The organism is Paenibacillus algorifonticola (assembly GCF_000971975.1).
Classification (GTDB): domain Bacteria; phylum Bacillota; class Bacilli; order Paenibacillales; family Paenibacillaceae; genus Pristimantibacillus; species Pristimantibacillus algorifonticola.
This window is the reverse complement of sequence record NZ_LAQO01000007.1, coordinates 1-57671: the sequence shown is the minus strand read 5'-3', so window position 1 is coordinate 57671 and position 57671 is coordinate 1. Positions and strand designations below refer to the sequence as shown.

The following is a 57671-nucleotide window of genomic DNA, read 5'->3' as shown; positions in this document are numbered from 1 at the left end:
CGGTTGCTCAGCCAAATGTGCTGCATAATAAGCTCCCATTACGCCAGATGCTGTACCTGTAACGGGATCTTCAATAGTGCCGGAGTACGGCGATGAAAAATGACGAGCGTGCATATGAGCGTGTGGATCATACGTTTCTAGGCAAAAAGGATGCAGAGAAGCACGCGGCATCTCCTGCAAAATCTCGGGGAATCGCTTATTATTCGGCTTCATATGCTTGAAAGCCTCCAGGCTTTTGATCGGGATTAAAAGCGTCCATGTTCCCGTGCTGCCATAGACAATGGGAAGCTCCGTCTCGATGTCAGCTTCTTGAATGCCCATAGCAGAAGCCAGCTGTGCATAGGAGCCGTTAAAAGCTCGGAACTGCGGAGCCGCCTGTGTCATCGTGATCAGAAGCTGCTCCTGTGCATTCGTATGCAGCCGAACGGGCAATACGCCGGCTTTTGTCTCAATCGTGAGCTCCGTTTTATCGCCCAATAATCCTTTGGTTTTAAGCGCATAGATGGTTGCCATCGTGGCATGGCCGCAAAGATTGATTTCGTGACCGGGTGTGAAAAAGCGGATTCGGACGTCCGCTACAGCCGATGGCAGCGGAAAAGCTGTTTCATTAAAGCCAACTTGATGGGCGATGGCTTGCATTTTTTTTCAGTCAGGTCATTGCCTGTTAAAACGACACCCGCCGGGTTTCCTTTTCCCGGAATATGGCTAAAGGCATCGTAATGATAGACGTTAATGCTTTGCATATTTTCACTCCTCCCAGAAGTCCCCCTTTTGTCTATTTATTGTGATGTTAGAGGTTGATCTTGTATTCGACAAAGTTTCATAATTTCCTCTCATGGAGGGAGTAAACGCCTGTGTCTATGAAAATAGGATGCTATTATTTTATTTTCTTGCTTATCCTGAGTATATCCATTAAATTATCCATATTAATCAAGAATATTATAGAAGAATACAGGTGAGTTATGATAGAGTTCATTCCCAAAATTGCAACTAAATGCTTGAAGCTATCCTTAGCTTTGACGCTTGCGTTTCTAGCTGGCTGTAGTACTGAGAAAACGGAGCAGCCGCAAGTGACGCTGAACACCGCTGCCGTTCATTCGCCAGCATTTACTCCAACTGCCACAGGGACAAATGCCGCAGCATCAACAGCCCCAGATTTGCCAGAAGAGAGCTCGCCAGTCGATATGGCAAGCGGCTCTAACGCCGCTGCGTCGCATACGCCAGCTGATACCTCATCGGAGGAAGAGACGAAGAAGGAGTCTACAGTACAGGATGGCATTATTGTCCCAGCGCGTTATATGCCTTATTTGAAGGAGCAGGCTCCGAAAGCGACCGAGCTGTTTTATGCCAAGGAGGATCTCGATCTGGATGGAGTCGACGAGGTCGTCATCGTGGCGGGCACCTTGGGAGAGGACAAGGATGATACAACCGTTGAAGTTATTTTGCTGCTGCGCGACTATGGGGACCGTATCGTTCAGCTTGGCGGAAATCAGGCGAACAGCCTCTATCGAATCCAAAAGATTAAGCTCGTTCATTTGCAAAATATGAAGCAATCCGTCCTTTACACAGCGATTACCAACGATGGCGAAATGGAAGGCTTTAATCTTTATGAGCTCAAGGACAACGAGCTTAATATGCTTTTTGGCGGTGATTCTGCCAGCGGTTCGGGAGTGGCTGTACTGGAAGACCAGAACAAGGATGGCGAGTACGACACGGCTATACAGATGCGTGGAAGTTATGATGTATTTTACTATCCACTATCCCGCATTTACTCATGGCGCAATCATGAATTCGAATTAGTGCGCGTTAAGATGGATTTGCCAGATTACCCGGAAACGGTACAGCAAGTGATTGTTGAGTTCCTGAAGCTGCATTACCTCGATGAAGGGCTATCTCCCGAGCTGGACAAGAGGCTTGCAGAGCTAAACCGTTATGATCTTTCAAAAGAGCCTGATTTGCTGGGAGATACGTGGTATGAAGCGACCAGCAGCCAATGGCTGTATGACGATGACGCCATCACCTTCCATATACAAGAAGATGGCGACAGCGCAGTAGCCGAAGCGTTGTACACGGTGGACACCGTAACAAGCTACGGTCATACCTTTCTTTTGAAGCGGGTTAACGATCGTTGGAGCATTACCAGCATCAGCCAGCAGAAAAAATTGAAATAACCTTGGCTTCCGATCAACATTTGTCAAAATGAGGGCGGAATCCTGCCACCGTGCGACTTTTCCTCAAATTTTACTAAACAAATCACCGTCTATAGCCGATATTTCTATTCATGAATAGTAATTAAATAAATAGGCGGGTGGGTCTCATGTTTTTCAAATTGTTAAGTCCTTTTACAGCTCTCATGTCCAAATTGAAGTATGCACAGAAGTTTGTGGTCGTCAGTGCTCTGTTTATGATCCCGCTGGTCTTGCTGCTTGTTCTATGGGTTAACGAGCAGCAAGGAAACATTGAGTATATTAAAAAAGAACATGACGGCGTGATCTATATTAAAGATATAATGCCGCTAATGCTCCAAGTGCAGCAGCATCGTGGGCTTTCCTCGGGCTTGCTGAATGGCAATACGGATGCCAAGGCAGAGGTAGATGCCAAATCCCAGGAAATAGATGGCTTGATTCAAACGTTAGATCCGGGGATGAAAGCGTCTGGCATGGCGGGGGCGCAAGAGATGTGGGAAGCCTGGAAGCAGCAGTGGACAAAATTAGACTCAGGAAACGCCGCGATGTCGTCTAGCGACAGTTTCGAAAGCCACTCCACGCTTGTTTTAGAATTATCTAATATTATGATCAAGCTTTCGGATGAATCGGGGCTTTCGCTTGACACGCAGATGGATTCTTATTATTTGGGTTCTATGTTTGTGCAGCAGATTCCTGCGCTCATGGAGCATGCGGCGATTGTTCGTGGCAAAGGCAATGGTGTGCTTACCAGTAAAAAAATGACGGATAACGAAGAAATTAAGCTTCGTTTGGAAGCGGAAATGATCAATTATTCTGTGACGGATATGAATAAGTCGCTGAGCAGCGCTTTAGGCTGGAACGAGGCACTGATACCATCACTGGAGAAAAGTGGCGCGATGACGGTGACATCGCTCAAAAGCTTTGTGGCGCTGCTTAATACAGGTGTCCTTGGCGGCTCCAACTTGACCATGAATGGGGCGGAATTTTTCAAGTCTGGAACGGCGACGCTTGGCGTATTAAGCGACTTTTATGTACAGGTGAATACAGAGCTTGAGCAGGTGCTCCAGCAGCGTATCGATGAGCTGACGGCTACTAGAAATATGCTGCTCGGCTTGACGATTCTGTCCATGATACTCGTTGCTATTTTCTACATGGCTTTCTACCGGAATGTGATGGTAACGGTCGCAGCGCTCCGAAACCGTGCGGATGAGATGGCGAATGGTGACTTTTCCAAAGAACTGCATTTGGAAACGCGAGATGAGCTGCGTCAAGTCGGCCTTTCATTTAATGAAATGATTCTCTCCTTGAATGTGCTGCTGCGGAGAAACCAGATCGTATCTGAGCAAGCGGCGGCTTCGTCGGAGGAGCTCACAGCCATTTCATATGAATCGACGCTTGCGATGAAGCAAATTGCCGAGTCGATTCAAGGCGTATCCGAAGGAACGGACGTACAGCGCGTATCGGCGGATGAAACGTCGAAAGCGATGAATGAAATGGCTGTTGGCATTACCCGCATTGCCGAAGCGGCTTCGGAAGTGGCGGACGCTGCGGTCAAGGTGACAGGCAACGCTCAAGTAGGCGAAGAGCAGCTTGGACAGACGGTACGCCAAATGAACAGTATTCAAGCGTCGGCTGTCCGTTCAGGAGAGGTCGTTTCGAAGCTGGATGAGCATTCGGCACAAATTGGCCAAATCGTGCAAGCGGTTATGGCCATTGCCAAGCAAACGCAGCTCTTGTCGCTGAATGCGAACATTGAAGCAGCGAGAGCGGGCGAGCATGGACGGGGCTTTAGCGTCGTAGCTTCCGAAGTAGGCAAGCTGGCTGAGCAGACAAGCGAGTCGGTGCAGACGATATCGGAGCTGGTCAGAGATATTCGGGCGCTGGTGAGCGAGAATGTGAAGGCGATGAGCGAGATGAAATCGGAGACCGCTTCCGGTCTGGCCTCCATCGAGCAGGCAAATACGACGATTGGCGATATTTTGCTTGAAGTCCGCTCAATGAGCGATCAAATTCAGGAAGTGTCGGCAGCCGCCGAGGAGATTTCCGCAGGCATGGAAGAGGTAACGGCATCGGTTGGCGAGGTAGCGAACATCTCGAATAAAACCTCGGATGAGGCGGAAACGATGGCCGCGGCTACGGAGGAGCAGCTTGCTTCGATGGAGGAAATTCAGGCATCAGCGGAAGCGCTGCGCGATATGGCACAGCAGCTTCAGGATGATCTTAGTCATTTCGTGCTGAGCAGCGATGACACGCAAGCAGTTCGGGCACAAGCAGCTCAAGCAGCTCAGGCATCACAAGCAACGCAACCAGAGACTGAGCAAGTGAAGGCTGGATAGCACATAAACATGGATAATGCTCTGGCTGTGAAAACAGCCTGTAGATTATCCTTTTTTTGTATTTAGATAGAGTGGGATGGTAGAATGAGAGCAGGATTGAAAAGGAAATAAAGGAGAGCAAGCAATGAGATTTGTGAAAAAAACATTGATTTATATTTTGGTCGCGATTCCGCTCATTTTGCTATTGAATTATTTAAAGGTGGAGGGACCGGCAGCGATCGTTATTATATTTTTAACGTTTTTGGCCGCGACACTGGGCCCGTTATTTTATACGATTTTAGGGACGAGAAACTTGGCAAAAATCGAGAGGTTTCTGCTCGCGAACCGCAATATACCCAGCTATTACATCAATTACACGGTGGCCCATCGTTTGGATGACGAGTTTGAAGAGATGATGGGGAAGCTGCTCAAGCAGTACAAGCAAAAAAATAAACAGGCGTTGTTCAAGACGCTTCGGGCTCACTATAACAAGGATATTCAGAGCGCTGCACAAGAAATTGAGCTGATTCAGCCAATGGAATATAGGTACTATTATCAGGCTTATTATTACATTGAGAGAAGAGAGTTTACTGAGGCGCACGACCATATAAACCGCATTTCCAAAGCATGGATGAAGCTGGCGCTGCTATCTTACATCGAGCTTAAACAGGGCAATCGCCCAAGGGCAATCGAGCTGGCGGAGGAAGCGATGCAGGCAGCGCGGGGAGTCCAGCTGTATGTGATGGTGAAAACATTTGAACGCGAGTACCTGGAGCTTAGGCAGCAGGCAGTGAAATAAACCTCCTGTAGCCGGGACACTGTGAACAGGGTCGGGTAAGCTTTTTTATAGCAGTTTGATAGAACAAGTATCAGAGCCCAATTGAATTACAAATTCGAAACAAGCGTTCCTCCTATAGCGCCTGATAAAACAACTACCCAGGGCGGTACTTTCCAGAATACCAGCATAATAAACAAAATTGCAGCCAGCGCAAAATCAACAGGAGCTAAAATCGCAGTGATCCACAACGGATTATAAAGTGCGGCGAGCAAGATGCCTACGACCGCCGCATTAATACCGATCAAAGCGCCTTGCACCTTGGGATTTTTACGTAAGGAGTTCCAAAATGGAAGAACTCCTATGATTAACAAGAATGCCGGCAGGAAAATAGCTGCGGTTGCAATCAAAGCCCCAGATATACCGTTCGCCATTGCACCCAAGTACCCAGCAAAGGTGAATAACGGCCCAGGCACCGCTTGTGTTGCGCCGTATCCGGCAAGGAAGTCCTCACGATTGACCAATCCGGTGGGAACGACTTCTCTTTCGAGCAAGGGGAGTACGACGTGGCCCCCTCCGAAAACAAGAGAACCTGCACGGTAAAAGCTGTCGAATAATGGTAGCCAACCACTGGGAAAAAATTGTCGAAGCAGAGGCAGCGTGATTAATAACCCAAAAAAGAGAACCAGACAAATGACAGCAATCCCACGGCTTATAGGGACTGGCAAGTTAGGAACTTCTGGAATTGCTGTTTTCCGGTACATCCAAAGTCCGATTATACCCGCCGTAACAATCAATAGCACCTGACTGAACGCTGTCTGCCATATAAGGGTGACGGATGCCGTAATAATCGCGATGGTCACTCGGTGCCGATCAGGTGTCAGTTTTTGTCCCATACCAAGAATTGCATGAGCGACAATCGCTACAGCGACGATTTTAAGCCCGTGAATCCATCCTGCCCCGCCAATATCAAAGCCCTTCAGAAGAAAGGCGAATAGCACCAGTGCAATGACTGAAGGTAGTGTAAAGCCAAGCCAAGCAATCAAACCGCCTAGCAAACCTGCACGAATGACGCCGATGCCAATCCCAACCTGGCTACTTGCTGGTCCAGGAAGAAACTGGCACAGCGCTACCAAATCAGCATAGCTGCGCTCATCCATCCATTTGCGGCGGCGTATGTATTCGTCATGAAAATAGCCGAGATGGGCGATTGGTCCCCCGAACGAAGTAAGTCCGAGCTTGGTCGATACCTCCAATACTTCCAAAAGCACACGTAGTTTGCTTTTCGGTTGAACAGCGGCTTTATTCGATTCCATTGGAAATGATCTCTCCTTTTTCAGTCCCTAATTTCCTTAAACAACTCATATGCCTTGTTGCGTGCTTCAACAAGTACTTGATTGCCCTTTTCGGTGGTCCGATAATATTTGCGGATTTTGCCTCCGACATTTCGATCTTCACGTTCCAATAGATCGCTTAGTTCCATGGTTCGCAAGAGCGGGTAAAGTGTTCCTGCGCTCAATTTATATCCATGTTCTTTTAATTCTTCGAGCATCCATGAACCGTATATTGCTTCCTGTGCAGCATGATGCAGGATATGAATCTGAATGAATCCTAGAAATAATTTCCTGTAAATTTGTTCCTCCATCATCGAATGACACCACCATTGATTGTTGACTTCGATATCGGATACCGATTTTTATTTTACCTTAATTTTGGTGCTTGTACCACCTAGCTAGGCTACAGATGAGATGTATATGAAAATGGTTCACATTATTTCATTGACCGACTCCACTACACAAACCTCTGGCAGGGGGCCGAATCAAAAAGAGCAAAGCCGCCAACTTGGGCGAACGATTTCAGCTTCATAAAGAAGCGATCCTTCGCTTTATTCGTGATGCACGCGTTCCCTTCGACTGCAAAAGAAGGTCAGCTACACGATATAAACAACGGTACAACGGACTGCTGCAACCGAGGACTAAGCCTTTGTTTTTTATTATGCCGTTTTAGCAGCTGGTACTAAGAGAAGATGGTACTATTTTTTCCAGCGAAAACAGGTAAGATAAGGCTATCAAACAAATAACCGAAAGGTTATATGGGAGGACGCCTATCATGGAAAATCAGATGCCTGTTCGCAAATCTATGAACTTTTACCGTCGCCGGAATACACCAACTTATACGTTTATGGCTTGGGGAGCTTTTGTCCTCGCTTTCGCCTTTGAATTTATCGGCATTTATACGCTGAATCAGCCGCTTTCGGTACAGGGCTACTACGCCGTAACGGGAATTTTGCTCATCATTACCTCGTTTACGCTCCAGAAGCTTGCCCGCGACAATGATGAAGATAAATTTCTGAAGGAGCAAAATCCAACTTATCGCAACCGCAATACGCCAGCCTTCACGTTCATGGCCTGGATCGGCTTCATCATTGCTGTGCTGGCGCAATATATCGGCTTGTACACCTTAGAGGAACCATTCTATGTAAAAGGCTACTACGCTATCGCAGGTGCTTTCCTGATCGTAGCCTGCCTCGTGCTTCAGAAAACGGTTCGCGATAATGAAGAGGATAAAGTGCATTTGGGCCCGGAAGAGGAATAAGCAAAGGCGGAGCAAGCGGGAAACAACTCCTTTCGCCTATCACATAGTTTAGCGTCTCTCGCAGCGTCTCCCGCTCTGAGAGTCGCTTTTTTTTGTGCGCCCAACTTTGAAATTCTGCCAGCCTTGCAGACAGACAGAGAGAGAATGATTATCCTTCATGTTATCCATAAAATGTCCATTTGTATGTATTCTGAAATGGACATATAATTATACTTATTATAAAAAGATAATAATTATAATTCAAGGAATAGGAGATGGTTAATATGAAAATGGGTGAGTTCCATCATCTTGAGCATGTAAAGGAGCAATCAGCTTCCAAGAAGACGCTGTGGATTACGCTGATGCTGACTTTGTTTTTCACGATCGTTGAAGTTATCGGCGGGCTTGTATCCGGCTCTCTTGCACTGCTGTCGGACTCGGCTCATATGGTATCTGACGTACTTGCATTGGGGCTTAGCATGCTCGCCATCTATATGGCGACGAGACGTCCAACGAAGCAGTATACGTACGGCTTTTTGCGTTTCGAGATCATTGCTTCATTTTTGAACGGATTGGCGTTGGTTGTAATCGCGCTCTTCATTCTCGTAGAAGGGATAAAACGGATCATTCATCCGGAGCCGGTCGATCTTGGGCTCATGCTCGGCATCGCTATCATCGGATTAATCGTAAACATCGTGCTCACGCTGGTGCTGAGCCGAAGTATGAAGGAAGAGAACAATCTGAATGTGAAAAGCGCGCTGTGGCATTTCATTGGCGATTTGCTTAGCTCGGTTGGGATTATCGTGTCAGCTATATTGATTCGATTTACGGGTTTGTCCATTTTAGATCCGATCATCAGTATCGTCATTGGCGGCATTATTGCATTTGGCGGATTCAAGATTATTCGGGAGGCGTATTTTATTCTGATGGAAGCTGTACCGGAGCAATTTAATCTGGAGGAAATTCGCCGTGATCTGAGAGGCGTGGAGGGCGTTGAGGATGTGCATGAAATGCACCTTTGGGCGGTGTCGACGGACCATTACTCCCTTACGGCGCATGTGTTGGCACGAAGCGACATTCAACCCTATTGTATGACGCTCGCGATGAATGAGCTGTTAAAGAACCGCTATGGCATCGTCCATTCAACGATACAGATCGAGCATGCCGCTATTCATGATCATGGTGAATACGGCAAATTAGTTAGCGGCGGCGCATTCTAGTTCATAAAAAATAGCCAATAGGTCACATATAAAGTGCACTTCTCAGAATAGGTAGTGGAAAAGTCCCTTTAAGCTGGCGCTAATCCAATAAAATTCTGGGAGGTGCACTTTTATTTTTTTCTTAACCGTTAATAATTTCCCCGCCGTTGACGTGCATCACTTGCCCGGTGACATAGCTGGAGTCATCCGATGCGAGATAGACGTAGGCTGCGGCAAGCTCGGCAGGCTGGCCGGGACGTTTCATCGGCGTATCTCCGCCGAAGGTAGCCACCTTCTGCGCGTCGAAGCTGGAGGGAATGAGCGGCGTCCAGATGGGACCTGGCGCGATGCCATTGACCCGAATGCCTTGGCCCGCCAAATTGGCGGATAGGGCGCGGGTGAAAGAGACGACGGCGCCTTTGGTGGCGGAGTAATCGATCAGCATCTCATTGCCGCGATAGGCGGTAACCGATGACGTGTTAATAATAGATGCGCCTTGCTTCAAATGGGCGAGCGCTGCTTTCGTCAAATAAAACATAGCGAATACGTTTGTACGGAACGTAGCGGTAAGCTGCTCCGCCGTAATATCCTCAAGGCGCTGCTGCACATGCTGCTCGGCGGCGTTGTTGACGATAATGTCGAGCTTGCCGAACGCCTGAACCGTCTGCTCGACCGCTTTTTGACAAAAGGCTTCGTCCCCGATATCCCCGGAAATGAGCAGGCAGCGCTTGCCGAGCTGTTCGATTTCCTGTTTCACGACGTTTGCGTCCTTGTCCTCCTTCAAATAAACGATGCTGACATCGCAGCCCTCCATTGCAAAAGCAATCGCTGCGGCGCGTCCGATACCGCTGTCGCCTCCGGTAATAATCGCCGCTTTGCCCATCAGCTTGCCAGCAGCCTTATATGTTTCAGACTTATAGATGGGCTGTGGATGCATAACAGATTCCAGTCCAGGCTGCTGATCCTGATGCTGGGGTGGCAGCGTCTGCGTTGGCGCTTGTGTTGTAGATGGACTCATCATAAAACCTCCTTAGTAATGGCGCGGTGGGGTCTGTAACAAAACGTTCTTATTGTGGAATAAAAACGCAGAGGTTATGCATGATTTCCTTCATTTCACAGCATGCTGAAGATACCAGTCATTTGCTTCCCGAAGCACCTCAGTTCCGCCAACCTTCATAAACTCATGGACGAAACGGTCAAAGTCCTCCAAGGGCTTCTCGCCAGTAATAAAGGCGACATAGGCTTTGTTTTTTAACTTAATTAATTCAGCTCCGTTGTCGATTAAGGAGGGAGTCGCAACTTCCAAAGCATTGTAGATGCCATCCTGATCGAGGCTCAAGGTTGAGGCCCATCGTTCCCTTCGTTCTTTAGGGATCAATGGTACCGTCATGCCTAAATTGGCGCCGATTATATTTTGATAGTTGAACATGGTGTCATAGGGAGGCAGCACAATAACATCCTCCTTCGAGGCTCCTGCCCATGTCCAGTGCGTGCCCTTGATCCCGTATTTCATCGAGGTATATTCATCGAGATCGGGATTGGCGCTCACATAGTCAAGAATTTGAAGGATCGTCTTCATTTTGCCTGGATCTTTGGCAGCGTCAGCGCCAATAGCCGTGAAGCTCATCAGCATATCATAGGCTTTGGAGCCCCTTTTTCCATCCGGTCCACGAAAGGGCCGGCCGAACACAATTTGGGCTTGCGGGCTGTTAGCCGTTAATTCCTTCATGTTAAAGGTGGCTTCTACTGGGGTTTCCTCGCCATTCGTATGAACATCATCCTTCAATGCCAAATAATCGCCATTTTGAATCCAGTGATAGTAATTCCCCATGGAGGTCATGCCGATTTTCCCATTGATAAAGGCATGGGAAAGATGCTTGTAGCCCCCTTTATTTTCGCCGGTAATAAACTCGGGATCGATGATGCCGTCAGCGTACCATTTACGAAGATAGTGCAGCGCCTCCTGCATTTCCGGCTCTAATGCGCCGATGACGAGCTTTTCATTTTTCACCCCGAAATAAAGCTGGTCTGCGAAAACGATTTGCCCGAAAGCGCCGAAAACAACATTCATTCCTTCCCTGGACAAACCGTACGTATCTTGAATGCCGTTGCCATCCGGATCTTCATTCGCGAATGCATAGATGACCTTTTCAAAATCGGATAGCGTCTCAGGTACCGGCAAGCCCAGCTTATCGAGCCAGTCCTCTCTATATACAACAGGTATGCGATAAATGTTTGTGGGATTGACGACAGGAATGCCATAATAGTTGCCGTCGATTTTGCCATAATCCTGATAGGCTGGCGCATTTTCTCTAATGGCCTTCATAATGTTGGGAGCGTATTGCTTAAGCATTTCCTCCGGTATTTCGGCCAGCAAGCCTTGCTGTTGATATTTCAGAAGGTCCTGCGGCTGTCTGATCCTGAACAAATCGGGGATTTCGCCCTGGGCCAGTCTCATGTCCAGAAGCGCTTCGTATTTATTGTTTTCTAAATTCCAGATGTCCAAATTGACGTTGAATTTATTTTCCGCTAAGCGTACCATCTCCGCATTGTCTGGAACAGGAAAATTCAGATGCATCGTCCAGGAAATGTTGTGCTGCGGGCTGTCAGAAGCTATTGGGGTTTGCAAATCTTTTGCAGCAGACAGATGCACAGAGCTTGTTTCGCACCCGCTGACAATGCTTAGGCATACGACTGCGATAAGGGCGGTGATACGCCGTAATTCCTTCATTTTCATGATGAAACCTTCCTTGAATCGTATTTCTGCATGTACGGGATGGCCGAAGCGGCTACGCTTGTTTAACGGTATGGCGCAAATAATTACCCGGTGTACACCCATGCCGTTCTTTAAATTTCTTAATAAAATAAGCCGCAGTCCTATAGCCGACTGTACTCGCAATTTGCTCGACAGACATATTATTGTTCTCGATTAATACGGCTGCTCTATCCATTCGCTGGCTAGTGACATAGTCGGTATAGGTGATGCCGTTCTCTTCCTTAAAGAGCTTGCTCAAATACTTGGGACTAATAAACACCTGGGCAGCCACCGTCTCAAGCGACAGATCATCCGACAAATGGTCGCGAATATATTGCTTGGCAGCGTCAATGCTGGAGACAGCTCGATCATTATTCCGTTTCTCCATTTGCGCAAGGCATGCCGATATGGAGCTAACCAGCCATTCCTGAAAATGATAGATATTAGATATCTCGTTATACTGATTGTATAAATCCAAATTTCCTTGATCATGTTGCTGGTATCGAACGCTTTTCAAATAATCGGAGTAGACGTATACGGTGTTTGCCAAAATAAAGCGGCAATAATCGGCAGAGTACATGCCTTCCCGCATCGTCAAAACCAACTGCTCGACCGTTGCCGCGATTTCGTGGGATTGACGGGCATGCAATTTTTCTCTGAACCTCATAAGCATCGCTTGCGGTATTTCTTCAAGGCTATTCTCGCGATCGAGAAGAGCGCGATCATTCAGTATGGATCTATCCGGCAGGAAATAGCTATATTTTATTAAGCTTTGGGCTTCCATGTAGCTTTGGTGAACATCGATGATGTCCTGTACCCAGCACCCCTGCGAAATTTGAAAATCCAACTGAAACTGCTGCTTGGCTTCCGCTAATACAAAGCGGGATAGCTGCTCCAAAAATACGTCGCAGGTTTGGCCCGCGCAAACAAGGATAACTATCGTCTTGTCCGGCAGCTCCTCGGCAATAATATGCGCTTCCGGCAGAGAGGCACCCTCCAGCTGGTTGATCATTCGGTACACCACGTACTGCATATCTTTGGAGCTTAAATGGGCATAGGCTTGGCCCGAATTTACAATCATGCTGCAATAATGAGTGTATTCCTGAGAGATGCCCAAAAAGGGGAGCTCCTCTGCCAGTTTTTCTCGTGTATTGCTGTTGTGGAGCAGGTTCAGCAAAGCATTATGCCTGATAACCGAGCTATTGGCGTGAAGCGTCTCTTCCAGGCTGCTGACCTTATCGTTCAGCCTAATGAAGGCCGTATCAATAAGCTTGAATTCATTCGTTACATTTTCAGGCGTATGCCCGGATATGTCCTTTATTCTTCCCGCCAATCGTTTGATCGGGCTGTAACTCGCTCTGGCAAAAATCCCGGATAATACGATTCCTATCAATAGGGCCACTACACAGATGACAAGTACCAGCTTTTGCACGAAAATCAACTTTTGATAAAAGAAGCTGGCAGGCATGGCGCTATATATTTTCCAACCGGTCGATGGCAGCGTTAGGTAGGAAACCGCATAGGAGCCATCATTAATTGTATCGTTAAAGCTCCCTGTTTCCGCCTTGGACAGCAAGGACTCGGTGACGCTGGAGCTGTTAGCGTTGTGCAAACCCAGGCTTTCATGGTCTGAGCTCGTTATCGTGCTCCCGGTACGATCTAAAATAAACGTGCTTTCATATTGGGTCGGCATCATATTCCGAATAACCCTGCTAATCGCGCTTTCCTTCACGTCAATCGCAATCATTAGATCACTGTTTTCGCCAGATGCCTGAAAGGGATAGCTGTGCGTGTATGTTATTAAGGCTTCGCTTTTGTTGCCTTGCAGGCTGGAATAAATATCTTGCGGAATCAAGCGGGTCGGTGTCCAAAGATGGCTTTGTGTATTGCCTCGCATCCCATTCATCCAGTCGGCAAAAAATACGGCGCTGCTGCCTTGTTCGGCATTGAATCTCAGCCCATAGTTCGACGAAAGCATGACATTTTGCTTCGGATAATACAAATGCGCCGCATATACAATGTCCGAATTGGCAGCGACTTCTGACTGGAGCAATTCCTGCAGATCAATTGCTTTGCTAAGGTTGTTTTTATAGGAAGAATCGGCAAATAAACGGAAATCTGTGGTTTTATCGAGAGATAGATTCAGATAGATTTGCTGCACTCTCTGAAGCACCGTGGTTTCGATGGTTTGGGCTGTATTTTCTAAAATCAGCTGATTTTTGGAGTGCAGCTCCTCTTCGTAGCTTCTTGAGAAATAAATATAGAAGACGGAGCAGAGCAAGAGAACAATGACCAGCACGATGGAAAGATATGAAATAGCCAGGTTAGCAAATACAGAGTTCCACTTTTTCACGGCCTACGCCTCCTCACCGCCTCGATTATACACCACGCGATGGACGGACTTATACCTATTAATCAAATCTTAACATTAGACGCAAATGCGGATGAAAATGGAATGAAAATAAAAGAAATGAGGCATGGAAGAAGCAGATCGAGAGGATAGGATACGATTTTTATACATTTCAGAAATTGTTATATTGAGCAGCGGCAGGGCCCAATGTTACGTTGAAATCGGTTCGAAAAACAAAAAAAACGAAACGATGGGAGTAGACTCAACTTGAAAAAGAAATCAACAAAAAAGGTTGTATCTGTTGCATTGGGCCTATTGCTGCTTTCAAATTCCGTAGCTTTGAATGCTGCGACCGCAGCATCAAACGGAGCTTCAATTGAACTGCCGCCAGCTCCGGCATGGGGACATTTTGTAGACAATTACAAAAACAGCATTTCTGCCAACCAGTCGGTATATTCCAACCCGGTCATCGGCGTGCTGTCCGGGTTTCAGGATCTCTGGGAGCCAGGGACTTCGTGGAACAATGGCACGAAGCTGAACAGCAGCGTGCTCGACTACAACATTCAATATGTAGCAAACATTGCTGCCACTCGTACGGCGGAAGATGAAGAAATGGCTTATTTCGTTGACCGGACAAATCAATCGTATGGAGCGACTGAAGGTCTTGGCGCTCTGGCTGATGTGTATCGTGACAAAACAGGAACATTCACGACGATTACGAGCATCCCGGATGATGCCACTTCGGTCAAATACAACGACGGCAACGGCTCCAATAAAGCGGGCGATTCGGGTTCCGAGCTTGGCAAAATGGTAGACTTGATCGGGACGCTGCGAGGCAATTACGCATCCAGCAATCCTTCTAAAAACTTCTACAGCTATATGCGTCCATACCGCTGGGCTAATGATACTTCTATGATTGTGCCTACGCTGGTTCCTGCAATCAGCGCAACGCCGGCTACGGATGGCGGCTTCCCGAGCGGTCATACGAATGCTTCGTATCTTGCTTCTTATGCACTGGCCTATGCTGTGCCTGAACGGTTCCAAGAGCTGCTGACCCGTGCTTCGGAAATGGGGAACAGCCGGATTATAGCGGGCATGCATTCTCCGCTTGATGTCATAGGCGGACGCGTTATGGCAACGGCGCTAGCGGCAGCTACCTTGTCTGACCCGGACAATGCCGCACTCAAGCAGGATGCTTATAATCAGGCGCACGCCCTTCTGTTAACTGAAACGGGTACAGCGGAAGACCGTTTCACTGACTATGAGAAAAATAAAGCGTTATTCACCGAGCGATTGACCTACGGATTCGATCAGATCCATTCCACAACGGAGCCGATGGTTGTGCCTAAAGGTGCAGAAGTGCTGCTAGAAACGCGCCTGCCATATTTGACGGGCGAGCAGCGTCGTGCGGTCTTGGCTACTACCGGCATTTCTTCCGGCTATCCTGTATTGGATGATCCGGAGGGCTGGGGACGTCTCAATCTCTTTGCCGCAGCAGACGGCTATGGCGCTTTTGACAGTGATGTAACGGTAACGATGGATGCCAGCAAGGGTGGCTTCTACGCAGCAGACAGCTGGAAAAACAACATTGCCGGAGCAGGGAAGCTGACGAAGGAAGGCACTGGCGCCTTGAAGCTGCTCGGTGCAAATACGTTTTCCGGGGGCACACAGATTAACGCTGGCACACTGGAAAGCGGATCTGGAACGGCTCTCGGAAACGGCGATGTCGTGAATAACGGCGGTACGCTTACTGAGAAGGTCGCCGGAAAAATGACGATTGACGGAAGCTTCACGCAAGCTGCGAACGGTACGCTTGAGCTTAACGTCGCGAGCGCTAGTGATGTGCTGGAAATCAAGGGCGCGGTTCATGCGAACGGGAAGTTGCATGTGAATTTTCCAAGCAGCTATGTGCCAAGCAGTGGCTCAGTCACACTTATAAGCTATGGTGCTAATCAACAAAATGGACAATTTACCTCCGTTGAGATCAGCGGGGTACCGAGCCAGTATAATGCTCAGGTCGTTTATCAAGCCGATAAAATAACGCTTGAAATTACGAATAAATCGAGTTCGGGAGGCTCTTCGGGCTCGGGCAATTCATCGACGCCTACACCAACACCTGCTCCAACATCTACACCGACTAATCCTGTAAATCAGAATTCTGGTGTAACGGTGACAGCAAAGGCGGATGCTAATGGAAATGCAGAGGCTGTCATTGATGACGCACAGATTAAAACAGTAGTGGAGCAGGCTCAGGCAAAAGAAGCGGGCTCAAAAATCGTCACGCTGACAGTTGAATCGGCAGATAACGTCAAATCATACGGCATTACGCTATCCAAAGCCGCCGTTACCAGTCTGTCTGCTGGCAAAGTGGATAAAGTAGTCGTGGCGACTCCATTTGGTACCATTACAATTAATCCAGCTACGCTGGCTGCAATTGAGAAGGCAGCAGGCAATAACATTCATGTCAAGGTAGCGCAAAGCGGAGCAGATACGCTTACACCGGAAGCCAAAAAGTTAGTAGGCGCAAGACCTGTACTGGATATTTCAGTTGAATCTGGAGCCTCCAACCTTTCTACCTTTGGCGGTGGCAGCATTCAAATCGATATTCCATATGTGCCTGCGCAGGGCGAGGATACAAGTGCTATTGTTGCTTATTATATCGACAATGACGGGAAACCTAGCATCATGAGCAATTCTAGCTATAGCAATGGCAAGGTTACTTTCGTAACGAACCACCTCAGCCATTACGCTGTTGGCTACAACAAGATCAGCTTTAGCGATAGCAACAGTCATTGGGGTGCTCCATTTATATCCTACCTGGCTGCGCGTGATATGATTTCCGGCAGCGGAAGCAACCAGTTTGCACCGAATAAAAACATCACGAGAGCAGAATTTGCCAAAATACTGGCTGGTATAGCGAACGCCGATGTATCAGGGTACAACACTTCCACATTTGGGGATGTCAAAGCGGGAGATTGGTACTTGCCTTATGTGTCCTGGGCAGCAGAGCATGCTATTGTTCAAGGATCAAGCAGCAACGCATTCAAGCCAAATGAGCCAATTAGCCGTGAGGAAATGTCGGTTATGTTGAAGCGATTTACGGATCAGGCTGGCTTCACGCTGCCTAAGTCGGTTAGCGCCGTCACTTTTGCCGATCAAAGCAGCATTAGCTCGTGGGCAACGGATGCGATCGTTTCCTTGCAGCAAGCCGAAATTATCTCCGGCAAGGGCGCCAATGCCTTTGTTCCAAAAGGCGGCGCAACGAGAGCGGAAGCGGCGAAGATGCTAGCCGTGCTGCATCAAACAATGAATTAACAATAATAGCTGCAAAAAACTAAGCGTTATAGTCAGAGAATCCAGAGAACCCGGAAATAGGGGTTCTCTGTTTTTTTTATACGGCACAAAGATAGACGATATAATTTGAACTTTAGATAGCATATCTGCAAGGAAAAGTCTTCTAACGATAGGAAAAGACGGTTATTTAATGGAAAAACTCTGTTTTTTGCCTAGTGGCAGAAAATAGGAATCTATATACTAAAAAGGGATTTACTGCACTAAGCAGGTGCTGAGAAAAGGAGGCTGGCTAGTTCAACTTGTGTTTTGTGAGCGTAACCAATTGTTCTTTAAATCGAAAGGATGCGATTGATTCATGTTCAGCAACCACTCCAACTGGCTTAAAAAGACGGCTGCTACGCTAATGGGGCTTACGCTGCTTTGCGGCAGCGCCGCAGGCGCAACTGCTGCGGAAACGACAGCTTCAGGGCAAGAAGGAACAGGCTTAGGCAAAGTACAGCTGGAATATTTGGATAGAGGACTTGTAGCTGTAGCTTCTTCAGGAAACGTATTTCTCAGCTGGCGGCTGCTAGGCAATGAGGTGACGGGCTATTCCGAGGGCGGGATGATCGGCGCGAATTTCAACGTTTACCGGGATGGCACGCTCATTGCAACGGTGACGGACAGCACGAACTACTCGGACCCGCAGGGCAGCGCTTCATCGCGTTATCAAGTGGCGGCTGTGGTGGATGGGGAAGAGCTGGCACGAAGCAGCGAAGCTACGCCGTGGGGCAATGGCTATTATGATTTGCCGCTTAATAAACCGGCTGACGGGGTTACGCCTGTGGGCGAGGCTTTCACGTATTCGGCTGCCGACATGAGCGTCGGCGATGTGGATGGTGATGGGCAATACGAATATATTGTGAAATGGGACCCTTCCAACTCCAAGGATGTGTCGCAGAAGGGCTATACAGGCGAGGTTATTATTGATGCCTATGAGCTCGATGGCACGCAGCTGTATCGCATAGAGCTAGGGCCAAACATTCGTGCCGGTGCGCATTATACCGAATTTATGGTATATGACTTTGATGGTGATGGCAAGGCGGAAATGATGTTCAAAACGGCGCCTGGCACCAAAATAACGAAATACGACGGCAGCGGCGGTATCGCCTCCGAGAATTATATTACGATGCCTCAGGAGGATATTGCAGCAGGGTACAGCAATGACGATGATTACCGCGTGAGCAAGCAGGGTTATTACGATCATGTCGTAAATATGTTCATGAACTGGGACGAGCATGAAGAAGTCATAAACGGCAATTGGCCGGCAACGCTGGAAGAAAGCTTCGGTATTGCGCCGAAATATGCGTATCCTCTGTCCCGCGAGGATGCGGAAGAGCTGACGGATTATTTTATGGACGTGTATGCGCCAGCGCGCAGCGGCAACAATAAGCTGCGTGATTTTGAAGGCTTTATTTTGAGCGGGCCGGAATATTTGACCGTGTTTGAGGGAGCGACGGGCAAGGAGCTGGAGACGATCCACTATAAGCCGGGCCGTCATGACGATGGCCTCATGTGGGGCGACTATGCGATGGGCCGGATTGAGCCGGGCAACCGCGTAGACCGTTTCCTTGCAGGCGTTGCTTATCTGGATGGCACAAAGCCTTATGCCGTATTTGCCCGCGGCTACTATACGCGCTCGACGCTCGTTTCCTATGCATGGGATGGCAAGCATTTGCGCGAGCACTGGTTTGTCGACAGCGGCTGGGTGCCGATGACGAATCCTTTCAACGACGGGCCGCATGGCAGACCGGGACTGAATCCGGCCTTTGCTTCGCTGACGACGCAGGGCGCGCATTCACTGAGCACGGCAGATGTGGATGGCGACGGCAAGCAGGAAATTATTTATGGCTCCTCGACGATTGACCATGATGGTACACTGCTCTATAGCTCGGGCGATATTTTGCCGCCGGGCAGCGCCAATCCGGGGACGTATGCAGGTCTTGGGCATGGCGATGCGCTTCATGTCGCGGATATTGACCCTGACCGTCCGGGCTTGGAAATCTTTATGGTGCATGAGGGTGGACCGTATGCCCCTTATGGCTACTCGCTGCGTGACGCCGGGACAGGCGAAGTTATTTATGGCGGCTACACGGGCAAGGATACTGGACGCGGCATGATTGGTGATATCGATCCGGATCACAGTGGGCTGGAGACATGGGCGGTTGGCACATGGACAGCAAGCGGAACGCAGATCAGCACAACCTCGCCGGGAACGAACATAAACATTAAATGGGCGGGCAATATGACGACGCAAATTGTTAATGGCTCATTGGAAAACACGCCGACGATTGATGATTGGAAACGCGGCAGATTGCTGAGCGCAACCGGAACCCGCACGAATAACCACACGAAGGGAACGCCTTCTCTAGTGGCTGATATTTTCGGAGACTGGCGTGAAGAAATGCTGGTGCGCACCGTGGACAGCTCGGCTATCCGCATCTATATGAGCACGGAGCTGACAGATCGCAAGCTGTATACGCTGATGCATGATCCGCAATACCGTACAGGCGTAGCTTGGCAAAATACGACGTATAACCAGCCGACGTACACAAGCTTCTATTTTGCATCGGACACGAATTTCGCCAATGTGCCGATTCCAAATTATTGGACGCCAGTTGTGGATGACCGCAACTCGGTAGGCGCAACGCTCATTGGACCGAATGCAATGGCGAAGGGACAAACGTTCGATGTGGTTTATGCCCTGCAAAATGTGCCAAGAGGCATTGCGGAGCAAAACATCCGTATTGAGTTTGATCCGAAAGTATTGGAGCTTGCGAGAATGCCAGAATCGCTTGATACTGGCAGATTCATCATTAATGAGCATGTAGAGGCTGCGGGCGTTATCAGCTTGAAGGGCAGTCATGCCGGCGACGGTCTGGGCAATCCGCTGGGCAATTTGTTCAAGCTGACTTTCCGTATTAAAGCGGATGCACCAGCTGATGTGACCGCGCTTGCGGTAACCAAGCTGATCGGTACGGACGGAGCAGGCGTGAATACGCAGCTTGCAGGCGATGTGCTGAATATTAAAGTCAACTAACAGAAGCGATGGACCATTTACGTCTCCTTAAATCCGAGCAACCTTCAAGGCCGCGAGTTCACGGCTTTGGAGGTTGTTTTCGTAGGGTATCCCATTTTTTAAAAAGGGTATTTAAGGGGTATTTTTGACCAGTTGGTTAGAAAATCGTTTATAGTAGAGAGATAGAGTTGATATCCTGTTCATTCGTTCATGTTTGCGGGTAATGATCAATAGAGTGTGGGGGCGAGTCATATGCGTAAATTAGTATTTTTTCTAGGCGGGGCGGGAGCGGGCAAGACGACGCTGGCTAAGGCGCTGGCACGGCGAAAGGGCGCTGCGATTTTTGATATGGATACGCTGCTGCGTCCGGCTGCCGAGGCGATTATGACGGCGTCGGGGCTTGATCCGAAGGATCGCGATTCGGAGCTGTATAAGGTGCGCTGCCGCGATCTCGGCTACCGGATTACGATGGATGCGGCTTTGGAAAATGTAGCGATTGGCACGGACGCGCTCGTCATCGGTCCCTTCACGAAAGAAACCGCTGATCCGCTGTGGATTGAGCAGGAGCTGTCAGCCATCGGTGCAAGCCTGCGTGATGTAGCTGTGCGGGTTGTGCTCGTCTCCCTGCGGGATCAGGAACTGCATCGCAGCCGGATACAGGAACGGGGCTTGGAGCTTGATGAATGGAAGCTTGGCAATTGGGAAGCCTTCAGCCGTTCACTGGGACCGCGCAAGCTGAACTGGCCGATTCCAGCCTCTTCTGTGCTTGATTTTGATAATTCAGGCGAGCTGAATGAGGAGAAAATGCTGCTGCTGGAGCGCTTCGTATATGGTGATGACATCGTAGAAGGGGAGTGAGGCTGCATGTCATTATATTTCAGAGACAAATTCTTCAGTTCCGGCAGTACAGGCATTATGAATGAGACGGGGCAGTCTGCGGGCTGGGTTAATCTGAAAAGTGCGTTTAGCACTTCGCTGGAAGTTTATGACGCCAATAATACGAAAATGTGCGAGGCGAAATTTCGCTTTTTCTCGTTGAAATGGGAAGTCAGCGACAGCTATGGCGCTCCGCTCGGCGTGCTGCGCCCACGGATGAGCTTCATGAGCAAGCGGTTCGATTATGATGCGGGTACGCGCGGCTTTTATTTGATTGAGTCGCCGGCGTTTTCCAAAGAGTATATGATTATGAACCGCCGCGAGGAGTCGATCGCGAGCTTCGCGCAGACGAGCGGCTGGATGCAAACCAGCGCTTATTGCCTGTGGAACGAAACCAAGCAGCTCGGAGATTATGAGCTGATTGCCGTTATTATGGGCATGAATGAAATCAGGAAGCGCCAGAGCAGTTAGCGTGAATATGAAAATGAAAAGGCCATCATGCCTTAATAATAGCCCTAAGTAAGCATGTGTAATTTCGACACATGCTTATTTAGTGTTGTCCACGTTTAGAACGAACGGGCACCACTCCCGCTATAAAAGTACTCGAAAAAATCATGTTTCGTAATACTTCTGCCATGTTCATAAAGGCTTGCTTCGAGGAAAATGAAGGAAGTAGTCAGGGGGGATAACATGTTTTTAACGATAAAAGCGCTGGGCGAGCATGCAGATAAGCTTTCTTTTTTATTATCCAAGCATCCAGATCATTTATATGAGCGCAAGGAAAAAGAGGCGCGCGTATGCCTCGTTTATACGATAAGCTCGCCGGAAGAAACAGAGGTGCTGCTGTTTGTAGAGCCTGATCCAATAGATTTGTACAAAGGAAGCTCGGAGCATTATGATATTACGCATTATATTAATGACCGCGAATTTGCGGTGAGCAGCTTGTTCTGTGCCTATATGCGATCCGCATTAGGGACGGCTTTGAACGGCAAGCCGAAGGAGGCTTATGCCGAGTGGGTGCAGCATCCTTTCCAGCTTGAGCTGTCCTTCGGCCCGCTCGCCTCGAATTTGCCTGATCGGACGATTGAAGAGCTGTTCGGCGCGCTTGGCTATGAGGTCGAGATTGAAAGGGCGGATATCGCCTATCCGTTTCAATTGAAAAGCCGCAGCTCGGCGCGAATCATTCGGCTTGCTGGCAAGCAGACGCTTCAGCTCGCCCTGCGCCAGCTGTTCATTATGCTGCCAATGTTGGACGACTATAAGCATTATTTTATTGGCGAGGAAGAAGCCGATAAGCTGCATCGGTATGGCGAAGGCTGGCTTGCGGCTCATCCGCTGCGCGAGCTTATTATTCGGCGCACGCTGCGTTTCAGCCCGCTGATTACGAAGTTTAATCGCGAGCTTGCGCAAAAAGCTGAACGTCAGCCAGAGGATCAGCAGGTAGCGCTTGGCATAGCGAGCCCGGTGGACATAGAAGAGGAGCCGCCGCGCAAAGCAAGGCTGAACGAGCTTCGTTATGAAGCGATAGCCGAAGTGGTGGAGGCGCTGCCTCAAAATGCGTCTATCGTCGATATGGGCTCAGGGGAAGGCAAGCTGGCAGCGAGGCTCGGGGCAATTACGGGCGTAAAGTCGATTATGGCGGTAGAACCTTCGGGCAAATCGCAAATTCGCGCCCTGGAACGTTTTGCAAAGCTTGAGGGCAGGCAGGGTACGGTCGTTCCGCAGGCGGTTATTGGCTCGCTTTTTTATTATGATGAATGGTTGTGTGGCAAAGATGTGCTGGTATTGTGTGAGGTTATTGAGCATATTGATGCCTTCCGGCTGGATCAGGCGATCGAAATGATTGCATCGCGCTACAAGCCGCAGAGCTGGATCGTTACGACGCCGAATAAGGAATATAACAAGCTGTATGAGCTGGACGATTATGAAATGAGGCATAACGATCATCGCTTTGAATGGACGCGGGAGCAATTCCGTGAATGGTGTGAAAAATGGGGCGAGCCATTCGGCTATGCGGTCCGTATATGCGGAGTTGGCGATGCGGATAGACAGTACGGACAGCCAACACAGATGGCTGTATTTACGAGATTAGAGGGGGAAGGGCGATCATGAGCGAACAGGATAAAAGGGTCATTCGGCTCCCCCATGCCGGTATTGTGTTATTGGTTGGCCCATCGAACAGCGGCAAAACGACGCTGCTGGACACGCTGATTGCAGCGGGGACGATCAAGCAGACGGAAGTTGTGTCTTCAGACCAGTTCCGCATGCTCGTTGGCGATGTGGAATTTATGGATTGGACCAGCCGCAGCAAGCTGGAATCCGATATTATTAACAAGCAGTATCAGCATATTTCGGCAAAAGCGTTCGAAGCGATGGAGGGCATTATCACCATGCGCTGCCGCTTGGATAAATTAACGCTGATTGATGCTACGCATTTATATGAGGAAGACCGCAAGCGTTATGTGGAGCTTGCACGGAAGCAGCATGTTCCGATTGTTGCGCTTGTGCTGGATACGCCTGAAGAGGAGCTGCTTCGCCGGGATGGCAAGCGCGAGTTTCCTAGAGGCAAGCAGCGCGTGAAGAAGCAAGCGCATTTGTTCAAGCGGTCGTTGCGCAGCTTGAGGCTGGAAGGCTTTGACGCCAGTTATGTCGTGAAAGCGGCACAGCTTATGGATATTGCATTCGAGCGCAAGGCTAACCCGCTCGTTCATGAGGTGGGACAAGGAATCGATATTATTGGCGACGTTCATGGCTGTTTTCAGGAGCAGCTGGAGCTGCTGGATAAGCTGGGCTATACACCGGATGAGGCAGGGTTTTACCGCCATCCGGAAGGCAGATTGCCCGTATCGGTCGGGGATGTGATGAGCCGTGGGCCGGAATCGTTAGCGGCGATGGAATGGTGGCGCAAGCATGTGGAAGCAGGGCTTGCCTATATGACGGACAGCAATCATGGCTGGAAAATAGCAAGATTTTTGGACGGCAGGCAGGTTGAGCTTAGTCATGGCGATGAGAAAACCGCAGCGGAGCTTGAGCATTATGAGCGGCAGTATGGTGAAGAAGCGGCGCGTATGCTAATAGAGCGGCTTCGGGTGTTTTTGCTGCAAGCGCCCCCGCAGCTCGTCTTTTGCCGCAATGGCGTGAGACAGCTCGTTGTTGTGCATGCGGGCATTCGTGACAGCTATATTGGCAAACAGTCTGCTAAAATTCAGGACTACTGCCGATATGGGGAGTCCGATGGTACCGATGCCCAAGGCAGGCCGCTGCGCAAGGAATGGTACAACGATCATGAATCCGGGGAGCTCATCGTCTGGGGACATGATCCGCGAGTCGAACCGACGATAATGAACCAAACGATTAATATTGATCAAGGCGCCGTATTTGGCGGGCATCTGACCGCATACCGTTATCCAGAGAAGCAGTTTGTCCAAGTAAAGGCGCATGCGAACTATGCGGGAGAAGGACGCAATCCATTGCTGGAAGAACAATTGAACAGGTTCAAGCAGCCGAATTTGAGAAAATATATCGAGGGTTACTCGGTACTGACCTCCTCTTATGGCGATGTAGCGGTACGGGGCGAATTCGTTAAAGCGGCGATTGATACCGTATCCCATTATACGGTGCCGCTGGAGGAACTGGTGTATATTCCGCCGACGATGAGCCCGCCGCCAAAGACGGCTGAGGATGAGCGATTTTTGGAGCATCCGGCCGAAGCCTTCGCCTACTATCGTTCACAAGGCGTAGAGAAGATGCTGATGGAGAAAAAGCATATGGGCAGCAGGGCTATCGTACTGCTGTTTCGAAATGAAGCGGCGGCTGTACCGTATGTCGGGCGAGAGACGTTAGGCGTCATATATACTCGAACAGGCCGGGCGTTCTTCCAGCCCATGCTTGAAGAGCAAGTGCTGCGGAAGCTGAATGGCGATTTGGCGAAGGCGAATTATTTTGACCGTTACGGTACGGATTTAGTGCTGCTGGATACGGAAATTGTCCCGTGGAATTTAAAGGCACGGGAGCTGATTGCCTCGCAATATGCCCATGTGGCAGAAGTCGCGCTGATGGACAGACGGGCCAAACTCGCGAAGCTGCTGGAGGCGAAATCAATCGGTAAAGCTGTGCAGCACTGGATCGATGAGCTGGAAATAAAGCTGGGCAACGCCGAGACGTTCGAGCAGGCGTTCCAGCAGTATTGCTGGGATACGAATGGGCTAGAGGGCATCCGCATTGCGCCATTCCATACGCTAGCGCACAGTACAGCAAGCTTTCAAAGCGAAAAGCACAGCTGGCATATGGAGCATGCGCGGGAGCTGGCTGCTTGCTCGGAGCTGTTCATGGAAACGGAATGTAAGGTTGTGACCGACGAGGCCAGCGAGCTGGAGGCGATTCGTTGGTGGGAGGAAATGACGGAGCAGGGGCATGAAGGTGCTGTCATTAAGCCGGAGTATTTTGTCGCGAGACATAAAGGAAGGCTAATCCAGCCGGCCATTAAAGTAAGAGGCAGAAAGTATTTGCATATTATTTATGGCATGGATTATTTGCTGCCCGAAAACTTGCAAAGGCTGAAGCAGCGCAAAACAAGCAAAAAGGAGCGTTATGCGCTCAAGGAATTTGCGTTGGGACTGGAATCGGTAGAACGGTTTATTCGCAAGGAATCGGTGGAACGGATTCATGAATGTGTGCTTGCCGCTTTGTCCATGGAGTCGGATTCGGTTGATCCACGGCTTTAGAGGAAGAAGCGAGGAAGGTTATAAAAGCGGGAGCTGCTCTTAAAAATGAGCGGCTCCCGCTTTTTGCGCTGTTTTCTATCAGCAGACCGTAACAGTCTTCCAATAATTCTCGTCCAAAAATGGCTTCAAGCTTGTAGGAGCTTGACCAGTCAGCTCTTGAACCGTTGTTGATGGCTGGGCATATTCCCCTCTGGCCGAGGCGGTATCGAAGGAAGCCAGTGCTTGCGCTACAGCATTCGGAACGCCAAACGATTCATACATGCCAACGAGCTGTGCGGTTTCGAGTGGCATATAGACAATGTTTTTCTTAGCAATATCACTCAATATTTGAGCGATATCATAACCGGATAGTGCTTCTGGGCCAGTTACATTCCGTATGCGCTTGTCCGTGTTTGAGGAGGCGAGTGCAGCTGCGGCTGTAAGAGCACAATCCTTACGAGTCACATAAGCGATTTTGCCTTCGCCGATAGCAGCAGCGTATTGGCCTGTGGCGACTGTATGCGTCAAGGATTGGAGCAGATTCTCCGCGTACAGATTGCTGCGAAGAATGGTATAAGACAGGCCGCTGTTCTTAATAGCCTCTTCCGTGCTGTAGTGGTCTCCCGCCGTTAAATTCGCTGTACCGGGCTCAGGGTTAAAAAACGATGTGTAGACAATATGTTTTACTCCTGCTGTAACGGCAGCTTGTATCGCATTCGAATGCTGCTTGATTCGATGACCCGGTACTTCAAGCGCATCCGTACTTACCAAAAGCAGACGCTGTACCCCTGCAAAGGCATCGGCCAGCTTCTCAGGCTGGTCGAAGTCAGCTTGCCGCACACTAACTCCGCGGTCCGCAAGATCCGAAAGTTTTTCTGGGGTGCGGGTAGCTGCTATAATCGGTCCATCATAATTTTCGAGCAGCCAATGAATGGTCAATCGCCCTAAATTTCCGCCTGCTCCTGTAACCAATATCGTTTCTTTTGTTTCATTCATTTTTTGTTCTCCTCCTTATTAAATACGGCAACCTCATGCCTATCTACAATATACAAAAACGTTACTGACACTAGCCTGTCAGTAACGTTTCATCATGTTTTCGATTTCTTTTTTTATACGGATTTTGAAAGCTTCAGGCTCAATGATCATAACATCTGCGCCCCAGCCAAGGAGCCAGGACAGCAAATCTTCAGATCGTCGAACGCGAAAAGTGACGTAGTATCCATCGGCGTTCAATTGGGCATCCTCCATATAATAGTTGTTTGCTATTTTCACTTTATCCGCGATGCTCGCATTAAAAAGTACATGGACTCTGACGTTGCGGTCATCCTTCGGCTGATAATCGTGCAGGTGAAAGCTGCTAGGGAGCTGGAACGTTTCATTCGTAATGGCAAGCTCTTTTATTCGCGATAACCGAAAATGGCGAATGTCATCCCGCAAGTCACAATGGGCAACTAACAACCAGCCATTTTGTTCATCAAGTACGAGCCCGAAAGGTGCAACGGTTCGCAGCATTTCATGTTTTTCATTCGCTTGTGCGGCTCGTTTATGGTATTCAAAGCGGATTTTCTTGCTTTCAAGCATAGCGGTACGGATGGCTGCCACGTAAGCTTTCTCTCGTTTACCTATTTCTGGTTCATTTTCTTTGTGAAGCAGAAGGATGTTATCGCGTACCCGATCCGCTTCGTTGCGGATGGGCTCCGTTAATACGGCTTCGATTTTCCTGCGTGAAGAGCGAGCACTCCTGCTGTAGGCAGTATCAAAACGCTTTTCTACGAATTCGGCTCCTATCAAAAGCGCTGCTGCTTCATCTACAGTGAAGCTCACTGGCGGCAGAAAATAGCCATTCATCAAGGAATAACCTAATCCAGTTGCACCAATGATGGGCACACCGGATTCACTCAGCACTTGAACATCCCGATAAATCGTTCTAGGACTAACTTCCAGCATCTCTGCCAGTACCGCAGCCTTCAGCACCTTGTTGCGCTGCAGTTCTAGAACGATCGATAACAAGCGTTCTGTTTTATTCAATTTTTAGCAGCTCCATTGTTCAAAATATCTTTTGTTGTCTCAAAATAACGGATAAGATTCACTTCGGTAGGCGTAATTTTGAAGTTAACCTGCCAAATTTCAACTCCACGTTTGATAGAGGATTCAACGGTTTCTCTAATATAGCTGCTGTATTTGCCGTTCGTAGAACCTCTAAATCCAGGACTATCATAGATAAAACAAATGAACAGTATAGCTCTATCATTTTCTTCTAAGCTTGCTTCAAGTTCACCAATGTGCTTGATAAAGCGTTCGAAGGAAGTAAACTCACTTCCTTTTGAGGTAGTGATATGGTCTTTTTTCTCAACCTGTAATGTTGTGAGAGGGGTCTTGACTTCGATGTAAGTATGCCCTACAAGAAAATCAAGCTTGGAATGGCCAAGCTTCTGTTCCCGCTTCACGATATCACTGCTGACCATAGCAGAGAGCTGGCCATTTTTCAAAAAATGTTCCACATAGCGGTTCGCCGCATTTTGATTAATGCCGATCCATGATTTATTTGGCTCAGATAGCAAATCGAGTGAAATGGCCTCAACGGTGTAGAGGGTTTTTCTCGTCATGTCCTTGCTTTTAGAAAGCAGGCAAGGAATATCGCGGAATACGATGCTGCCTATGCGTCCTGTAGTGGGGCAGTGGCAATCATAAATGACGCCGTCGATCGCCACTTCCATAATAAAGCGATTTCTTCTTCTAAGAATCAAGCCTTCAATAAGCGGTGTTTCAAAAATAAAAGCGTCGTTGTTTATGCCCATTTTAAAAGTGTGCCTCCCTTTCGAAATCTATACGCTGAATATACAAGAACGCTACTGACAACAGATTGTCAGTAGCGTTCTTGTCCAAATAAATTGAGAAGGAATAGCCTAATGATCATTTAAAAGGCTTGACAAATGATTTGATAATGTCATAATGATAATATCAAATAGAAAATTAAATCGTAGCAGGAAGTGAAGCACTTGATCGAAAACGAATCCAATTATTCGCCGGATCATTACCGAACGCCGGACGGAGCGCCGACGGATATCGTGATCTTTACGATTGTTTCAACCGAGCGCAGCAAGGTTAAGAAAGCTTTGCCGCATCATGAGCTGCAGGTGCTGCTCATCAAGCGTAACATTTGGCCTTTCGAAGGGCAATGGGCGCTGCCAGGCGGATTCACTTTGGAAACGGAAACGGTGCAGGAATGCGCCAGACGTGAGCTTTTGGAGGAAACGCAGGTTAGCGAGGTCCATCTCGAATATTTTAATGTATACAGTGAGCCCGGACGTGATCCGCGGGGCTGGATGATTTCACATGCGTTTCTGGCACTCGTGGGTGAGCAGCAGCTTGCGAATCGGCAGGCGGCGGTCGATGCATCGGAAGTACAGCTGTTCCCGGTAGCAGAGGTGCTAAAGCTCCCGCTCGCCTTCGACCATCGTACTCTGATCGAGGATGCGCTGCTCCAAATTCAGCGGAAGATGCTGACGACGACGATAGCGAAAGCTTTTTTACCGGATGAATTTACGATTGCCGAGCTGTATCAGGTCATTCAAGCGGTTGTGCCGGATTTTGCGGAACAAAACTTTATTCGGAAAATCACATCAACGCAAAGCCGCAGCGGCATTATTGAGAAAGTCGTGGACGCGGCGGGGGAGCCGAAGTCATCGAATTTATATTCCCAGCGCCCGGCGCAGCTGTATCGCTTCACAGGGCTTGAGCCGCAGCTGTCGATTTACGGATAGCAGGGTGAGTAGGTGAGCAGAACGTATCAGAGCTGAAGGGCGGATTTAGTGGTAAACTACGAAGCAGCGAGGAGAGTGAGCAAGATGATCAAGCTAAATGGCGCGGAGCTTGTGTTCAAAACGTTTCCCAACGGGGAAACGCTTGTGGATGGTGATGCGATTACGACGCTTATGGCCGAGCAGAATATGCTCGCTTTTAAATATGAGAATGACAGCGACTTGATTAAGCTGATGTTCGTGAAGCAATATTTGGACAGCCGGAAGGTGCAGGCCGACTTGACGATTGCTTATATGCCCTACAGCCGGATGGACCGGATCGAGGGAGCTTCTGCTTTTACTTTGAAATATGTAAGTAGCCTGATCAACTCCTTGGCATTTGGACAGGTGACGGTGCTGGAGCCGCATTCCGATGTGACGCTTGCGCTGCTGAACCATTGCTCGGCTAGGTATCCGACGATTGAGCTGTTAGATCGAGTTGTTGAGGCAACGGGTTTTGACCGTGCGGCCGATTATTTATTTTTCCCGGATGCCGGGGCGCAGAAGCGCTACAGCAAAGTGCGTGGTTATAACGAGCTGGTCGGCTTTAAGGCGCGGAATTTTCAAACGGGTGAAATTGAACGTCTAGATGTGGTTGGACAGGTCGCGAGCGAAGGCTTTAAGGCGATTATCGTCGATGATCTTTGCTCCTACGGGGGAACGTTTATGCGCAGTGCAGAGAAGCTTAAAGGACTGGGCGCGGCGGAAATTTATTTGCTGGTAGGGCACTGTGAGCCTTCGATTCATAAGGGCATGCTGCTCGAATCGCCGCTCATCGATAAAGTGTTTACGACCAATACGATGCTGAATGAAGCGGGACATGAGAAAATCCAACTTTTTGAATGGGGAGAGGTTTAAAATGACGACGAAGACAGCTTACCCTGCGACACTGCTATGCGATTTTTATAAAATCAGCCACAAAAACCAGTATCCAAAAGGGACGGAACTCGTCTACTCGACCTGGACCGCCCGTACTAGCCGGCTGGAAGGCGTGGAGGAAGTGGTCGCCTTTGGTTTTCAAGCATTCATTAAGGAATATTTGATCGACTATTTCAATGAGCATTTTTTCGGAAGAACGAAGGAAGAGGTTGTGGAGGAATACCGCAGAGTGCTGAAATTTGCGCTGGGCGATGCCAATCCGGATGCTTCGCACATCGCTGCGCTGCATGAACTCGGCTACTTGCCGATTCGCATTAAGGCGATTGAGGAAGGCTTGATCGTTCCGGTTAAAGTGCCGATGCTGACGATTGAAAATACGCATCCCGAATTTTTCTGGGTGACCAATTATTTGGAGACGCTCATGTCGTGCCAGCTGTGGATGCCGACGACGAGCGCGACGATTGCTTTTGAATACCGCAAAATTTTGGAGCAATACGCTTTGCTGACAAGCGGCGATACGTCGGGCGTGCCTTTTCAGGGGCATGATTTTTCGATGCGGGGCATGAGCTCGCTGGAAGCGGCTAAAGGCAGTGGTGCTGGGCATTTGCTATCGTTCACGGGAACGGATACGGTTCCGGCGATTTTGTATCTGGAGCAATTTTATGGCGCGGATATGGAAAAAGAGCTGGTCGGTACTTCGATTCCAGCGACGGAGCACAGCGTGATGTGCGCCCATGGCACCGATGAAATGGCGTCGTACCGCTATCTGATTAATGAGGTATATCCGAATGGCTTCGTCTCGATCGTTTCGGATACATGGGATTTGTGGAGCGTGCTAGATGTGGTGGTTAGAGGACTTAAAGAGGATATTCTCGCCCGCGATGGCAAGGTTGTCATTCGTCCGGACAGTGGCGATCCAGTGAAAATCATTTGCGGCGATCCCGATTCGCAGCACCCGCTGGCGCGCAAAGGCGTTATTGAAATTTTGTGGGATATTTTCGGCGGTGCAGTGACCGAGAAGGGCTATAAGCAGCTCGACAGCCACATTGGCGCGATTTATGGGGATGCGATTACGATTAGCCGCTGCCGTGAAATTTGCGAGAAGCTGGCGGCGAAGGGCTTTGCTTCGACGAATATGGTATTCGGCATCGGCTCGTTTACGTACCAATATAATACGCGTGATACGTTTGGCTTTGCGCTGAAATCGACGTTTACGATCATTAATGGCGAAGAGCGCAAAATTTTCAAAGACCCGGCAACCGATATCGGCAAAGTGAAAAAATCGCAAACCGGACTCGTGCTCGTAACCGAGCAGGACGGCGTGCTGTCGCTCACGGACGATTTGAGCGTTCAAGAGTATGAGGCAAGGAAGCAGGAAGACGTGCTGAAGACGATTTTTGAAAATGGCAAGCTGGTGCGCGAGCAGGAGCTGGCGGGAATACGCGCGAATTTGCTCGGGAACTTGTAGGAACGGTGACGGATGGGTCAAGCGGTGGTACGGCATATTTGAGAAATTATATTTAAAAAACGATGGAATATTAATGCCTCGCATCTAAATTAGACGCGGGGCATTTTTACGTTAGTAGGGAAAGGGTAGACGATTGATGAATAATTGCTCATATGTTAAGGTGAATTGAGATTTCTTCTCTTAGATGGGAAATAGAAGCTTTCGTGCGAAGCGCTGGGATTTTATGAATAGTACAGGAGGCAGAAGCAGGATGAAAAAGAAAAACGTGAAATCAAGGACATTAGTTTGGTACACCTTAGTCATTGTCGTGGTTTTTATTGCGCTGTTCGCCATTAACGAGATTTCCAAAAGTCGGACGGGTATCGAGCAGGAAACAGCAGAGGCTCCGCCCATTTCCAGCCAACCTACATGGGGGGACAAGGCCGCCAAGGTTTCTATCGTAGAGTTCGGAGATTACAAGTGTCCGTCCTGCAAAGCATGGAGCTCGCAGATTTGGCCGCAATTAAAAAAAGATTATGTAGATACGAATCAAGCCTCGTTCTCGTATGTGAACGTTCTATTTCATGGGGCAGAATCAGCATTAGGCGCTTTGGCTGGGGAAGCGGTGCTTGAATCGAATCCGGACGATTTCTGGCATTTCCATGAAGCTTTGTTTGCGGAGCAGCCGGATGCAGACCATGACGGACTTTGGATTACGGTAGAGAAGCTGATGCAGGTGGCGGAGGCCTCCGTTCCGAATTTGGACAAAGATCAGTTCAAAGCCCTGCTTAGCTCAGAAGAAGTGCAGGGGCGGGTCGATCAAGATCAGCAGCTCGTGAAGGATTTTAATATTTTGCAGACTCCGACCATTATGATTAACAACAAGAGAATAGGGAATCCGTTCGATTACGAGGCCATCCAAGCCGTAATTGAACAAGAGTTGAGCGAGGCGGCATCGGAAAAAGATTAGTTGTTTTCGGGGGATATGTGGGACTAGTTGCGAGCTATACGAAGTGCGACAATGATGCGCGGATAAAACAATGGGTGAGAGTCGGTTCCATTCACGCACTCTATACATGTGGAGTGCTGTGTGTCGGATGTGAGAAAGTAAAATTATGGAGCCGCATTTACCTGAGTGTAATATCTATTCGTACCCAAGCGGACAAAACGCTTGAAGCTTATATTTTCTTGAAAGGCTCTGTTAAGTTCTTTGCTGATTTTTTGCTAAACAGATTTAAGATCAACTGCGAGGAACCCTACATTAAATGACGGCTAAATTTTCGTGCGGGAAGGGCGTAGAGGGGCGGAAAGAGGCTGAGGCGGGTAGGGTGGAGGATGGACAAGATGAGGCCCGATTAGCTTGGTTTAGAGCTAGTACGGGCCTTTTTGGCTGGATCGTTTGTGAACTTGTCGTTGGATTTTCTTGCTTTTCATTATTGTGAAGATTGTCGGTAGAAAGATCATCACCCAGGTATCTAATCCTTTATTTCGCTTGGCTCTTTTTTTTATTTATTCAGGCATCCCCTCCGATCGTACCTCAAACCCGAGTTTGATTCGTACCGTCTTTGAAGTATGCTTACCCTCAATGATTGAGAAGTTTAAGAAAAACTTTATTTTTAACCCCATTTCTATTTTAATAGTATTCCTTATCCTAAAGTTAATGAAGGATTAGGAGGAACCAAAGGATGAAGAAATGGTTTTTATGGCTAGTTATATTATTACTGCTTGGTTATGGATATGCTCAACACAAACAAAAAATCATTAACGGGAAATCGCCAGAAGAAGGCAATCAAGCGCAAGAGGTGATTTCGCAACAGAACGAGCATACGATTAAAGTAACAAAAGCTCAGATTTACAAAGGCAATTTGTTGTTGGTTAATAAAGATCATCCTGTACCTTCAGGTGCTGAAGCGTCCGATGCGGTCAATCTTTTTCAGCATAAAGAACTGTTGAAGGGATTCATTGTGCTGGACAATTCGATTCAGCTGTCGCCAAGCTTGGTGCAAAAATTTTCAACAATGATTGGTGCCGCAGCAAATGATGGGGTTAGCCGGTTTATAATTAGCAGCGGTTACAGGGACAACAAACAACAAGATCAGCTCTATCAGCAAATGGGTGCTGATTATGCGTTGCCTGCAGGCTATAGCGAACATAATTTAGGTTTATCGCTTGATATTGGATCTACGCAAGGGGAGATGAGCCAAGCCCCAGAAGGAAAGTGGTTGAATAAAAACGCATGGAGACACGGGTTTATCTTGCGTTATCCGAGTGACAAAACAGCAATCACAGGTATTCAGTCTGAGCCCTGGCATTTTCGCTATGTTGGTTTGCCGCACAGCGCAATTATGCAAGAAAAGAATTTTGTCTTGGAAGAATATCTAGATTACTTGAAAGAACATAAGACCATTACGACTACAGTAAATCAACAAACCTATGAAATCTCCTACTACCCTGTCTCCAAAAATACAACTATCCCTGTCCCAGTTAATGGTCGCTATGAGATATCAGGCAACAATATGGACGGTATCATTGTGACCGTGTATTCGTGATATTCATGCCGTACTGTATTTTGCTTGGTTTAATGTTAAGAAACAAAAAAATATCATTTATAGAAGCGTTCATTCATTCTTTAGGTATAAGTCTAATCTTGGAATGCGCGCAGACCGTATTCTCTATTGGACGTTTTGATTTCGATGATCTCATACTAAATTCAAGTGGGGGCTTGATCGGCTTCATTACTTTCAAAGTATTCGCTAAGGTAGCAGCTACGCCAAGTATTATCCAAGCAAGAGGCAGATCCGTCTAATACAATAAAAGCAATACTAAGGTGATACAGGGGGGAACGAATGAAGTCGATCACAATTCTGATAGCTGATGATGAGGCAGAGATTGCCGATCTGATTGAGTTGCATTTAGAAAAAGAGGGTTATCGCTGCATTAAAGCATTTGATGGGCAGGAAGCCGTTTCTGTTGTTCAGACGCATTCCATTGATTTGGCGATTTTAGATATTATGATGCCTAAACTGGATGGTTATGAAGTAACTAGGCAAATTAGAGAGCAGTATCACTTACCTATCATTTTTTTAAGCGCCAAAGTGACCGACCTCGATAAGATTACAGGACTAATAAGAGGAGCAGATGATTATGTGACCAAACCCTTCAACCCAATGGAATTGGTTGCCCGAGTGAATGCTCAGTTGAGGCGTTCCACGCAGTTTAATCAATCAACGCAAGCGAACAAACTTGCTTTGGAGGCAGGCGGAATGATCATCTATCCCGAAGAGCGCACCGTATTCCTTTACGACAAGCCTATTGAACTAACTCCAAAAGAGTTTGATATTTTGTATCTGTTAGCCAGTTATCCGAAGAAAGTCTTTAGAGTGGAAAACATCTTTCAACAGGTGTGGGGTGATGCATACTATGAAGGCAGTAATACGGTCATGGTACATATTCGTACCTTGCGGAAGAAGCTTGGGGAAGACATTCATAAAAACAAACTGATCAAAACCGTTTGGGGGGTGGGATATACTTTCAATGGCTAAAATGATCCGAAGCTTTCGATTTAAAATGATTCAACTCTTTGGTTTAAGCATGTTTTTTTCCGCTGCCATTACCTTTATGCTCTATAAAGCTCTCCAAATCTATTATTATACGACCAAATTCGAAAGTCCATCGACTAAAATTCGTTATTTTATAAGAGATATTGGGGATGTTAATTTCTTTTTGCTGTTTTTCATTCCTCTCTCGATTTTGTTTTTCTTTCTCTTTACCAAACGATATGCGGCTTATTTTAATGAAATATCCAGCGGAATTAATCAGCTAGCGAATGGTAACTTCAACAGTCGTATAAGTATTCCATCCAATGATGAATTTGGGGATGTTGCGAGAGATATCAATCTGGCAAGTGAAAAATTACAGCAAGCTTTAGAGAGAGGAGATTTTGCAGAAAACAGCAAGGAACAATTGGTCTTGAATTTGGCTCATGATTTGCGCACGCCGTTGACTTCGGTTTTAGGTTATTTGGATTTCATTCTTCAGGACGATCAACTCACTGCAGAACAAATCAAGCACTATACGAGCATTGCTTATACCAAGTCTCAACGTTTAGAAAAGCTCATTGACGAGCTATTCGAAATCACTCGAATGAACTATGGCAAGCTTACCATTGAAAAAAAACCGATCGATCTGAGTGAGCTTCTCATCCAATTAACTGAGGAGCTATACCCTGTTTTTGAGAAAAATAAACTGGAAACCCGATTGAATGTGACTCCGCATATGACAATTTGGGGTGACGGTGAGCTATTGGCACGCGTATTTGAAAATCTTCTGACGAATGCCATTCGCTATGGAAATGATGGCCAGTATATAGACATTAATTGCAATTTTGATGCAGAAAATGTGGTGATTCAAGTGGTCAATTATGGAGATCATATTCCCCCGGAAGAGCTGCCGCATATCTTCGATATGTTTTTTACGGGCGATCAAGCGCGAACTCATCGTGAGGGGAGCACCGGCCTAGGCTTGTCTATTGCGAAGAATATTGTGGAGCAGCATCAAGGCACAATTTCGGCTCAAAGCAGTTTAATTCGTACGCTTTTTGAAGTCCGTTTCCCGCAAAAAATCGGATCTGAAACACTCGGTTAATGTTTAAGTCGAGTATTTAAGGAAAATTTTAGATTTACCCCACTTTTTTATTTAACAGTCTGCCCTATTCTAAATGTATGAAGGGGAGGAGGAAACTGTTAATGGAGAAGTGGGGTTTTTGGCATGGCTTTAGCATGAAGAAAAAAATAAAAAAATGGATTCGCAAGGATTCAGCGGCTGCATGGTTATTTCTCGCACCGAGCGGTGTCGGATTTGCGTTGTTCTACCTTATTCCGTTTGCCATGGGAATGATCTACTCCTTCATGGACAGTGCGGTCGACGGCCAATTCGTTGGATTGGATAACTACCGCGAGCTGCTTGCGAGTGATTCCTTCCGCAAGGCGTCATCCAACACGTTTTATTTTAGCGTGGTTAGTGTTCCGCTTATACTTGCGCTTTCGTTAGGTTTAGCAATGCTGTTGAATAAAAATATATATCTTCGCAAATGGCTGCGGACTACATATGTGTTGCCGCTTGTCGTTCCAGTCGCCTCGATTATTCTGATCTGGCAGATGTTGTTCGACTGGAACGGCTCCCTGAACGCCTGGCTGAGCGGCTTCGGCTTCGAACGTGTGGATTGGATGAAGACCGATGCGGCCAGAAATGTAATCATTGTCGTTTATTTATGGAAGAACATCGGCTATAACGTGATTTTATTCTTGGCGGGACTGCAGCAAATCCCGAAGGATTATTACGAAACCGCCCAAATTGAAGGGGCAGGGCGTTTACGGCAGTTTGGCAGTATTACAATTGTCTATCTAACATCCACCATGTTCTTTGTAGTTATCATGTCGATCATTAATTCGTTTAAAGTATTTCGGGAAACGTATTTGATCGCAGGCGATTATCCACATGACAGTATATACATGATGCAGCACTATATGAACAACATGTTTACGTCGTTGGATATACAGAAGCTGACTGCTGCGGCGACCTTGATGGTCGGCTGTATTCTTCTGATCGTCATGGGATTGTTTGCGCTTGAACGCCGACATAGGAAGTACATGGAATAGGGGGAGGAACGCCGTGCTGGTTGCTAAAGTATTGAAAAAAAGTGTGTTAACGGTAGTCATGGTCATTATAGCAGTTCTATTACTATTCCCGATTGTGATTACGTTCACAAATTCGCTTATGACAGAACAAGAAATTGGCATTAATTATGGACCCATAGGGCAGATGAACAAAGCCGCTGCAGGGAGAGAAAATCCTTTTGTGAATCTAAAACTGCTGCCGGATCAAGTGACCTTAGAGCAGTATGGCAAGGTGTTGGTGGGCAGCCCGAGATATCTGATGATGTTCTGGAATTCGGTATTTATGGTAGTGCCGATCATCGCAGGACAAACCCTCGTAGCAGCACTGGCTGCTTACGCGTTCTCCAAGCTGCAATTTCGCGGCCGGGAACACTTGTTTCTCGTCTATGTCTTGACGATGCCCATGCCATTCCAAGTGACGCTAGTGCCGAATTATATTATGGCGGATAAGCTTGGACTACTTAATAGTTCGAATGCCATTATATTACCTGGCATTTTCGCAGCCTTCGGTGTGTTTATGCTAAGGCAGTTCATGTTGGATATTCCATATGCCTACATCGAAGCAGCCAAGATGGATGGAGCTGGACATTCGCGAATTTTTTACAAGATTATTATCCCAATGATCAAACCGGGTCTGGCTGCGCTTGTTATCCTCTTGTTCGTCGATTACTGGAACATGGTGGAGCAGCCGCTTATTTTTCTGGACGATCCGTTCAAGCAGCCGCTATCGGTTTATTTATCCAGTATTAATGGTGAACTGGGGATTGCTTTCGCTGCATCCATGCTCTACATGGCTCCGATGGTGCTGCTGTTTCTGTATGCGGAAACGTATTTCATTGAAGGCATACAATTGTCTGGCATCAAGGGCTAGTTTTTGCGAAGCTGATGCTTGCAAGGCAAGCTTAGCATAAGTAAAACTCAGACAATGCTTACAAATTAAACTTTCCTACGGAAAGTTCTTAGGAGGAGGAAGATGGGAGATGGAGTTAGAAAAAGAGCCGGCTGATCGTAGGCGCAAACGAAGCATTCAAGTCGTGTTCATTGTTTTTATGGGATTGTTACTATTTTTTACGTTGTTCAGCAACACACTGCAGTCACTGACCTTGCCGAAAGTGAGAACGGAAAAGTCGGCTAACGGAAGTCTTTTATTTACGATCGAAGGTAGCGGTATGCTGCAACCGTTCGCCGAAGCAAGATTATTGAACCCTGCTGGCTGGAAGGTCCAAAAGATTCTCGTAAAAGAAGGGGAGCATGTGAAGACGGGGCAAAAGCTAATCATTTATGACAGCAAAACTGCCGAACGAGAATTGCAAGATGAAATAACCAACATGGACAAGCAGAAAATCGAGTTGCAGAATATTCAGGATCAGTACATCGAGTCGACCAAGGAAGGGGACGAACTCAGTATTCGGAAAGTAAAACGAGATATCGAAACGCGAAAACTTGATCTAGGCATGCAGGAACGTAAAATTAACGAGTTGAGAGACCTTCTGACAAGCCAACAGGAAATAACCGCCCCGTTCGATGGTATTATAACAAAATTGAATGCCCTTGAAGGGTTAACATCAACGGGAGAACCGGATGTTCTTATCTCGAACAGCAGCCTAGGTTATCGAATGGATATTTTTGCCGATTCAACGTTGCTTTCCAGCTTGGGGATTTCGATCGGAGATAAGATAGAGATCAAGGTAGATACAGGCCAAGAACAACAAACCCGTATGATCGAAGGCACGATTGATGAAGTGGTGAATGCACAACCTCGTACCGTGAGCTCATCTGGTGAAGAAGCGGGGCTGACCCTAACGATCCCACAGAAGGCTCTTCACATAAAGGTCTTTGATTCTGAGCTGAAAGGGGGTGAGCAGGCAGAAATCAAACTCGAAAAACGCTCACAGCAAGAGGGGGTGGTCATTTCCAATGAGGCAATTCATCATGACCGTGACGGCATGTTTGTTTATAAAATTGACGAGCAGAGAGGTGCATTAGGTAATGTCTTTGTTGCCCGTAAAGTCCGAATTGATTCTAGTCAAACGAATGACAAAGAAACGATGATTCAATCGAATAGCCTCTATGAAGAGGATCTGATTATTCTGGAAAGCAGTGAGCCTTTACAAGACGGAAACCGCGTTCGTCTGCAATAGTTAAGTAGGTATGCGATAAAATTATAGGAGGAATTCATTCGATGAAAAAGTGGCTGTGTATGATAAGTATTGGTATTTTAATGACGTCAATGACCGCGTGCAGTTCTGGAGGCAGCGAGGAATTGGCAAGTACGGAGAAACCGGTAACCAAAGAGGGGCAAACAGTCGTTACTTTGTCTATGCAACAATCGAACGCATTTTATGAGACGGCAGAGAAAAAGTTTGAAGAAAAGTATCCGGACATCGATCTGCAAATTCAGATCACAGATGATTATCAGAAATACCAAAAAACGACGAATACAGCGCTGCTATCAGGGAAAGGCCCGGATATCTTCGAAATAAGCAGCTTGCCTATCGACGATTATGTGAGCAAAAAGCTGCTCCTGAACATGGATGAGCCCATGAAGCAAGAAAAAACACTGAATATAAGTGATTTGCAAATGAATATTTTGAATGTATTGAAGTTGAATGGCGGTATGTATGCCATGCCTTTCGGGTTCTACCTGCGAGCATTCGTAGGCGATGGGGACATTCTTGAGAACAAGAACATTGACGATAAAAACTGGACCTGGAAGGAGTTTGAAAAGACTTCGAAGAAACTGGGGGAGAGCGGCACAGAACGCCGATATGCTTTAGCGAATGACCCGCCGGAGGTCCTCCTTCAAGAAATGATTGTGGATAAATACACAGAGTTCGTTGATCATACAGCGAAAAAGGCAAAGTTCGATTCTCCCTTATTCGTGGAAGCAATGCAACAAATTAAAAAAATGTACGATAATAAAGTCATGACTTCGGAACCGGCGGATATAGGCAATCAAATGTTCTATTCTACCGTTTTGCAATCGCCGGCAGACTTTATCAATGGTCTGCATCTATTCTTCTCAAATCCGAAGCTACTGCAAAAACCAGAACAAACAGGTGGAACGAGGATTATCACCGCTTCCCGGTTCGCCATTCAAGCCAATTCTCCGGTTAAAGAGGAGGCTTGGAAGTTTATTGCCTTCTTGTTATCCGAAGAAGGGCAATCCCTGCAAGAGAGACAAGGGTTTTCACTGCTTAAATCTGTGAATGAGAAGCAGATGAACGACATTCAGGAACAAGTTAAGAGCGGAACGTACAAGCTTCCAGACGGGAAAGCTCCCAAGGTGTCGGACGAAGAATTTACTCAGTTCAAACAACTCATTAGTACAGCGGATAACTTTGCGGAAGCGGACGGTAGTGTGATTTCCATTATAGGAGATGAGTCCAGATCATTCTTTAGCGAGCAAAAGTCTGCGGAGGAAGTAGCCGAGCTGATCCAGAACAAGGTGACAACCTTATTAAACGAGTAGCAAACATTGAAACTGATGCAGCGCGTACCACTTGCGCTGCTTTTTTAAAGCTATCAACATAGAAAATAGTATTTGCTATATTTTCTTCATACAGTATTCGCTCTTTTTTGCATTAACTTTAGATTAATCGCTTTCAAGATCAACGTTAAAGAATATTTATTATGCTCCGACTTTAATTACTTTCAGGAGAAACACTCGTTTGCGAGAAACTTACTTCACACATGTGGAGTGCTGTGCGTTGATAGTAAGGGAATAGTATAGTAGAGCCACATTTACCTTTCTAAAAAGTATAGACAGCCCGAATCCTCTTGAGTTCGGGCTGTAATGTTGACTTAATCCTAGTAATTAAACGTAATTAATTGGTTGAGTTTGACTTCTCATGGAGATGAGATTAAAGGCGTACTTCAAGTCGGAAGCTGTCCTAGAAGTTGCCGAATCGTGTTACTGCTTCTACTGCTCCCTGAGTGTGTTTGGGCCAGAAGCGACTTGCAGGTTTATTTGGACTCTCCCCATAATAGTAACTTGTGGTGTAGCGTTGATATTCTTCATGAAATTCGCTACATGAGAACGAATGATGTAAAACTTCTGAAAAAACACGTTCTTCATTTTATAATTCACCCCTGTCTTTCCCCATAGTAGCAAGCATCGAAACCACGTCAATGAATGCCTGTACTGCTGGCGAACTCCTTTGTTGTGATTTTACAACCATTCCAATAGGTAGTAGATGGGGCGGATCAAGTGATAGAATTGTCGTTCCTTCCAGATTATTAGAGAGCATCATACGTGGTAGTAGAGTTATACCTAGCCCTTCTTGCACCATAGCGAATATGGTTGCACTGTCCTGAACCCTAAACCTAACATGCGGATTGATTTTTTCTTTTTCAGGACCGGATTGATTAATAATATCAAATGAACACTCATCTTTAGATAAAATAAAATGTTCCGCCCCTAGCTCACTTAGAGCAATAGACCCCCTTTCCTTTAAATGATGTCCAGAAGGAACTAGTACACAAAGCTCATCTGTTAATATCAATGTGCTATTTTTTTCAACAGATGAATGAAGTGAAAATCCAGCATCAATTATATTCTGGCTTAGCCAATCTTCTATTTCCAATAGGGTACCTTCAAAAAGCACCACTTCTACGTTTGGATATCTCTCTTGAAAAACGGTTATTATACGAGCTAGCATGCCTGCATGTATGAAAGGAATATAACCAATACGTAGTTTTCCTGTTATTTCTCCTTGTTCTGCTTTTGCTTCTTGTACAATAGCTTCAGCGTAAGACACAATAGAACGTGCATACTCCAAAATCCTCTTCCCCACAGGGGTGAAAGTAATAATTCCCTTACGATTACGCACTATCAAAGTAATATTTAACTCATTTTCAAAAGCCGTTAGTGCATGACTCACAGCAGATTGAGTTAAATTCATTTGCACTGCTGCTTCTGTAAAACTGCCTAGCTTCGCAAGAGCTACAAGGCACTGAAGTTGAGTTAACGTCATATGAATTCTCCTCATATTAATATGCAAAACATGATTTGAACTCATAATGATATTAATCTATAATTTTGTCAAGAAGAGTATTACAAATGTAAATGAACGAGGAGAAATGTTTATGTTTAGTTGGCAGGCACATTCATTAGGAAAAGCTGAAGAGGTTGTGAAAAAAATAGAAATCCCCTTACCGGAGCCCCAAGAAAACGAAGCTAGAATAAAAGTTCTGGCTACAGTACTAGGTCTCCCCGATAAAATGATGCTAGAAGGAACTTATTTAATTACCAAAACACTACCCATTTCGTTTGGTCAAGAGATAGTAGGTATTGTAGATAAAGCAGGCTCTGGATATCCATTTAAAGAAGGGGATCGTGTAATTGGAATTACAGGTTACCATGTTGGCTTGGGAGGTTTGGCAGAATATTGCATAAGCCCAGGCGACAGCGCTGTATTGGCACCATCAACGCTTTCAAATGAAGAAGCTGCTAGTTTCTTAGGCTCATTCCATGTTGCATATGTTGGTCTTGTTAACCGTGCAGCGATAAAATCTGGGGAAACGTTGCTTGTATTAGGCGGGGCAGGCCGAACTGGCTCAGCAGCCATTCAATTAGGCAAAGCACTTGGAGCAACCGTCATTGCCACAGCGAGGGCTAAAGAACAAGAGGAGTTTTGCCGCGATCAAGGAGCTGACTATATCTTTAATCCAGCAGAGCAAGGATTTGATGAAACCATTGCCAGGTTTACTGAGGGTCAGGGCGTCAATGTAATTTATGATACGGTTGGTGGTGACGTTTATACTAACGCTGTAAATAGTATTACTTTAGGAGGGCGGGTTGTACTAATTGGGTTTGCGAGCGGAACCTGGGGACGCCCTGATCCACTGCATATCCTATCTAAAGGCTATTCTGTTACCGGCGCACTCCACTTAGTTCGTTCAGAAGAAGAACGTACTGAGAGTATCAAGGTTTTAAATAACATGCTAGAAACAGGAAAGATACAGCTTCCCCCCACCTCTGTTTATGGATTTGATAATGCTCCGGAGGCCCTCAGCTCTCTTCGTGAACGACAATTAGAATTAGTTGTTGTAAGAGGAACCTAGTATTAGCACCTTACCCAAAAGCTCTAAGGACGTAAATACGTATCTTTAGAGCTCCTTTCTGTTTCTCAAAATATACTTCGAGCAATACCCAGTCAACCACATTTCGTTGAGGCATGAAGTAAAAAACAAAGGCATACCGACCTGAAATTCATCGCAAATACAATTCCAATGCCCTATAAATGGTATGTTATATTTTTTCACTTAATCACTCTGTGAAAATATATTTTTTAATAGTCTCGTACGAGTGTTGCTTGACTCGTTTTTTCAAAATAGTGAGAAAAGGCTCGTTTTATCATTTCTTTTATAGATTTATAATCACTTGCATGTATAAAATTAATCTCTAAATAACTAGCAACAGCAGTAATAGATATTTGTTTTTGTATGGAATGAATTTCAACAATAGCCTCTTTTATTAACCTAATTTTTTCGTCAAATATCCTTTTGTATGCTTCGGAATTACTCATCGACTCCTGTTTCAATCCACGCACCCCATACGGAGTGCGACATAGAGTTTATTTTCAAGATCTTCATAAGTAAGTGTTTCAATCCACGCACCCCATACGGAGTGCGACAACAGGTAAAGATAACTGGTTTGATCTAGTCATCGTTTCAATCCACGCACCCCATACGGAGTGCGACAAGCCGTCCGATCAGGCTATTAATGACCTTAAGGTTTCAATCCACGCACCCCATACGGAGTGCGACTAAGCCAATTGTGCATTATGTGGATGATCCAGATGTTTCAATCCACGCACCCCATACGGAGTGCGACCTCCACGCTCGGACACTATTTCCACCTCCAACGTTTGTTTCAATCCACGCACCCCATACGGAGTGCGACATTTGCTTCCGTTTATCTCCAATCCTTCAAGTTGTTTCAATCCACGCACCCCATACGGAGTGCGACCAAATCAAGCCGGGTTTCCAGATTTAACATCTCAGTTTCAATCCACGCACCCCATACGGAGTGCGACGTATTGGTGTAATCTTCATTGGTTGTAACATATGTTTCAATCCACGCACCCCATACGGAGTGCGACAAGCATGTTGTAATCCAATACAGCATTTTCGAGCTGTTTCAATCCACGCACCCCATACGGAGTGCGACTTTAATTATCCGACTCGTGACCTCGTCAGCTGGTGTTTCAATCCACGCACCCCATACGGAGTGCGACAGCTTTTCCGGCAGCAGGTCAACGGAGCGCTTGAGGTTTCAATCCACGCACCCCATACGGAGTGCGACTGTCGTAATAGGCTATATTGTAGTTTATTACTTTTGGTTTCAATCCACGCACCCCATACGGAGTGCGACGCCAACATGCCGATCGAGCCGAACCGGCTCTTCCTGTTTCAATCCACGCACCCCATACGGAGTGCGACAGCAAAAACTGTACTAATTAATCCCATCATGGCATTAATCGCCGCTATTTTCAACGAAATAATATCGAAAAAAGATAAGAGTAAGCTTGACTTTTTGTAGAGTAGCTCGTTTTCGTCATGGTTCGACAAAATCTGAGGTGCGAGTCCCCCAGGGATTTCATGGGAGCTTCACATTCGCACCACAAAGGTGGAGAAATCTTTTATCCAGGCGCGTTATCGTACCCTTAAAGCAGCCACAAAAATATTTTTCGAAAACTACTTACAAAATTAAAGTAGATATATTATAATTACAAACATAAAGACAAGCCTTCAACTATTCTTACATAAAATGATTTTTCAAAGGGAGCGTTTGAACATGGGAGAACTTAAAACGATTATCGAAAAACGTCGTTCGGCCGTGAATTTTGTGGAAAATGTAGCGATTTCGGAGGAGGAGCTTCAGCAGCTTTTTTCCTTAAACCGCTTCGTTCCTTCGGCCTTTAATTTGCAGCACAGCCACTACATCGTGGCGACATCCGAGGAGAGCAAAGAAAAAATCTATGCAGCGTCCAAGCAGTATAAAGTGAAAAATGCATCAGCCGCGATCATCGTGCTCGGCGATACGAAGGCGCATCTGAATGTCGGGGAGCTGAACGCGGGAATGCTTGCGCTGGGCATGATGAGCAAGCTGGACTACGATCAGGAAAATGAAAATGTGACTCAGTTTTATGAATCGCGCGGCGAAGCGTTCCAGCGGGACGATGCGATTCGCAATGCGAGCCTGTCGGCGATGCAGCTCATGCTGATTGCGAAGGATATGGGCTGGGATACTTGCCCGATGATTGGTTTTGATGCGGATAAAATACAGGAGCTGTTTGATATCCCAGCACGCTATGTGCCGGTCATGCTCATTACGCTGGGCAAAAGCGACCCGAACAAGGAACGTCCACGCGGCTACCGCAAGCCGGTCAACCAGTATGTGAACCTGAACGCGTTCCACTCACCAGAAAACAACGGCTAATGCGGTATTTTGCTAACTAAGGCACCACTGCCAGAACGCAAGATAAACTAAAACACCTTTAAGTTGAAAAATGCGACTATTGCCCAATACTCGTACAACTTGGGGGTGTTTTTTGCATGGGCTTCGAACGCTCCACTTGCCCTATAGCCCCCAAATGGTGTATCTTTCAAGCAATCAGAGTTTATGTGTCATAGGTAAACTTCCGCAAAAGAAGGAGAAGCGAATGAATCGAATTTTGTTGGTTGAAGATGATGCGAATTTTGCATTTGGTATAGAGTACACTTTAATATCCGAAGGCTACAGCGTTGTAGTAGCCAATACCTTGAGCGATGCCAGGCGGGAGCTTGGCTCTAGCGCGGTGAACTTAATCCTCTTGGATGTGAATTTGCCCGACGGGACGGGCTATGAATGGTGCCGGGAAATAAGAGCTTCTTCCCAGATTCCGATCATTTTCTTAACGGCGCTGGATGAGGAAGCAAATATCGTAGCCGGACTTGATCTGGGGGCAGACGATTATATGTCCAAGCCGATTCGAACGAAGGAGCTTCTCTCTCGAATGAAAGCGGTTTTGAGACGCAATCAGCGAGAGAAGGAAGATACGGACGTGCTCGCTTCCGGCAGCATTCAAGTTCGCGTACTTGAAGGAACGGTACTCAAAAACAATAGAGAGCTGACTCTTACGGGGCTTGAGTATCGGCTTCTCCTACTGTTCATGAAGCATCCAAAGCAAATATTGACTAGAACTGCGATTTTGGAAAGCCTGTGGGATATGGGAGGAGAATTTGTCGATGATAATACGCTCTCCGTTCACATCCGCAGGCTCAGGGAAAAAGTGGAGGATGATCCGGCTGTTCCTGCCTATATCGTTACGGTCAGAGGGGTCGGATATAAATGGAATGCCGAAGGGGCCGCGAGGTGAAGCATGAGTGAGCTTATTCGAAATCCGGAAGTCAAATCCGTCATTTTCAAAGCAGCACTATTGCAGCTTACCTTATATTCCGTATATTCATGGGTGTCGTTGAAGTCGATTGGTCGATGCCTTGGGGAAATATAGCCATTGCTTTTGCAGGCTCTATAGCGGTCACCCTCGCAGCCAGTCTCTTGCCTATGCGGAAAATGAATAATACCAGCATCGTCGATGCACTGCGAAAGGAAAATTAAAGTTTAAATTGGGCCGTGTATGGAGCAGGCCCTAATCTGCAACTATCCTAGTGAAAAAAGCTGCCTCCCCAGCGGAGCACAGCTGCAAACGGCCATTAGCCGAATGCAGCCGCGCTCTCGCTAGGGGGCAGCTTTTTTATGCCAAAATCATGTTCATCATCATCTTGCTTGCTCATGCTTCGCTAACCTTCTCCAGCGGCTGCTTCGTGTAATACAGGCGGAACACGAGGTCCTGATTATGGTTGCCGAAGCCGGAGCCGAACAAGGTAACGCCGCCTACATGCTCGGCGCTCTCCTCCACAGCGATGCGGAACGTCCACTGATTGCTGCGCACATCAATATCGTCGATCGTCACATCCGACAGCTTGATGCCATCCATGAAGGTGCCTTCCTTCTTCACGATCAAATGCTTGAGCAGCCCGTGCTGGTTGACGCTTTCGAACCACCACGGCGGATTAAGCTTGCCTTTGCCGCCAAAGTCGCCGGGGCTTGTCCACATGCCGACCTTCTGACCGTTAAAAAAGAAGCTAATATCCGAAGGCCAGTTATTGTTCGTAAACGGGGCCTCCGAGGAAATTTCCATCGAAACCTCAAGCTGCTCGGGAATCTCGCTCCCCAGCATGTAATTAGGCAGCTTGTATTCGATGTAGCCTTGCCCAAACCACAAAATCTTCGCATTCAGCCGCTCCGGGTCAAGGAAATGTCGCGGATCGTCGAACACGCCGATGATAGAATCCCGCGTACAAATGCCGCAAGTCGGCAATATGTTCAGATCGGTAAAATGGCCAATGGAAATATCCGTCCGCCGCACCTCACGGGGAATAACATCCTTGAGCGGGAACATAATTTCCAGGTTGTCCACGCTCAGCGAGCAGACCTTCTGGGCAGCGCCGCCTTTGCCAGGAGTCATTTCAGAGTGGATGATGTTGGCCTTCTCCAGCTTCTTCACATGCATCGTCATAATGGCGCTGCTCAGCCCAAGCGCTTCAGCGAGCTCGCGAATGTTCATGGACTTTTGCGACAGCAGGTGGATGATTTGGATGCGTACGTTGCTGGAAATAGCCTCGAATACAGGCAAATATTGCTCGGACAGTTCTATTTTCAACGTGGCTTCCTCCGAAAAAAGAAATATTAATGTTTATGTGAATAACACTCATTTAGACTAATCATACATGATTTAATCGAATCAGACAAGGAAGCGCCTTCAAATCGGCATAATACGGTTGACATCCGCATAAAAGTGTTGATATATTAACATCGAAGATAGTTAATAACATATTTATGAATGATTAACATGAAGGTGTAAGTGAGTGCGGAAGCAAGGCCAATTAAGCACAGCAAGGAGTTCTGATCATGTTGAATGTTAACGAGCAGGTGCAGCAATCCTTTATTAACCCTATTATACCGCAGCGTGCCGATCCTTGGGTATATCTCCACACAGATGGATTTTACTATTTTACTGGCTCCGTGCCGGAATACGATCGCATTGAGCTAAGACGGGCGCGTACGATTCAGGAGCTGGGAGCAGCAGAGCCAGTTGTCGCATGGACCAAATATGCGGAAGGGCCGATGAGCGCCAATATTTGGGCGCCGGAAATTCATTTTGTCCAAGGGAAATGGTACATCTACTTTGCAGCCGCCAGGACGACGGAGACGGTTGAAGGTTTATTTGACCATCGGATGTTCGTGCTGGAAAATGAATCGGCTAACCCGCTGGAAGGGAAATGGAGCGAAAAAGGTCAAATTATCGCCAATTGGGAATCGTTTGCGCTTGATGCGACGAGCTTCGAGCATAATGGGACGCACTATCTCGTATGGGCGCAGAAGGATTTGTCAATTGAGGGCAATTCGAATTTATATATTGCCGCGATGGTCAACCCTTGGACGATTAGCGGCCAGCAGGTGATGATCGCCCAGCCGGAATACGATTGGGAGAAGATCGGCTTTTATGTGAATGAAGGAGCGGCTGTGCTGAAGCGTAACGGCAAAATTTTCATCGCTTATTCGGCAAGTGCGACCAATCACCATTATTGTATGGGATTGCTGACGGCATCTGCGGACAGTGATTTGCTGGACCCCGTTTCGTGGAGCAAGGCGCCTGAGCCTGTGTTTACAACGAACGAGGAGAATGGGCAATATGGACCGGGACACAACAGCTTTACGGTATCGCCGGATGGCAAGCACGATATTCTGATTTACCATGCCCGCAATTACAAGGAAATTACAGGCGACCCGTTATACGATCCGAATCGCCACACGAGGGCGCAGGTTTTCGGCTGGACGGCAGACGGCATGCCAAGCTTCGGCGTTCCGGTACGCGACGGCAAGGAATAAGAAAGCCGGGGCTTATGCGTCATACTGAAGATGAAACAAATTCAGTTGACAATGTAAGCGCTTTGAATTATGATCTAAAATAAATAAAAATATTAATTATTAATGTTTTTGTTATTTAATTGAACCTCCATGCGGATACATAAAGACAATCAGCGCGTATGCAAACAGGATGCAGGGAGAGTCATTCAAATTGTGAATGCGGTTTCATTTTGCTGAGGAGGGTTTGAAGATGAGAAAGAGTTTATTGGCGGCAATGGCAGCAACGGTAGTGTTGGGAGGCGTAATGGCAGGCTGCAGCGGCAATGCGCAAACAGGAGGCAATGAAGCAGCTGCAGAGGGCGGCACGAAGCAAATTAGCTTTATGTTTCGCGGCGGCCCGGAGGAGCAGAAGGCGTATGAAGCGACGGTCAAGAAATTTGAAGCCGATCATCCCGATGTAAAGGTGAAAATCATTACGACAACAGGCGATCAATACGCGACGAAGCTGAAAGCGGCGATTACAGGCAAAAGCGTGCCGGATGTATTTTATTTTGATCCAGGCGATCTGAGAGCTTACGTCAACGCCGGTGTGCTGAAGGATATTACGGAATATGTGAAGGATGTCGATTTTGATAACATCTGGAAGCGCGGCGTCGATATTTACCGTTATGACGGCAGCAACGTAGGCCAAGGCAATATTTACGGCTTGCCGAAGGACGTTGGCCCGTTCGCTCTCGGCTACAATAAAGACATGTTTACAGCGGCTGGAATCCCATTGCCGGATAAGGAAAAGCCATATACATGGGACGAATTCATCAAGGTCAATCAGCAATTGGTGAAGGATACGAATGGCGATGGCAAAATCGATCAGTACGGAACAGGCTTTAATGTCAACTGGGCGCTGCAGGCATTCGTCTGGAGCAATGGCGCAGACTGGTTGGACGCAACGAATACGAAAGTGACGATCGACGATCCGAAGTTCGCGGAGGCGCTGCAATATTTTGCCGATATGCAAAATGTGCATAAAATTACCCCGTCGATTGAAGATGCGGCGACGCTTGATACGTATCAGCGCTGGATGAAGGGCGAGCTTGCTTTCTTCCCGGTAGGTCCTTGGGATCTCGCGACGTATGAGACGCTGCCTTTCGATTATGATCTGATTCCTTACCCAGCTGGCTCGACGGGCAAATCCGCGACATTCCTTGGCTCGCTTGGCATCGGCGTATCCAGCAGCTCGAAAAACCCGGAAGCAGCAGCGCAGCTCGTCACATACTTAACCTCGTCACCAGAAGGCATGCAGCAGCTGGTTGATGCCAAGGTGCAAATTCCGAACCTGATTGATATGGCGGAAAAATGGGCAGCAGACACGACTAAGAAGCCTGCGAACAAAGCGGAATTCCTCCGTATCGTAGAGGATTACGGCAAGCCAATGCCTAACACGCTGACTTACAACTCGGAATGGTATCAGCTATTTTTCACCGATATTCAGCCTGTTCTTGATGGCAAGCTGACAGCAGCGGAGTATGTGAAGGCGGAACAGCCGAAGATGCAGAAGCTGCTCGACAAGGCGATTGAGCAGGAAGCAAAATCCAAGCAATAATGTCCAAGCAATAAAGTTTCGTAGCTTTGGCTAATCTCGAAAGCCGTAAGGGTAGAGGGCGGGCTCAATTTCTTAGCTGGAATGGGGCAGGTGCGGCAAGCAGGCGGCAGACGCAGGCGCAGGGCACTAACGTTCAGAAATGCCCGTCCCTCCAACCCACGGCTATACTATGGGGTGAAACATGAAGGCAAAGTCGAGTCTCTACCGCAAAGAAAGCTACTACGGGTATTTATTCGTGCTGGCGCCCGTTGTCGGCTATCTCTTGTTTACAATGTACCCGCTGCTGTACTCCCTATATGGCTCTTTCACCGATTGGGATGGGCTCGGGCAGATGACGTTTATCGGGCTGGGCAATTTTAAAGATATTCTCGCGGATGAGCTTTTTTATAAAGCGAGCTTTAATACGATTTTTATGATGATTGGTATTCCTATTGAAATTACATTAGCGCTTCTGCTTGCGATGGGTCTGAATCGGAAAATGTTCGGTACGACAACGTTTCGGGTCATTTATTATGTACCGGTTATTTCTTCGCTCGCGGCGGTATCGATTTTGTGGCAGTGGGCTTATAACGGCGACTACGGCTTGGTGAATCAGTTTCTAGCGCTGTTTGGTTTTGAGGGGCCGAACTGGCTCACGGATAAGTACACGGTAAAGCCTGCTCTTATTCTAATGATGATTTGGAAAAATATTGGGTATTCCATGCTGCTTTATTTGGCTGCGCTGCAAAGCGTGCCGAAGGATTATTATGAAGCGGCACAGCTTGACGGCGCGAATAGCTGGAATATTTTCTGGAACATTACGTTCCCGATGGTGAAGCCTGTCACGTTCTTTATCGTCGTAACGAAAATTATCGGGGGAGCGCAAATTTTCACTGAGGTTAACATTATGACGCCGACGGGCGGGCCGGAATACAGCTCCGCAACGGTCGTTTTCTATGTATGGAAGAAAGCGTTCGAGAATCTGCAGATGGGCTATGCCTCGGGGATGGCGATGCTGCTGGGACTGTTTATTTTCGTCATTACACTCGTGCAGTTCCGCATGAATGAACGTTCCTCGAAGGATATGGAATAAACTTGTCCGCAGGAAAGGAGTGAAGCCTCACTTATGCTATCGTTAAAAAGATTCAACCTGACCGATTTGCTTGCTTTTATCGTCATCAGTATCGGTGCCGTATTTATGGTTGCCCCGCTGCTGTGGACGTTGTCTACCTCCTTCAAGTCGAAGGCGGAGGTATTTGCGCTGCCTCCAGTATGGATACCGGAAACGTTCCATTTTGAGAAGTATATCGAAATTTGGGAAAAAGGCCCGCTGCTCAGCGGCATTCAGAACAGCCTGATCATTACGGTGTGCGTGACGATTATCGGCACATTCACCTCAAGTCTGGCGGCGTTCGCCTTCGCCAAGCTGCGGTTTCCTTTCAAAAATATGATTTTCCTGCTGCTGCTTTCCGCCTTAATGATTCCTTACCCGGCGGTCATGATTCCGCAGTTTATTCTGTTCTCTGAATTTGGCTGGGTCGATACGCTGAAGCCGCTGATCGTGCCGGGACTATTCGGCAACATTATGATGATTTTTTTCCTGCGGCAGTATTTGACGAGCGTGCCGGGCGCGATTATTGAAGCGGCAAAAATTGATGGCAGCTCGTATTTCGGCATTTTCTCCAAAATCATTTTCCCGCTTATACGCCCAGCTGTGGCCGCGCAGCTTATTTTATGGTTTATGGCGGTATGGAATGATTATTTGGCGCCGATTATTTATTTGAATTCGCCGGAGAAGCAGACGCTTCAGCTCGTTATTGCGAATTTTAACGCGACTTATGCGATTCAGACCGATTACGCGCTTATTATGGCGGCATCTTTCATTGCGCTGCTGCCAATGCTCATTATTTTTCTCGTATTCCAGAAGCAAATTATTGAATCGGTTGCCATTTCTGGCGTGAAAGGTTAGAGGCGCCTATGAAACGATACTTTTTAACGATAACGGCTGTTGCTACGGTATGGCTGTCCGGCTGCTCTGGCGAAGAAGTGATTTATCCGCAGGCACCGCCAAGCTACCCGATGTACGATACTTCAACGATAGACAATGAGCAGGGCTGGAATATAAGCAATGTGCATGATCCTTCTATTATTAAGGAAGGAGATACGTATTATATTTTCTCCACGGATGTTAAGGTCGGCGGAAAGGCAAAGCCGGGGCTTATGGTCAGAAAATCGAAGGATCTAATGAACTGGGAATGGGCCGGCTATGCGCTTGATGGTGTTCCAGCGGAAGCAAAGGCGTGGACGGGGGCAAAGGGCATGTGGGCGCCAGAGGTTGCGAAGCTTGGCGATCGCTTCTATTTGTATTATTCCGCGTCAACCTTTGGCTCCAATCGCTCGTTTATTGGTGTTGCAACAAGCGATTCGCTGGAAGGGCCATGGACGGACCAGGGAGAAGTCGTCAAGACGGGACCTGGCGATGAACCGAATGCGATTGATCCTAACATTGTAAAGGATGCCGAAGGCAAGCCTTGGTTCGTGTATGGTTCTTTTTTCGGAGGCATCTATGTTTCTCCGCTTGATCCGGCTACGGGCAAGCTTACGGAACAGGGCTACGGGACGAAAATCGCAGCTCGCGCCGCCTCGGAATCGGGAGCAGTGGAAGGTCCTTATATGATTTATAATGCTGAGCTGAAGCAATATTATTTGTTCGTTTCCTATGACTCGCTCAGCCAGGATTATAATGTACGGGTAGGACGTTCAGCGTCGATAACAGGGCCTTTTCTGGATTCCCTCGGCCGGGATATGCTGGATACCGCTTATGATCCGTCCTTCGATGTTGGCAACAAGCTTATGGGCGGCTACCGGTTCGCGGAAGGAGAGGGCTGGATCGCTCCAGGCCATAACTCGATTTTGCAGGACGGAGATAGCGATTATATCGTTCATCATGCTCGCCCCGAGCAGGATCCGAACTGGATGTATTTGCATGTGCGCAAGCTGCTGTGGACAGACGACGGATGGCCGGTGGTGTCGCCGGAACGATATGCCGGGGAACAGGTGCAAACGATACCTAAGGCCGCACTTGCGGGCACATGGGAGCGCATAGCGCACGAGAAATATATAGATGGCCCGATTGATTCCGAAGCGATTGAGCTGAGAAAAGACGGTAAGATTGGTGCCAAAGATTCAGCAGATTATTGGGAGTTTGATGGCGAGCACACGGTGCGCCTGTATTTTCAAGAAGATGATCAGACGAATGCGGTGGTGGAAACGGTACTGGTACTGCCAGCATGGGACTCAGAGCTGAACAAGTCTACGCTTGTATTTACCGGAATGGACGACAAAGGGCTCGCTGTCTGGGGAAAAAAGATCAAATAACAGCCACTCTTTGTGCAGAAGACGTATATTTGCAAAATGCCTCTATAAAATTGGATAGCGGCACCCTAATAACGGGTGCCGCTGTTTGTGTATCGTATATTTAACCGGGCCTTCTGCAACAAGAACGGCCGTTATATCCCTTGTTAATCTTGCAAGACAGCATAATCTTGCCTCGTAACCTAACTCCAAAACAACGGAAGCCCTACCTCTCTTCCATCCTTGCGGCTCCTAGACCGCGCCAGTGTGAATCAAAGCTCGTACAGCACGAACATGAGAATTCAGAAATGAACAGAAAAGAAAATCCAGAAAAGAAGATTAAAATCTGTGGAAACATTGAATCTCTAGGAGGGATATTTGGGGGTTAAATATAACACATCGAATATTAGTATATCCCAGATGCGTAAAAAAAGCAAGGACTTAGAAATAAAGCGTTAATGCGCCTGTTTGATCAGATGCAGCAGCATCCTACGGATGTAGGGCAATTGCATGTGCTGTTGAACAAGCTGGTGGATGCCGGAAACACGGAACCTTTTTTGTTTGCTGTGTACGGCTATAGTATGAATGACTTTACTCCAATTGGAGACCCTATTCAGAAGATAAAAAGCAGGAATGAATAGAGGAGGCTGCAATTTAAATGCAGGATTGGCTAGAGATTGTCATTAGAACGTTAACGGCGGTTATTATTTTATTCACGATGACCAAGGTGCTCGGCAAACGTCAAATATCGCAGCTGTCGCTATTTGAATACATAACGGGAATTACGATGGGCAACATTGCAGCCTATGTTTCTCTTGATTTGGATAACGAATGGTACCTGGGATTATTGGCTTTAAGCGTGTGGGTGGCTGTATCCGTCGGCTTTGAATTTGCGACGCTGAAAAGCAAAAAATTACGCGACTTTATTGATGGGAGAGCTACCGTTTTAATCGAACGAGGCATTTTGCTGCGTGAAAATTTGTTTAAAGAGCGTCTCACTATTGATGAGCTGCTGGAGCAGCTGCGCAAAAAGGATGTATTCCGAGTGGCTGATGTCGAATTTGCCATTATGGAGCAGAGCGGTGAAATCAACGTCATGCTCAAGCAGGAGCAGCAGCCACTGACGCCTAATATGCTTGGCCTGAAAATCAATGAGGAGAGTGAACCCAAAACGGTCGTGATGGACGGCAACATTCTGGAGTACTCGCTGCGCAGCTCAGGAAGAGACTCTAATTGGCTGAAAAAGCAGCTGCGGGATCAGAAAATGAAGGTAGAGGATGTTTTTCTAGGCCAAATTGATGGGAAAGGGGAGCTTTCCGTTCAGACAGGCGAGAAGACGATTGAGCCAGCGAAGCCGAAAGATCCGAAGACGCAAATGATAAGTCTAATGAAGCAATTCGAAACGGAGCTGAAGCTTCAGGAGAGCCTCTCGCTCAATGAGCTCGATAAATCAGAGTATCAGAAAGCAATCCATAAGCTGCAGGCGCTGCTGGACAGAAAGTAGTCTAGGCGCCCCCAGCGGCTCAAAATATTGCTCTCGAGCTAGGAATGCGGCTGTTCAATTCAGCCAATCTATTTTACACTTATCGGAGGTGAAGACTTGGGTAATGGAAGGGAGAATTTTGACGATGCACGATAGATTTACAAGCGCAGGCAGCTTATGCGGCGTCATGTTGCCGGGCGTATGAGACAGGTTATTTTTTTGCGATTTTATAATTACTTCTATTTCTCCTTATTTGCGCTGTTTTTGTCCTTTTTGCCGATTTACTTGTCTGAGCGAGGCATTACGGCAACGAATATCGGCTTAATTATTGGAACAGGCAGCTTCATTGGGGTCATTTCACAGCCTTTGTGGGGCATGATAAGCGATAAATATAAGGTAGTTAAAAAGGTGCTGCTCCTGCTCATCGCTGTATCGGTTATTGTCGGCGCCTTCCTTTTTCAATCAGCGGAGCTGGCTTCGTTATTCTTTTTGACCTGTGTCATGTATTTCTTCTTCATGCCGACCGATCCGCTCGTCGAAAGCTTGAATTACCGGGTTTCCCAGCAGCATAAGGTCAGCTTCGGCTCGGTACGCATGTTCGGCGCGCTAGGCTATGCAATGGCTTCCTCGATTATCGGCTATGCAGGCAAGCATTACGGGATAGATAGTATGGCTGTGCTCTTTGTGCTATATGGTGTGATTACCTTGCTGTTGTGCAGTACGCTAGCTGAAGTGCCTGCTGCAACGAAGCCGATGGCGCTTCGCGATATCAAGCGGTTTTTCACGCGCAGGCAGACGCTTTATTTCCTCGGCTTGGTGCTGTTTTTGGCAATTCCGCATCGGATGAACGACAGCTATATCGGCATTTATATGAAAAGCCTTGGGGGAGACGTCCAGCTTATCGGACAGGCTTGGACGGTCATGACGATTATTGAGTTTGTGTTTTTCGCCATTTGCCATTATTTCATTAAAAAAGGGCATGAGCTGAAAGTAATTGCAGCTGCTGCCGGTTTTTATACGCTCCGGTTTCTGTTCTCCGCCTTAACGACTGATCCGGTCGCGCTCTTATGGCTGCAGCTGCTGCAAGGCGTTTCGTTCGTCCTGTTTTATACGGCAGCGATTCAATATTTGTATGCGATTATTCCGGAAGAGTGGAAGGCTACCGGACAGACGATACTGGCTGTGCTGTTCTTCGGCGTCTCCAGCATTGTTGCAGCTACGTTGGGCGGCTGGGTGATGGATATGTACGGCGGGGCAGCGCTGTATTACGGTATGGCAGCTTGGGCGTTCGCAGGCCTGCTGCTGTCCCTGCTTGTATGGAAAAAACGAGAAAAGGAATAGCATTGCAAGAAGGGCTATCCGTGAAGTCTGTTCAGACTTTTGAACTGCACCCCGTCAAGTAGACAGTATAAAAAATAAAGATTAGTTAAGCGGCCTTGGTCCTGAATT

At 47.3% G+C, this 57671-nt stretch carries 44 protein-coding genes, 2 pseudogenes and 1 CRISPR repeat array (1 of these 47 running past the window's edge); of the genes and pseudogenes, 34 read left to right on the top strand and 12 right to left on the bottom strand.

Translation table 11 applies throughout. From position 1 onward, the window contains the following. Positions 1-743 (bottom strand): annotated as a pseudogene (locus tag WH37_RS15170) (PhzF family phenazine biosynthesis protein) (it extends 171 nt beyond the left edge of the window). Positions 744-998: 255 nt separating this feature from the next. Here WH37_RS15170 and WH37_RS15165 point away from each other — a divergent pair. The 3 genes from WH37_RS15165 to WH37_RS15155 all read left to right on the top strand — a co-directional run bounded on the left by WH37_RS15165 (position 999) and on the right by WH37_RS15155 (position 5300). Continuing rightward, a complete protein-coding gene (locus tag WH37_RS15165; protein ID WP_143088499.1) occupies positions 999-2171 on the top strand; it encodes a hypothetical protein in 1173 nt (390 codons plus the stop codon). Between the two features lie 146 nt (positions 2172-2317). Beyond that, positions 2318-4522 (top strand): methyl-accepting chemotaxis protein, encoded by a 2205-nt coding sequence (locus WH37_RS15160; RefSeq protein WP_046231453.1) that lies wholly within the window; start codon positions 2318-2320, stop codon positions 4520-4522. Between the two features lie 124 nt (positions 4523-4646). Next, entirely contained in the window at positions 4647-5300 is a 654-nt protein-coding gene (locus tag WH37_RS15155; RefSeq protein ID WP_046231452.1) for a hypothetical protein, read from the top strand. 86 nt (positions 5301-5386) lie between these two features. On the opposite strand, the gene WH37_RS15150 is transcribed toward WH37_RS15155, so the two are convergent. Both WH37_RS15150 and WH37_RS15145 read right to left on the bottom strand, forming a co-directional pair. Continuing rightward, entirely contained in the window at positions 5387-6592 is a 1206-nt protein-coding gene (locus tag WH37_RS15150) for a chromate transporter (RefSeq protein WP_046231451.1), read from the bottom strand. A 20-nt stretch (positions 6593-6612) separates the two neighbouring features. Continuing rightward, the gene (locus tag WH37_RS15145; RefSeq protein ID WP_046231639.1) at positions 6613-6921 is read right to left on the bottom strand and encodes a PadR family transcriptional regulator; all 309 of its coding nucleotides are present in this window, start codon (positions 6919-6921) and stop codon (positions 6613-6615) included. 464 nt (positions 6922-7385) lie between these two features. Between WH37_RS15145 and WH37_RS37060 the strand changes: the two are divergent. The 3 genes and pseudogenes from WH37_RS37060 to WH37_RS15135 form a co-directional block, all read left to right on the top strand. Next, positions 7386-7595 (top strand): annotated as a pseudogene (locus tag WH37_RS37060) (YiaA/YiaB family inner membrane protein); the annotation flags it as partial. A gap of 84 nt (positions 7596-7679) precedes the next feature. Further along, entirely contained in the window at positions 7680-7871 is a 192-nt protein-coding gene (locus WH37_RS36450) for a YiaA/YiaB family inner membrane protein (protein ID WP_052737008.1), read from the top strand. 263 nt (positions 7872-8134) lie between these two features. Continuing rightward, positions 8135-9070, top strand: a complete 936-nt coding sequence (locus tag WH37_RS15135; protein ID WP_177217961.1) for a cation diffusion facilitator family transporter — start codon at positions 8135-8137, stop codon at positions 9068-9070. A 121-nt stretch (positions 9071-9191) separates the two neighbouring features. Here WH37_RS15135 and WH37_RS15130 read toward each other — a convergent pair whose 3' ends face one another. From WH37_RS15130 to WH37_RS15120, 3 genes are all read right to left on the bottom strand, one after another. Beyond that, entirely contained in the window at positions 9192-10067 is an 876-nt protein-coding gene (locus WH37_RS15130; protein WP_082110830.1) for an SDR family oxidoreductase, read from the bottom strand. A 90-nt stretch (positions 10068-10157) separates the two neighbouring features. After that, on the bottom strand, positions 10158-11786 hold the full coding sequence (locus WH37_RS15125) for a type 2 periplasmic-binding domain-containing protein (protein ID WP_052736993.1): 1629 nt from the start codon (positions 11784-11786) through the stop codon (positions 10158-10160). Positions 11787-11838: 52 nt separating this feature from the next. Next, complete coding sequence (locus tag WH37_RS15120; protein ID WP_046231449.1) at positions 11839-14157, bottom strand: AraC family transcriptional regulator; 2319 nt, start codon at positions 14155-14157, stop codon at positions 11839-11841. A gap of 264 nt (positions 14158-14421) precedes the next feature. On the opposite strand from WH37_RS15120, the gene WH37_RS37055 reads away from it, so the two are divergent. The 6 genes from WH37_RS37055 to WH37_RS15090 all read left to right on the top strand — a co-directional run bounded on the left by WH37_RS37055 (position 14422) and on the right by WH37_RS15090 (position 26106). Next, positions 14422-17469 (top strand): S-layer homology domain-containing protein, encoded by a 3048-nt coding sequence (locus tag WH37_RS37055; protein WP_046231448.1) that lies wholly within the window; start codon positions 14422-14424, stop codon positions 17467-17469. A gap of 382 nt (positions 17470-17851) precedes the next feature. Beyond that, complete coding sequence (locus WH37_RS15110) at positions 17852-20527, top strand: rhamnogalacturonan lyase family protein (RefSeq protein WP_414811845.1); 2676 nt, start codon at positions 17852-17854, stop codon at positions 20525-20527. A 231-nt stretch (positions 20528-20758) separates the two neighbouring features. Next, positions 20759-21364, top strand: a complete 606-nt coding sequence (locus WH37_RS15105; RefSeq protein WP_046231447.1) for a P-loop nucleotide/nucleoside kinase family protein — start codon at positions 20759-20761, stop codon at positions 21362-21364. A gap of 6 nt (positions 21365-21370) precedes the next feature. Next, complete coding sequence (locus WH37_RS15100) at positions 21371-21853, top strand: LURP-one-related family protein (RefSeq protein ID WP_046231446.1); 483 nt, start codon at positions 21371-21373, stop codon at positions 21851-21853. Between the two features lie 219 nt (positions 21854-22072). Then, on the top strand, positions 22073-23494 hold the full coding sequence (locus WH37_RS15095) for a 3' terminal RNA ribose 2'-O-methyltransferase Hen1 (RefSeq protein ID WP_046231445.1): 1422 nt from the start codon (positions 22073-22075) through the stop codon (positions 23492-23494). After that, positions 23491-26106 (top strand): polynucleotide kinase-phosphatase, encoded by a 2616-nt coding sequence (locus WH37_RS15090; protein WP_046231444.1) that lies wholly within the window; start codon positions 23491-23493, stop codon positions 26104-26106. The genes WH37_RS15095 and WH37_RS15090 overlap by 4 nt, the downstream gene beginning before the upstream one ends. Before the next feature lie 78 nt (positions 26107-26184). Here the strand turns inward: WH37_RS15090 and WH37_RS15085 are convergent, their stop codons facing one another. The 3 genes from WH37_RS15085 to WH37_RS15075 all read right to left on the bottom strand — a co-directional run bounded on the left by WH37_RS15085 (position 26185) and on the right by WH37_RS15075 (position 28883). Then, positions 26185-27081 carry an SDR family oxidoreductase gene (locus WH37_RS15085; protein WP_046231443.1) on the bottom strand — a complete coding sequence of 299 codons (897 nt, stop codon included), beginning with the start codon at positions 27079-27081 and terminating at the stop codon, positions 26185-26187. 78 nt (positions 27082-27159) lie between these two features. Beyond that, a complete protein-coding gene (locus tag WH37_RS15080; protein ID WP_046231442.1) occupies positions 27160-28113 on the bottom strand; it encodes a helix-turn-helix transcriptional regulator in 954 nt (317 codons plus the stop codon). After that, a complete protein-coding gene (locus WH37_RS15075) occupies positions 28110-28883 on the bottom strand; it encodes a DNA/RNA nuclease SfsA (protein ID WP_177217963.1) in 774 nt (257 codons plus the stop codon). Before WH37_RS15075 ends, WH37_RS15080 begins: the two co-directional genes overlap by 4 nt. A gap of 201 nt (positions 28884-29084) precedes the next feature. Here WH37_RS15075 and WH37_RS15070 point away from each other — a divergent pair, with 201 nt between their 5' ends. The 12 genes from WH37_RS15070 (at position 29085) to WH37_RS15015 (ending at position 41358) form a co-directional block, all read left to right on the top strand. Continuing rightward, on the top strand, positions 29085-29849 hold the full coding sequence (locus tag WH37_RS15070; RefSeq protein ID WP_082110829.1) for an NUDIX domain-containing protein: 765 nt from the start codon (positions 29085-29087) through the stop codon (positions 29847-29849). Between the two features lie 84 nt (positions 29850-29933). Further along, positions 29934-30743, top strand: a complete 810-nt coding sequence (locus tag WH37_RS15065; RefSeq protein ID WP_046231440.1) for a ribose-phosphate pyrophosphokinase — start codon at positions 29934-29936, stop codon at positions 30741-30743. 1 nt (position 30744) lies between these two features. Beyond that, positions 30745-32232, top strand: coding sequence for a nicotinate phosphoribosyltransferase (locus WH37_RS15060; protein ID WP_046231439.1), 1488 nt, complete (start codon positions 30745-30747; stop codon positions 32230-32232). Positions 32233-32482: 250 nt separating this feature from the next. Continuing rightward, positions 32483-33181 carry a DsbA family protein gene (locus WH37_RS15055; RefSeq protein WP_046231438.1) on the top strand — a complete coding sequence of 233 codons (699 nt, stop codon included), beginning with the start codon at positions 32483-32485 and terminating at the stop codon, positions 33179-33181. A 715-nt stretch (positions 33182-33896) separates the two neighbouring features. Next, on the top strand, positions 33897-34760 hold the full coding sequence (locus tag WH37_RS15045) for a D-Ala-D-Ala carboxypeptidase VanY (RefSeq protein ID WP_046231436.1): 864 nt from the start codon (positions 33897-33899) through the stop codon (positions 34758-34760). Positions 34761-34765: 5 nt separating this feature from the next. Further along, positions 34766-35017, top strand: a complete 252-nt coding sequence (locus WH37_RS37395) for a VanZ family protein (RefSeq protein ID WP_074904790.1) — start codon at positions 34766-34768, stop codon at positions 35015-35017. A gap of 40 nt (positions 35018-35057) precedes the next feature. Next, a complete protein-coding gene (locus WH37_RS15040; RefSeq protein WP_046231435.1) occupies positions 35058-35753 on the top strand; it encodes a response regulator transcription factor in 696 nt (231 codons plus the stop codon). Beyond that, positions 35746-36855 (top strand): sensor histidine kinase, encoded by a 1110-nt coding sequence (locus tag WH37_RS15035; RefSeq protein WP_046231434.1) that lies wholly within the window; start codon positions 35746-35748, stop codon positions 36853-36855. Before WH37_RS15040 ends, WH37_RS15035 begins: the two co-directional genes overlap by 8 nt. Before the next feature lie 134 nt (positions 36856-36989). After that, positions 36990-37868, top strand: coding sequence for a carbohydrate ABC transporter permease (locus WH37_RS15030; protein WP_414811844.1), 879 nt, complete (start codon positions 36990-36992; stop codon positions 37866-37868). A 58-nt stretch (positions 37869-37926) separates the two neighbouring features. Continuing rightward, positions 37927-38757, top strand: a complete 831-nt coding sequence (locus WH37_RS15025) for a carbohydrate ABC transporter permease (RefSeq protein ID WP_177217969.1) — start codon at positions 37927-37929, stop codon at positions 38755-38757. Positions 38758-38866: 109 nt separating this feature from the next. Then, positions 38867-40027, top strand: coding sequence for an efflux RND transporter periplasmic adaptor subunit (locus WH37_RS15020; RefSeq protein ID WP_046231432.1), 1161 nt, complete (start codon positions 38867-38869; stop codon positions 40025-40027). Positions 40028-40068: 41 nt separating this feature from the next. Beyond that, positions 40069-41358 carry an ABC transporter substrate-binding protein gene (locus tag WH37_RS15015; RefSeq protein ID WP_046231431.1) on the top strand — a complete coding sequence of 430 codons (1290 nt, stop codon included), beginning with the start codon at positions 40069-40071 and terminating at the stop codon, positions 41356-41358. A gap of 607 nt (positions 41359-41965) precedes the next feature. Here WH37_RS15015 and WH37_RS15010 read toward each other — a convergent pair. Next, positions 41966-42862: a LysR family transcriptional regulator gene (locus tag WH37_RS15010; RefSeq protein WP_046231430.1), complete on the bottom strand. Its 897-nt coding sequence runs from the start codon at positions 42860-42862 to the stop codon at positions 41966-41968. 112 nt (positions 42863-42974) lie between these two features. On the opposite strand from WH37_RS15010, the gene WH37_RS15005 reads away from it, so the two are divergent. Continuing rightward, positions 42975-43952 (top strand): zinc-binding dehydrogenase, encoded by a 978-nt coding sequence (locus tag WH37_RS15005; RefSeq protein ID WP_046231429.1) that lies wholly within the window; start codon positions 42975-42977, stop codon positions 43950-43952. Between the two features lie 227 nt (positions 43953-44179). Here WH37_RS15005 and WH37_RS15000 read toward each other — a convergent pair whose 3' ends face one another. Continuing rightward, entirely contained in the window at positions 44180-44416 is a 237-nt protein-coding gene (locus WH37_RS15000; protein ID WP_046231428.1) for a hypothetical protein, read from the bottom strand. 8 nt (positions 44417-44424) lie between these two features. Next, positions 44425-45332: a CRISPR direct-repeat array (repeat unit 33 nt; unit sequence GTTTCAATCCACGCACCCCATACGGAGTGCGAC). Between the two features lie 355 nt (positions 45333-45687). On the opposite strand from WH37_RS15000, the gene WH37_RS14995 reads away from it, so the two are divergent. Next, complete coding sequence (locus tag WH37_RS14995) at positions 45688-46332, top strand: nitroreductase family protein (protein WP_046231427.1); 645 nt, start codon at positions 45688-45690, stop codon at positions 46330-46332. Between the two features lie 223 nt (positions 46333-46555). Next, positions 46556-47251, top strand: a complete 696-nt coding sequence (locus WH37_RS14990; protein WP_046231426.1) for a response regulator transcription factor — start codon at positions 46556-46558, stop codon at positions 47249-47251. A gap of 414 nt (positions 47252-47665) precedes the next feature. Here the strand turns inward: WH37_RS14990 and WH37_RS14985 are convergent, their stop codons facing one another. Beyond that, positions 47666-48598, bottom strand: coding sequence for an ArsR/SmtB family transcription factor (locus WH37_RS14985; protein ID WP_046231425.1), 933 nt, complete (start codon positions 48596-48598; stop codon positions 47666-47668). Positions 48599-48846: 248 nt separating this feature from the next. Here WH37_RS14985 and WH37_RS14980 point away from each other — a divergent pair, with 248 nt between their 5' ends. The 7 genes from WH37_RS14980 (at position 48847) to WH37_RS14945 (ending at position 57563) form a co-directional block, all read left to right on the top strand. Next, on the top strand, positions 48847-49827 hold the full coding sequence (locus WH37_RS14980; protein ID WP_046231424.1) for a glycoside hydrolase family 43 protein: 981 nt from the start codon (positions 48847-48849) through the stop codon (positions 49825-49827). Between the two features lie 229 nt (positions 49828-50056). Further along, positions 50057-51406 carry an ABC transporter substrate-binding protein gene (locus WH37_RS14975; RefSeq protein ID WP_046231423.1) on the top strand — a complete coding sequence of 450 codons (1350 nt, stop codon included), beginning with the start codon at positions 50057-50059 and terminating at the stop codon, positions 51404-51406. Between the two features lie 181 nt (positions 51407-51587). Next, positions 51588-52478, top strand: coding sequence for a carbohydrate ABC transporter permease (locus WH37_RS36010; protein ID WP_046231422.1), 891 nt, complete (start codon positions 51588-51590; stop codon positions 52476-52478). A gap of 33 nt (positions 52479-52511) precedes the next feature. After that, a complete protein-coding gene (locus WH37_RS36005; RefSeq protein ID WP_046231421.1) occupies positions 52512-53354 on the top strand; it encodes a carbohydrate ABC transporter permease in 843 nt (280 codons plus the stop codon). Between the two features lie 29 nt (positions 53355-53383). Then, on the top strand, positions 53384-54763 hold the full coding sequence (locus WH37_RS14960) for an arabinan endo-1,5-alpha-L-arabinosidase (RefSeq protein WP_414811843.1): 1380 nt from the start codon (positions 53384-53386) through the stop codon (positions 54761-54763). Between the two features lie 634 nt (positions 54764-55397). Beyond that, complete coding sequence (locus WH37_RS14950) at positions 55398-56243, top strand: DUF421 domain-containing protein (protein WP_046231418.1); 846 nt, start codon at positions 55398-55400, stop codon at positions 56241-56243. Positions 56244-56423: 180 nt separating this feature from the next. Then, positions 56424-57563, top strand: a complete 1140-nt coding sequence (locus WH37_RS14945) for an MFS transporter (protein ID WP_046231632.1) — start codon at positions 56424-56426, stop codon at positions 57561-57563. Positions 57564-57671: the final 108 nt, after the last annotated feature.

Excerpts from the sequence above, each read along its gene's own strand:
- WH37_RS15025 (WP_177217969.1), top strand. The coding sequence starts at position 37,927 with ATGGTCATTATAGCAGTTCTATTACTATTCCCGATTGTGATTACGTTC.
- WH37_RS15145 (WP_046231639.1), bottom strand. The coding sequence starts at position 6,921 with ATGGAGGAACAAATTTACAGGAAATTATTTCTAGGATTCATTCAGATT.
- WH37_RS15135 (WP_177217961.1), top strand. The coding sequence starts at position 8,135 with ATGAAAATGGGTGAGTTCCATCATCTTGAGCATGTAAAGGAGCAATCA.
- WH37_RS14945 (WP_046231632.1), top strand. The coding sequence starts at position 56,424 with ATGAGACAGGTTATTTTTTTGCGATTTTATAATTACTTCTATTTCTCC.
- WH37_RS15105 (WP_046231447.1), top strand. The coding sequence starts at position 20,759 with ATGCGTAAATTAGTATTTTTTCTAGGCGGGGCGGGAGCGGGCAAGACG.
- WH37_RS15160 (WP_046231453.1), top strand. The coding sequence starts at position 2,318 with ATGTTTTTCAAATTGTTAAGTCCTTTTACAGCTCTCATGTCCAAATTG.
- WH37_RS15035 (WP_046231434.1), top strand. The coding sequence starts at position 35,746 with ATGGCTAAAATGATCCGAAGCTTTCGATTTAAAATGATTCAACTCTTT.
- WH37_RS15085 (WP_046231443.1), bottom strand. The coding sequence starts at position 27,081 with ATGAATGAAACAAAAGAAACGATATTGGTTACAGGAGCAGGCGGAAAT.
- WH37_RS14950 (WP_046231418.1), top strand. The coding sequence starts at position 55,398 with ATGCAGGATTGGCTAGAGATTGTCATTAGAACGTTAACGGCGGTTATT.
- WH37_RS15005 (WP_046231429.1), top strand. The coding sequence starts at position 42,975 with ATGTTTAGTTGGCAGGCACATTCATTAGGAAAAGCTGAAGAGGTTGTG.
- WH37_RS15155 (WP_046231452.1), top strand. The coding sequence starts at position 4,647 with ATGAGATTTGTGAAAAAAACATTGATTTATATTTTGGTCGCGATTCCG.
- WH37_RS37395 (WP_074904790.1), top strand. The coding sequence starts at position 34,766 with ATGCCGTACTGTATTTTGCTTGGTTTAATGTTAAGAAACAAAAAAATA.
- WH37_RS15060 (WP_046231439.1), top strand. The coding sequence starts at position 30,745 with ATGACGACGAAGACAGCTTACCCTGCGACACTGCTATGCGATTTTTAT.
- WH37_RS15100 (WP_046231446.1), top strand. The coding sequence starts at position 21,371 with ATGTCATTATATTTCAGAGACAAATTCTTCAGTTCCGGCAGTACAGGC.
- WH37_RS36010 (WP_046231422.1), top strand. The coding sequence starts at position 51,588 with ATGAAGGCAAAGTCGAGTCTCTACCGCAAAGAAAGCTACTACGGGTAT.
- WH37_RS15040 (WP_046231435.1), top strand. The coding sequence starts at position 35,058 with ATGAAGTCGATCACAATTCTGATAGCTGATGATGAGGCAGAGATTGCC.
- WH37_RS14980 (WP_046231424.1), top strand. The coding sequence starts at position 48,847 with ATGTTGAATGTTAACGAGCAGGTGCAGCAATCCTTTATTAACCCTATT.
- WH37_RS14975 (WP_046231423.1), top strand. The coding sequence starts at position 50,057 with ATGAGAAAGAGTTTATTGGCGGCAATGGCAGCAACGGTAGTGTTGGGA.
- WH37_RS15065 (WP_046231440.1), top strand. The coding sequence starts at position 29,934 with ATGATCAAGCTAAATGGCGCGGAGCTTGTGTTCAAAACGTTTCCCAAC.
- WH37_RS15125 (WP_052736993.1), bottom strand. The coding sequence starts at position 11,786 with ATGAAAATGAAGGAATTACGGCGTATCACCGCCCTTATCGCAGTCGTA.
- WH37_RS15055 (WP_046231438.1), top strand. The coding sequence starts at position 32,483 with ATGAAAAAGAAAAACGTGAAATCAAGGACATTAGTTTGGTACACCTTA.
- WH37_RS15090 (WP_046231444.1), top strand. The coding sequence starts at position 23,491 with ATGAGCGAACAGGATAAAAGGGTCATTCGGCTCCCCCATGCCGGTATT.
- WH37_RS15030 (WP_414811844.1), top strand. The coding sequence starts at position 36,990 with ATGAAGAAAAAAATAAAAAAATGGATTCGCAAGGATTCAGCGGCTGCA.
- WH37_RS14995 (WP_046231427.1), top strand. The coding sequence starts at position 45,688 with ATGGGAGAACTTAAAACGATTATCGAAAAACGTCGTTCGGCCGTGAAT.
- WH37_RS15095 (WP_046231445.1), top strand. The coding sequence starts at position 22,073 with ATGTTTTTAACGATAAAAGCGCTGGGCGAGCATGCAGATAAGCTTTCT.
- WH37_RS15075 (WP_177217963.1), bottom strand. The coding sequence starts at position 28,883 with ATGGGCATAAACAACGACGCTTTTATTTTTGAAACACCGCTTATTGAA.
- WH37_RS15000 (WP_046231428.1), bottom strand. The coding sequence starts at position 44,416 with ATGAGTAATTCCGAAGCATACAAAAGGATATTTGACGAAAAAATTAGG.
- WH37_RS36005 (WP_046231421.1), top strand. The coding sequence starts at position 52,512 with ATGCTATCGTTAAAAAGATTCAACCTGACCGATTTGCTTGCTTTTATC.
- WH37_RS15150 (WP_046231451.1), bottom strand. The coding sequence starts at position 6,592 with ATGGAATCGAATAAAGCCGCTGTTCAACCGAAAAGCAAACTACGTGTG.
- WH37_RS14990 (WP_046231426.1), top strand. The coding sequence starts at position 46,556 with ATGAATCGAATTTTGTTGGTTGAAGATGATGCGAATTTTGCATTTGGT.
- WH37_RS15130 (WP_082110830.1), bottom strand. The coding sequence starts at position 10,067 with ATGAGTCCATCTACAACACAAGCGCCAACGCAGACGCTGCCACCCCAG.
- WH37_RS36450 (WP_052737008.1), top strand. The coding sequence starts at position 7,680 with ATGGCCTGGATCGGCTTCATCATTGCTGTGCTGGCGCAATATATCGGC.
- WH37_RS15020 (WP_046231432.1), top strand. The coding sequence starts at position 38,867 with ATGGAGTTAGAAAAAGAGCCGGCTGATCGTAGGCGCAAACGAAGCATT.
- WH37_RS15010 (WP_046231430.1), bottom strand. The coding sequence starts at position 42,862 with ATGACGTTAACTCAACTTCAGTGCCTTGTAGCTCTTGCGAAGCTAGGC.
- WH37_RS15110 (WP_414811845.1), top strand. The coding sequence starts at position 17,852 with ATGGGGCTTACGCTGCTTTGCGGCAGCGCCGCAGGCGCAACTGCTGCG.
- WH37_RS15015 (WP_046231431.1), top strand. The coding sequence starts at position 40,069 with ATGAAAAAGTGGCTGTGTATGATAAGTATTGGTATTTTAATGACGTCA.
- WH37_RS15045 (WP_046231436.1), top strand. The coding sequence starts at position 33,897 with ATGAAGAAATGGTTTTTATGGCTAGTTATATTATTACTGCTTGGTTAT.